At 72.2% G+C, this 57,671-nt stretch carries 48 protein-coding genes and 2 pseudogenes (1 of these 50 cut by a window edge); 30 read left to right on the forward strand and 20 right to left on the reverse strand.

Features of this window, described 5'->3' with window-relative positions:
• From ABZX30_RS12370 to ABZX30_RS12385, 4 genes are all read right to left on the reverse strand, one after another.
• Window positions 1–455, reverse strand: the 5' portion of a protein-coding gene (locus ABZX30_RS12370; protein ID WP_355932207.1) for an SDR family oxidoreductase. It extends 292 nt beyond the left edge of the window; the window shows 455 of its 747 coding nt (coding positions 1–455); it begins with the start codon at window positions 453–455; its stop codon lies beyond the left edge, outside the window.
• Between the two features lie 206 nt (window positions 456–661).
• The gene (locus ABZX30_RS12375) at window positions 662–1,090 is read right to left on the reverse strand and encodes a carboxypeptidase-like regulatory domain-containing protein (RefSeq protein WP_355932208.1); all 429 of its coding nucleotides are present in this window, start codon (window positions 1,088–1,090) and stop codon (window positions 662–664) included.
• Window positions 1,091–1,095: 5 nt separating this feature from the next.
• On the reverse strand, window positions 1,096–1,236 hold the full coding sequence (locus tag ABZX30_RS12380) for a hypothetical protein (protein WP_355932211.1): 141 nt from the start codon (window positions 1,234–1,236) through the stop codon (window positions 1,096–1,098).
• Between the two features lie 854 nt (window positions 1,237–2,090).
• Window positions 2,091–6,284, reverse strand: coding sequence for a beta-galactosidase (locus tag ABZX30_RS12385; protein WP_355932213.1), 4,194 nt, complete (start codon window positions 6,282–6,284; stop codon window positions 2,091–2,093).
• 174 nt (window positions 6,285–6,458) lie between these two features.
• Between ABZX30_RS12385 and ABZX30_RS12390 the strand changes: the two genes are divergently transcribed.
• Complete coding sequence (locus ABZX30_RS12390) at window positions 6,459–6,731, forward strand: hypothetical protein (protein WP_355932216.1); 273 nt, start codon at window positions 6,459–6,461, stop codon at window positions 6,729–6,731.
• A gap of 143 nt (window positions 6,732–6,874) precedes the next feature.
• Window positions 6,875–6,982 (forward strand): annotated as a pseudogene (locus tag ABZX30_RS12395) (hypothetical protein); the annotation flags it as partial.
• A gap of 186 nt (window positions 6,983–7,168) precedes the next feature.
• Here the strand turns inward: ABZX30_RS12395 and ABZX30_RS12400 are convergent.
• Window positions 7,169–7,816 carry an MAB_1171c family putative transporter gene (locus ABZX30_RS12400; RefSeq protein WP_355932217.1) on the reverse strand — a complete coding sequence of 216 codons (648 nt, stop codon included), beginning with the start codon at window positions 7,814–7,816 and terminating at the stop codon, window positions 7,169–7,171.
• A 32-nt stretch (window positions 7,817–7,848) separates the two neighbouring features.
• Between ABZX30_RS12400 and ABZX30_RS12405 the strand changes: the two genes are divergently transcribed.
• Both ABZX30_RS12405 and ABZX30_RS12410 read left to right on the forward strand, forming a co-directional pair.
• Window positions 7,849–7,971, forward strand: coding sequence for a hypothetical protein (locus tag ABZX30_RS12405; RefSeq protein ID WP_355932219.1), 123 nt, complete (start codon window positions 7,849–7,851; stop codon window positions 7,969–7,971).
• A 193-nt stretch (window positions 7,972–8,164) separates the two neighbouring features.
• Window positions 8,165–8,632 (forward strand): RpiB/LacA/LacB family sugar-phosphate isomerase, encoded by a 468-nt coding sequence (locus ABZX30_RS12410; RefSeq protein ID WP_355932222.1) that lies wholly within the window; start codon window positions 8,165–8,167, stop codon window positions 8,630–8,632.
• 105 nt (window positions 8,633–8,737) lie between these two features.
• Here the strand turns inward: ABZX30_RS12410 and ABZX30_RS12415 are convergent, their stop codons facing one another.
• Window positions 8,738–9,103 (reverse strand): DUF6479 family protein, encoded by a 366-nt coding sequence (locus ABZX30_RS12415; RefSeq protein WP_355932225.1) that lies wholly within the window; start codon window positions 9,101–9,103, stop codon window positions 8,738–8,740.
• 136 nt (window positions 9,104–9,239) lie between these two features.
• Between ABZX30_RS12415 and ABZX30_RS12420 the strand changes: the two genes are divergently transcribed.
• From ABZX30_RS12420 to ABZX30_RS12470, 11 genes are all read left to right on the forward strand, one after another.
• Window positions 9,240–9,617 carry a four-helix bundle copper-binding protein gene (locus ABZX30_RS12420; RefSeq protein ID WP_355932228.1) on the forward strand — a complete coding sequence of 126 codons (378 nt, stop codon included), beginning with the start codon at window positions 9,240–9,242 and terminating at the stop codon, window positions 9,615–9,617.
• Window positions 9,618–9,702: 85 nt separating this feature from the next.
• Window positions 9,703–10,881, forward strand: coding sequence for an acyl-CoA dehydrogenase family protein (locus ABZX30_RS12425; RefSeq protein ID WP_355932230.1), 1,179 nt, complete (start codon window positions 9,703–9,705; stop codon window positions 10,879–10,881).
• A gap of 152 nt (window positions 10,882–11,033) precedes the next feature.
• Complete coding sequence (locus tag ABZX30_RS12430; protein ID WP_355932339.1) at window positions 11,034–11,837, forward strand: oxygenase MpaB family protein; 804 nt, start codon at window positions 11,034–11,036, stop codon at window positions 11,835–11,837.
• A gap of 55 nt (window positions 11,838–11,892) precedes the next feature.
• Entirely contained in the window at window positions 11,893–13,458 is a 1,566-nt protein-coding gene (locus ABZX30_RS12435; RefSeq protein ID WP_355932233.1) for an NAD(P)/FAD-dependent oxidoreductase, read from the forward strand.
• 63 nt (window positions 13,459–13,521) lie between these two features.
• On the forward strand, window positions 13,522–14,634 hold the full coding sequence (locus tag ABZX30_RS12440) for a nitronate monooxygenase family protein (protein ID WP_355932236.1): 1,113 nt from the start codon (window positions 13,522–13,524) through the stop codon (window positions 14,632–14,634).
• Complete coding sequence (locus ABZX30_RS12445; RefSeq protein WP_355932239.1) at window positions 14,631–16,181, forward strand: acyl-CoA synthetase; 1,551 nt, start codon at window positions 14,631–14,633, stop codon at window positions 16,179–16,181. The genes ABZX30_RS12440 and ABZX30_RS12445 overlap by 4 nt, the downstream gene beginning before the upstream one ends.
• A gap of 45 nt (window positions 16,182–16,226) precedes the next feature.
• The gene (locus ABZX30_RS12450; RefSeq protein ID WP_355932241.1) at window positions 16,227–17,723 is read left to right on the forward strand and encodes an acyl-CoA synthetase; all 1,497 of its coding nucleotides are present in this window, start codon (window positions 16,227–16,229) and stop codon (window positions 17,721–17,723) included.
• Window positions 17,724–18,017: 294 nt separating this feature from the next.
• Window positions 18,018–18,356 (forward strand): antibiotic biosynthesis monooxygenase family protein, encoded by a 339-nt coding sequence (locus ABZX30_RS12455; RefSeq protein WP_355932243.1) that lies wholly within the window; start codon window positions 18,018–18,020, stop codon window positions 18,354–18,356.
• Window positions 18,353–19,240, forward strand: a complete 888-nt coding sequence (locus tag ABZX30_RS12460; RefSeq protein ID WP_355932246.1) for an NAD(P)-dependent oxidoreductase — start codon at window positions 18,353–18,355, stop codon at window positions 19,238–19,240. The genes ABZX30_RS12455 and ABZX30_RS12460 overlap by 4 nt, the downstream gene beginning before the upstream one ends.
• On the forward strand, window positions 19,237–20,220 hold the full coding sequence (locus ABZX30_RS12465; RefSeq protein WP_355932249.1) for an amidohydrolase family protein: 984 nt from the start codon (window positions 19,237–19,239) through the stop codon (window positions 20,218–20,220). The genes ABZX30_RS12460 and ABZX30_RS12465 overlap by 4 nt, the downstream gene beginning before the upstream one ends.
• Window positions 20,217–21,449 carry a cytochrome P450 gene (locus tag ABZX30_RS12470; protein WP_355932252.1) on the forward strand — a complete coding sequence of 411 codons (1,233 nt, stop codon included), beginning with the start codon at window positions 20,217–20,219 and terminating at the stop codon, window positions 21,447–21,449. The genes ABZX30_RS12465 and ABZX30_RS12470 overlap by 4 nt, the downstream gene beginning before the upstream one ends.
• A gap of 30 nt (window positions 21,450–21,479) precedes the next feature.
• Here the strand turns inward: ABZX30_RS12470 and paaK are convergent, their stop codons facing one another.
• The 3 genes from paaK to ABZX30_RS12485 form a co-directional block, all read right to left on the reverse strand.
• Window positions 21,480–22,778 carry a phenylacetate--CoA ligase PaaK gene (paaK, locus tag ABZX30_RS12475; protein ID WP_355932254.1) on the reverse strand — a complete coding sequence of 433 codons (1,299 nt, stop codon included), beginning with the start codon at window positions 22,776–22,778 and terminating at the stop codon, window positions 21,480–21,482.
• 195 nt (window positions 22,779–22,973) lie between these two features.
• Window positions 22,974–24,857 (reverse strand): sulfatase, encoded by a 1,884-nt coding sequence (locus tag ABZX30_RS12480; RefSeq protein WP_355932256.1) that lies wholly within the window; start codon window positions 24,855–24,857, stop codon window positions 22,974–22,976.
• Between the two features lie 151 nt (window positions 24,858–25,008).
• Window positions 25,009–26,619, reverse strand: coding sequence for an acyl-CoA synthetase (locus ABZX30_RS12485; protein WP_355932259.1), 1,611 nt, complete (start codon window positions 26,617–26,619; stop codon window positions 25,009–25,011).
• A 179-nt stretch (window positions 26,620–26,798) separates the two neighbouring features.
• On the opposite strand from ABZX30_RS12485, the gene ABZX30_RS12490 reads away from it, so the two are divergent.
• The 6 genes from ABZX30_RS12490 (at window position 26,799) to ABZX30_RS12515 (ending at window position 31,980) form a co-directional block, all read left to right on the forward strand.
• On the forward strand, window positions 26,799–27,599 hold the full coding sequence (locus ABZX30_RS12490) for a crotonase/enoyl-CoA hydratase family protein (RefSeq protein WP_355932261.1): 801 nt from the start codon (window positions 26,799–26,801) through the stop codon (window positions 27,597–27,599).
• A gap of 18 nt (window positions 27,600–27,617) precedes the next feature.
• Complete coding sequence (locus ABZX30_RS12495; RefSeq protein WP_355932264.1) at window positions 27,618–28,559, forward strand: OB-fold domain-containing protein; 942 nt, start codon at window positions 27,618–27,620, stop codon at window positions 28,557–28,559.
• The gene (locus tag ABZX30_RS12500) at window positions 28,556–29,605 is read left to right on the forward strand and encodes a thiolase domain-containing protein (RefSeq protein WP_355932265.1); all 1,050 of its coding nucleotides are present in this window, start codon (window positions 28,556–28,558) and stop codon (window positions 29,603–29,605) included. Before ABZX30_RS12495 ends, ABZX30_RS12500 begins: the two co-directional genes overlap by 4 nt.
• Window positions 29,602–30,768, forward strand: coding sequence for a thiolase domain-containing protein (locus tag ABZX30_RS12505; protein WP_355932268.1), 1,167 nt, complete (start codon window positions 29,602–29,604; stop codon window positions 30,766–30,768). The genes ABZX30_RS12500 and ABZX30_RS12505 overlap by 4 nt, the downstream gene beginning before the upstream one ends.
• An 81-nt stretch (window positions 30,769–30,849) precedes the next feature.
• A complete protein-coding gene (locus tag ABZX30_RS12510; protein WP_355932270.1) occupies window positions 30,850–31,092 on the forward strand; it encodes a DUF397 domain-containing protein in 243 nt (80 codons plus the stop codon).
• Window positions 31,093–31,482: 390 nt separating this feature from the next.
• Complete coding sequence (locus tag ABZX30_RS12515; protein WP_355932272.1) at window positions 31,483–31,980, forward strand: hypothetical protein; 498 nt, start codon at window positions 31,483–31,485, stop codon at window positions 31,978–31,980.
• A gap of 14 nt (window positions 31,981–31,994) precedes the next feature.
• Here the strand turns inward: ABZX30_RS12515 and ABZX30_RS12520 are convergent, their stop codons facing one another.
• Window positions 31,995–33,965 (reverse strand): peptidoglycan recognition family protein, encoded by a 1,971-nt coding sequence (locus tag ABZX30_RS12520; protein ID WP_355932275.1) that lies wholly within the window; start codon window positions 33,963–33,965, stop codon window positions 31,995–31,997.
• Window positions 33,966–34,179: 214 nt separating this feature from the next.
• Complete coding sequence (locus ABZX30_RS12525) at window positions 34,180–35,322, reverse strand: aminoglycoside phosphotransferase family protein (RefSeq protein WP_355932276.1); 1,143 nt, start codon at window positions 35,320–35,322, stop codon at window positions 34,180–34,182.
• Window positions 35,323–35,583: 261 nt separating this feature from the next.
• Between ABZX30_RS12525 and ABZX30_RS12530 the strand changes: the two genes are divergently transcribed.
• A complete protein-coding gene (locus ABZX30_RS12530) occupies window positions 35,584–37,086 on the forward strand; it encodes a hypothetical protein (RefSeq protein ID WP_355932277.1) in 1,503 nt (500 codons plus the stop codon).
• Window positions 37,087–37,097: 11 nt separating this feature from the next.
• Here ABZX30_RS12530 and ABZX30_RS12535 read toward each other — a convergent pair whose 3' ends face one another.
• Window positions 37,098–38,534: a SpoIIE family protein phosphatase gene (locus ABZX30_RS12535; protein ID WP_355932279.1), complete on the reverse strand. Its 1,437-nt coding sequence runs from the start codon at window positions 38,532–38,534 to the stop codon at window positions 37,098–37,100.
• 508 nt (window positions 38,535–39,042) lie between these two features.
• On the opposite strand from ABZX30_RS12535, the gene ABZX30_RS12540 reads away from it, so the two are divergent.
• Window positions 39,043–39,456 (forward strand): SsgA family sporulation/cell division regulator, encoded by a 414-nt coding sequence (locus tag ABZX30_RS12540; protein ID WP_355932282.1) that lies wholly within the window; start codon window positions 39,043–39,045, stop codon window positions 39,454–39,456.
• A gap of 161 nt (window positions 39,457–39,617) precedes the next feature.
• On the opposite strand, the gene ABZX30_RS12545 is transcribed toward ABZX30_RS12540, so the two are convergent.
• A complete protein-coding gene (locus ABZX30_RS12545) occupies window positions 39,618–40,715 on the reverse strand; it encodes a chemotaxis protein (RefSeq protein ID WP_355932285.1) in 1,098 nt (365 codons plus the stop codon).
• Window positions 40,716–40,943: 228 nt separating this feature from the next.
• On the opposite strand from ABZX30_RS12545, the gene ABZX30_RS12550 reads away from it, so the two are divergent.
• Together ABZX30_RS12550 and asnB are read left to right on the forward strand one after the other, a co-directional pair.
• Window positions 40,944–41,729, forward strand: coding sequence for an alpha/beta fold hydrolase (locus ABZX30_RS12550; protein WP_355932288.1), 786 nt, complete (start codon window positions 40,944–40,946; stop codon window positions 41,727–41,729).
• A gap of 247 nt (window positions 41,730–41,976) precedes the next feature.
• A complete protein-coding gene (gene asnB / locus ABZX30_RS12555; RefSeq protein ID WP_355932290.1) occupies window positions 41,977–43,818 on the forward strand; it encodes an asparagine synthase (glutamine-hydrolyzing) in 1,842 nt (613 codons plus the stop codon).
• On the opposite strand, the gene ABZX30_RS12560 is transcribed toward asnB, so the two are convergent.
• Window positions 43,811–45,397 (reverse strand): alpha/beta hydrolase, encoded by a 1,587-nt coding sequence (locus ABZX30_RS12560; protein ID WP_355932292.1) that lies wholly within the window; start codon window positions 45,395–45,397, stop codon window positions 43,811–43,813. The genes asnB and ABZX30_RS12560 overlap by 8 nt on opposite strands.
• Window positions 45,398–45,670: 273 nt before the next feature.
• Here ABZX30_RS12560 and ABZX30_RS12565 point away from each other — a divergent pair, with 273 nt between their 5' ends.
• The 3 genes from ABZX30_RS12565 (at window position 45,671) to ABZX30_RS12575 (ending at window position 48,508) form a co-directional block, all read left to right on the forward strand.
• Window positions 45,671–46,378: a chaplin gene (locus ABZX30_RS12565; protein ID WP_355932295.1), complete on the forward strand. Its 708-nt coding sequence runs from the start codon at window positions 45,671–45,673 to the stop codon at window positions 46,376–46,378.
• 273 nt (window positions 46,379–46,651) lie between these two features.
• Window positions 46,652–47,530, forward strand: coding sequence for a GNAT family N-acetyltransferase (locus ABZX30_RS12570; RefSeq protein WP_355932298.1), 879 nt, complete (start codon window positions 46,652–46,654; stop codon window positions 47,528–47,530).
• Window positions 47,531–47,731: 201 nt separating this feature from the next.
• Window positions 47,732–48,508, forward strand: coding sequence for a GNAT family N-acetyltransferase (locus tag ABZX30_RS12575; RefSeq protein ID WP_355932301.1), 777 nt, complete (start codon window positions 47,732–47,734; stop codon window positions 48,506–48,508).
• 25 nt (window positions 48,509–48,533) lie between these two features.
• Here ABZX30_RS12575 and ABZX30_RS12580 read toward each other — a convergent pair.
• Window positions 48,534–48,689, reverse strand: a pseudogene (locus tag ABZX30_RS12580) (GlsB/YeaQ/YmgE family stress response membrane protein); the annotation flags it as partial.
• 230 nt (window positions 48,690–48,919) lie between these two features.
• Here ABZX30_RS12580 and ABZX30_RS12585 point away from each other — a divergent pair.
• Window positions 48,920–50,374, forward strand: a complete 1,455-nt coding sequence (locus tag ABZX30_RS12585; RefSeq protein ID WP_355932303.1) for a hydrolase — start codon at window positions 48,920–48,922, stop codon at window positions 50,372–50,374.
• A gap of 39 nt (window positions 50,375–50,413) precedes the next feature.
• Here the strand turns inward: ABZX30_RS12585 and ABZX30_RS12590 are convergent, their stop codons facing one another.
• Window positions 50,414–53,137: a sugar-binding domain-containing protein gene (locus ABZX30_RS12590; protein WP_355932306.1), complete on the reverse strand. Its 2,724-nt coding sequence runs from the start codon at window positions 53,135–53,137 to the stop codon at window positions 50,414–50,416.
• A 148-nt stretch (window positions 53,138–53,285) separates the two neighbouring features.
• Entirely contained in the window at window positions 53,286–54,491 is a 1,206-nt protein-coding gene (locus ABZX30_RS12595) for an ROK family transcriptional regulator (protein WP_355932309.1), read from the reverse strand.
• Window positions 54,492–54,617: 126 nt separating this feature from the next.
• On the opposite strand from ABZX30_RS12595, the gene ABZX30_RS12600 reads away from it, so the two are divergent.
• Entirely contained in the window at window positions 54,618–56,072 is a 1,455-nt protein-coding gene (locus ABZX30_RS12600; RefSeq protein ID WP_355932312.1) for an APC family permease, read from the forward strand.
• A gap of 76 nt (window positions 56,073–56,148) precedes the next feature.
• On the opposite strand, the gene ABZX30_RS12605 is transcribed toward ABZX30_RS12600, so the two are convergent.
• The 3 genes from ABZX30_RS12605 to ABZX30_RS12615 form a co-directional block, all read right to left on the reverse strand.
• Complete coding sequence (locus ABZX30_RS12605) at window positions 56,149–56,586, reverse strand: SPW repeat protein (RefSeq protein ID WP_355932315.1); 438 nt, start codon at window positions 56,584–56,586, stop codon at window positions 56,149–56,151.
• Between the two features lie 82 nt (window positions 56,587–56,668).
• On the reverse strand, window positions 56,669–56,956 hold the full coding sequence (locus ABZX30_RS12610) for a hypothetical protein (RefSeq protein ID WP_355932318.1): 288 nt from the start codon (window positions 56,954–56,956) through the stop codon (window positions 56,669–56,671).
• An 81-nt stretch (window positions 56,957–57,037) separates the two neighbouring features.
• Window positions 57,038–57,664: a sigma-70 family RNA polymerase sigma factor gene (locus ABZX30_RS12615; protein ID WP_355932320.1), complete on the reverse strand. Its 627-nt coding sequence runs from the start codon at window positions 57,662–57,664 to the stop codon at window positions 57,038–57,040.
• Window positions 57,665–57,671: the final 7 nt, after the last annotated feature.

A 57,671-nucleotide genomic window follows, 5' to 3' on the forward strand; every position in this document is an offset into this window, starting at 1 on the left:
AGGCGCACGGTGCCGCCCTCGGTCATGCCGTCGGCGAGCCCCTTCGCGAACTCGAAGAACTGGGTGGCGTGGACGATGGAGTACGCGGCGCCGGACGCCTTGATCAGCTCCTCCTGCACCTGCTTGGCCCGGAAGTACCCGCTCTCCTGGAGACGCTCGGTGCCGACCACGGAGAGGGCCACGTGGTGCCCCACGCCGGCCTCGGCCTCCGCCTGGAGGAGGTTGGCCGTGGAGGTACGGAAGAAGTCCATGACGGCCTGGTCCTCGAACGACGGTGAGTTGGACACGTCGACCACGACCGACGCGCCCGGGAGGACCTCGGCCAGGCCCTTGCCGGTCAGGGTGTCGACACCGGTGCTGGGCGCGGCCGCGATCGCCTCGTGCCCGTGCTCGCCGAGGCGGGCGACCACCTTCGAGCCGATGAGCCCGGTTCCACCGATCACTACGACCTTCATCAGACATTCCTTTCGCGGTGTGGTTCTCCTTGGCCGACCCGCCCCAGCGGGGAGCTGCTCTCCGGCACTCGAGTGATCGGGCCTGCGTCAGAAGAGACCGGGCAGCGGTGCTACTTGTGACACCGTATTCTCGGGAAGCCGGGAAATCGTTCCGACGCGGCCTCGCGTCATGCGGCGAGTTTCCCGTCGGCCGGGGACCTCTTCGGTCACTGGGGAAAGCCCGTCGGGGCGGCCGGGACACTCTCCCGGGTGACGCCCGACGCCGGGCGGTGAGCGCCGTCGCCGGTCGACGTCCCGTGGCGCCGGTCGCGCAGGGTGAAGTCGGCCCGGACGGCCGCACCGGACTGCAGCAGCTTCCGGTGGACCAGGGGGTCCCGGCCCGGGTGCGAGACGACGACGCTGATGTATCCCTCGGGCAGACCGGTCACGGCGTACTCGCCCCGCGCGTTCGTCGTGGTGCGCACCAGCTGCCGGCCCCTGGTGTCCATGACCTCCCGCTCGTCCTGCGCTCCCCCTCGCACGGCCGTGCGGTGGTGGCGCCAGGCGTCGAGGCCCAGCAGCGCCGTACCCGCGGTGGTCCACGCGCAGAGCACGAGGACCGGCTTCAGGACCCCCGCACCGTCGAAGTACAGCACCCCTCTCAGGCGAAGCCTGCCACGGCGTCCCGGACCGCCCGGCGGGTCTCTCGCGCGTCCGCCACGGCGGCGACGTCGAAGCCGACGGGGTGCTGCCGCCGCAGCGCGGCGCCGACGTCGCGTTCCACCGCTGGATCGGCGATCACGAGCTTGACGTGGTGGGGCCGTGGCTGGTGAAAGGCCATCGGGAAGCAGAACAGCACGCCCGGCCTGCGCCACGACGCCACTCGATCAATGTACCGATCGGCACATCCATATCGGTGTGGGCCATACGTGTACCGGACGGTACGGTCAAAGGGTGCCCCGCCCCGTCAATGCCGAGAAGCGCGCCGAGCTGTTGAAGCAGGTGGTGCACCACCTTCAGCACCACGGTGTCGCGCAGATGTCGCTGAGTCCGCTCGCCGAGTCGATCGGCACCACCAAGCGCATGCTTCTGTACTACTTCGGCAGCCGTGAGAACCTGCTGGCCCAGGCACTGGCCGCCAGCCGTCCCGATGTGCACGCGATGTTCGACGACGTCCGTGACACCGCGGGACTGCGCGAGGCGGCTCATGCCCTGTGGGAAGCGATGACCGTCGGGGAGCAGTCCGGGCCGGTCCGCATGCTGCTGCAGCTGCTCAGCCTGGCCGCCACCGATCCCGACAGTTACGGCGACATCGCCGCCGACACCGTCGAGGTCATGACCGGCCCCATCGCCGCGGCTCACGTCCGGCTGGGTCACCCGCCGCAGGAGGCGCGGACAGGGGCCACGCTCCTCGCCTCCGGCCTGCGCGGTCTGTGCCAGGACCGCTGGGTGACCCATGACGTCGCCCGCACCGACGCGGCCGCTCACCGGCTCATCAGGAACGCGGTCGTGGCGCCTGACCGAGCGTGGCACCGCGGTGCTCGGCGGTGGTTCAGTGGTGTGAGCAGACTGCCGGTGGCCTGCCGACCGCCTGGCGGCCGTGCCTCGGGGCATTCCGAGGCACGGCCGCACGGCCGCAGCCCGGCAGCCGCGGGTCTAGCCGCACGTCAGCGTCGGCTTCCCCCAGTCCCCGTGGTCGTTGCCGTTGCCGTCGCCGGCGTCACCGACCTTGAGGTCGACCACCTGGGCGCCGCTGACGTCGACATCGATCGGCACCGCGGCCTGTTTGCCGTGGAGCGTCGGCGTGGTCACCAGGGTTTTTCCGTCGGCGATCACGGAGAACGTCACCGTTCCCGCACCACCCGACTCGTCGTCCACACCGACGTCCGCCGTCAGCCGCGAGCACTGTCCGGCGAGGTAGAGCTGGACGTCGCTGACCGAGTTGGTGCCCAGGCCCTTGGCGTAACCGACACCGGCGATGCTGATCGGACGGCCGTCCCCGGCCGCCTGTTCGCCGACGCTGCTGTCGCGCTCCACCGGACCCCACCCGTTGGTGGACGACAGGAACTCCAGGTCGCTCACCGCGCTCTTCCCGGCCGGCGGGGTGGGCGGGATCCCGCGGACGATGCGCTCGTCGCCGACGGCCGCCTGCCGTCCGTGCCGGCGGTAGTGCACCGTGGCGGTGAGTGCCGAGGCGGACGGCAGCTCCCCGGCCGGCGGCTTCACCTTCCAGGTGAAGGTGGCCGATCCGCCGGGTCGCAGGTGCCCGACGGACAGGGGGCTCGTGGGGCTCACGCTCCAGCCGTCGGGCGCGGAGAGCGAGGCCGTCAGCCCGGACGCGGACGGCCCGTCCTCGGGCAGCCGCACCGTCGCCTCGGCCGTGAAGTCCTCGGCCGACCGGGCGGTGTCCGGCACGTCCAGGGTGACGTCCGCTCCCGGACGCTTCGGCATCGCGTACTTCCGGTGGTCGTAGCGGGGACTGTCGTTCTGGGCCACGCGCAGGGACGAGGCGTAGCTGCCGTAGTCGGTGAGCGACACCTTGCCGAGTCCGCCGGTGCTGCCGTCCAGGTTCCACACGGCGATGGCGATGCTGTTCCGGCCGTTGGGGTGCAGGATCCCGCCCGGTACCGGGAAGGTGTGCTGGGGGCCGAGGTAGTTGACGTAGTTGCCGACCTGCCAGCCGTTGACGAAGACCGTGGCACGGTACTTGCGGGACGGGTCGTCGGTGAACGTCAGCCCGAGTGAGGTGTCCTGGCCGTGCGGCAGGTCCAGGTCGGCCTCGGTGCGGTACCAGGAGACCCCGGGGCGGGTGTCGGTCGCCGGCAGGGACACCCGGTCCCATGTGCCGTCCGGGTAGCCCGGCAGGGACCAGCCGGCCCGCTCGCCGTACAGACCGCCCGTCGAGAGCGGACCGCGCACCGTGTCCAGCGGGTCCTCGCCGCCCCGTACGCCCTGCAGCCGCCAGGTGACGGAGGTCAGCGGGGCCCCGACGAGGGAGGCGCTGGTCAGGCCGCGCGCGGTCTTGTTGCCGCCCGCCGAGTTGTAGTCCTCCTCGTGGCCCATGTTCACGGTGAGTACGGAGAGGACGTTGTCACCCTTGGACTTCACCGAACCGGCCGGGAAGGCGAAGTCGGCGCTGCCCGTGGTGGAGCTGCCCAGGAAGGTGCCGCCCAGCCAGGCGGAGAACGCCTGGGCGTTCCCGCCGGAGTCCGAGACGAGGTGGATGCCGGTCTCCTTGCCGGTGGCGCGGAAGCGGCCGCGGTACCACGTGTTGCCGGTGTGGAAGCCGTAGTCGTCCGCGTAGAGCACCGGCAGCGCGTTGGCGCCGGAGATGCTGTTGGTGGTCGTCCGGTCGGCCACCTGCCAGCTGGAGTCGTCGAACCCGGGGGCCGCTTCGGGGGACTCCTCGGCATGCTTCCAGTGCGTCAGCTCCGGCAGGTGGACCGGGGCGGCCACCGGGATCCTGCCGGTGCGGCTCCCGGTGCCGGTGGTCCGGGTGTCCACGGGCCTGCCGTTCCAGGTGACGCGGTCGGCGGAGGTGAACACCTCGATGTTCTCGTCGTCGGCGTTGTCGCCGGTGAGCGCCACGGTGCGGCCGCCGTCCGGGCTGGTCGCCGTCCGCAGCAGGTGGGTGCCGCGCACGAGCACCGGGCCGGTCGCCGTGTCCTGACGCCAGAAGGTCTTCGCCGTGTCCTTGTCGCCGACGAGCAGCAGCAGCGGGCGCTTGCCGCCACCGCTGACGGCGATGCGGATCAGGCCCTTGTGCGTGTAGTTCAGCCGCAGGTCACCGGTGGCCGCGTCCCAGGTGGTCGTGACCGGGCCGCCGCTGCTGGTCACGGTGGGCCTGGAGGAGTAGTCGAGGACGGTCTCGCCGTCGCTGTCCCGGTTGCCGTAGACCACGGCGACGTCGCGGTTCCCGATCGTCGCGCTGGTCATGATCTCCGAGGTGGAGTACCGCAACCGCGCGTCTCCCAGCCGGTAGTTCGCCACGATCACGTGCGAGTCGCGTCCGTCGAGTGTGATCGCGGTGTCCGGCTGCTGTGGCACGACCGGGTAGGTGGGGGTCGCGGTGTCGGCGGTCGGCACGTCGATGGCGTCGATGGCCACGAAGTCGTCCGTCGAACCCGGGCCGTGGTCTCCGCTGACGACGATCTTCAGGGTGTGCGCTCCGGGCGCCAGGCCGGTCTTCTGGAAGACGACCGCCTGGTTCTCGCTGCCGGAGTCGTCGACCGTCGCCACCTTGGTGTCGTCGAGGTAGACGTCGGCGTAGCCGTGGTTGCCGGTCTTCGAGCCGATCCAGCGGATCGCGGTGCCGTCGAAGGGGACGGTGACCGAGTCACCGGCCTGGTCGGAGAACGACTCGGTGTGCTTGTAGTCGCCGCCGGTGTAGCTCGTGTCGGCCACGTGCGACCAGGAACCGGTGTACCGCAGCGCGGAGTCGGGGTCGTCCCAGGTGTAGGTGGTGTCCGCTGACGGCTGGGCATTGAGGTCCAGCGAGATGTGGGTCCTGTCGACCGCCGTGGACGTGGAGTTCCCGTGCCGCAGGACGTGGAACTGCGTCTTGGTGTCGGGGTTCATCCGGGCGGTGTCGACGACCACGGAGTCGTCCGGCGGCGTGACCCTGATCGCCGCGGTCTTGGTCAGCGGGGCGACCGACTGCGTGAAGTACCCGATCAGTTTGTCCTCGTAGTACTTCGGATCGAGCCGGCGGTTCTCACGGATCGCGGCCCCGTAGTCGTACGACGTGTAGTTCTCCGGCATGCCCAGCCAGCCCCAGTTGGTGCCGCCGTAGGTCATGTAGAAGCTCTGCGCGGTCGCGCCGACGGCGATGTTCTGCTTGTAGAACACGTTGGCGAACTGGTCGTTGATCAGCTCGGCGCACTTGTCGTAGCCCGGTCCGCCCCAGGGGTCGAAGGCGCCGCCCTGGAACTCCGGCGAGTACAACGGCTTGCCGGCCGGGTGGTCGTAGCTGATGTCGGGTACGCCGTTCCACTTCGAGGGGTTGGAGCAGTCGAAGCCCTGCGGGTAGGAGTCCGGCCCGTCGACGTCCAGGGCGCCGGTACCGGAGTTGAAGGTGCCGTTGTTGTTGCCGGTCAGCGGTACGGTGATGCCGTCGGCGCGGGCCTTGTCCTCCAGGTGCTTCATGTAGGAGCGGCCGGCGTCCGAGCCGTTGTAGTACTCGTTCTCGACCTGGTAGGCGATGACCGACCCGGTGCCGTTGGTCAGCTGGTGGCGGGCGATGATCCGGTCGATCCTGGTCAGCCATTCGTCCGCGTACTTCAGGAACCGCGGGTCGTCACTGCGGTTGCGCCCGGCCTTGGTGGTCATCCAGCCGGGCAGGCCGCCGCTGTCGACCTCCGCGTTGATGTACGGCGCCGGGCGGGCGATCACGTACAGCCCGGCCTCCTGGGCCATGTCGAGCAGTCTGTCGACGTCGCGCACCCCGCTGAAGTCGTACACACCCGGCTTCGGCGAGTGGTATCCCCAGTCGAAGTACAGCGAGGTGGAGTTGAACCCGGCGGCCTTCATCTTCTGGAAGATGTCGCGCCACAGGTCCGGGCTCGGGAGCCGGAAGTAGTGGAACTCGCCGGACCACAGGTAGGTGCGCTCGCCGTCGACGAGGAACGAGTAGCCGTCGAGACTCACCGTGTGCGCCCGCGGACGTGCGGCCGGCGCGGCGGCGGGTGTCCGCCCGCCGCCGTCCTGTGCCGCGGCGGGCGCGGCCAGGCCCGCGGTCAGGGCCAGGGTCGCGGCGGTCGCGAGGACCGCCCTCCGCCACCGACGGCGACCGGGTCTCGCAGCCTGTGAACGGAACCGATTACTCCGATTACTCCGCACTGCGGCCTCCATACCGCCCGAGCAATCATCATCGAACAGACTCAGGCAAAGTCGAACAGTAGGGCGGTGCAAGGAACAGCACAATGGGGCGGGGGAGCACGGTCGGGGCGGCGCTGCACGCTCACGAACCGCGCGGCACGGCTGGAAACTGATGGCGCGTCAGCCTAGGACCGGCCGCCGGCCGCCGTGGCGGACACCCTCGCCCGCCGCGCCCCCCTCGCCGAACGCCTGGCGCTGGTGGCGGAGGACGCCGCGGAGGCCGCCGCCAAGCTGCGCGCCGCGTCGGAGGCCGTCGCGGCGGGCCGTACCGCGACGCCGCACGAGTTCGCGGAGCGCGCCGCCACGGGCCCGGGACCGAGTCCCGGGACGGAGCGGATACCGCCGTGCACCCTGCCACCCAGCCCGCTCGCCCCGCGCCGCCACTGGGTGGTGGACGGTGTCCTCCCCTGGCGGACCTGAACGAGCGGATGGTGCCGGCGGCCGATCTCGGCTTCGACTCGCTGACGCTCCAGGAACTGGAGGTCAACGTCGGCAAGCGGGTACCGGGATTCCGCACCGACGAGATGTTCCACCGCGACCTCACCGTCGAGCGGCATGTGTGGATGGGCACCCTGTCCAAGGCCTTCGCCAGCTGCGGCGGCTACCTCGGCGGCTCGGCCCGGCTGGTCCGGTGGCTGCGGCACACGCTGCCCGGCTTCGTGTACAGCGTCGGCCTGACCCCGGCCAACGCCGCCGCGGCGCTGGCCGCGACCGAGCTGACGGCGGCGGAACCGCACCGGCGAAGAGGTGGTGGGGGAGCACGGGCAACTGTGGGCAAGCGCCGACACGTACCGACACATGCGGGGAGACAAAGAAACCCGCCCGGTCCGACGGGGGAACGAACCGGGCGGGAGCTCTCAACCCGCGTTGCTGAGTCTACGGTAGGCGGACGCCACTTTGGTGAGCCAGGCGACCTCCGCGCTGAAGTTGTCCGTATCCCGGTCCTCGAAGTCGCCCGCGTCCCGGTTGTCCTCGGGGACGGTGCCGGCGTTCTTGGCGCGCAGCGCCTGTCTGATCCGTGCCGCTTCGGCGAACGCCTGCCGGGACTCCTCGCTCGCGCCCGGGTTCGCCGTGCCGAAACCGTTTTCGGTGCGCCCGATGCAGGGACGCAGATCCCGCCACCCGTCCCGTATCTCGACGACGCGCCGGTGCAGCCGGTAGTCGAGGTCGCAGACCGAAGCCCCCGGAGGCTCCAGGACGATGTCCGGTGAGGATTCGTACAGGTCCCGCCAGAGCGGGTACAGAGCCCGGTACGACCGGTAACCGTGGACCCAGTCCAGCAGTCCGGCGGCCCGCGCTCCCCAGGAGGGCATGGTCAGGCTGAGCGAGAGGGCGACGATGCCCAGCGCGCTGAAGACGGATGCGGCGACCTTCCAGCCGCCGATGTCGATCCCGCACGCGGCGGTGAGGACGTTGACCGTTCTGGCCAGGCGGTACAGGAAGAGGACCACCGCGGCGACGGAGAGCAGCTGCAGGGCCTGGCGCAGCGAGGTCTTGTCGGTCATCCGCGCGCGACACGACGAAGAGCAGCAGGTAGGTGAGCACCAGCGGCTGCCCGCTGCCGGTGTCGAAGTCCGAGGCCGGCCGGCCCGGGCCGTCGGCGACGAAGAACAGCGCGGTCGGCGGCATGTCCAGGGCGATGCCGGTGATCAGCCGGTAGCGGGTCCTGCGTACCGCCTCCTCCTCGGCGGTCGCCCAGCGCAGCAGGATGATCTGCGCGCTGACGCAGAAGGCGACCGCCGACAAACAGCGGCCCGAGGGGCGCGGCCATGCGCTGAGATCCGGCCATCGGCGCGTCGCGCCCGTCCGCCGGCCGGGATCCGCACCGCAATCGGCGCGTTACGCTGAGGAGCATGCGGATCTCCGTCTCCTCCGACATGGACGAACCCGTCGCCCGCCTCCTCGTCGAAGAGCTGCGCCGACGCGGTCACGAGGTGCGCGCGCACGGCGCCCTCGACACCGGCGCGGATCCGCGGTGGGCGCTCTGCTCGGAGGCCGCCGCACGCGAGGTCGCCGCCGGGACGGCGGACCAGGCGGTGGTGTGCTGCTGGACGGGGACGGGTGCCTCGATCGCCGCGAACAAGGTGCCCGGCGTACGGGCCGCCCTGTGCCATGACGCGTACACCGCGGACGGCGCCCGCCGCTGGAACGACGCCAACGTGCTGGCCCTCAGTCTGCGCCTGACCACCGGGGCGGTGCTGAAGGAGATCCTCGACGCCTGGTTCGCCGCCCGCCCCAGTGAGGACGCCGAGGACCGGGAGAACGTCGCCCATGTGACGCGGATGGACGGACGCGGCTCGGGGGACCGCGCCCTCCGCTGAGCGCGCGGGTGTGCGGGCCGCCCCCTCGGAGGGAGGGAGACGGTCGTCGAGCCGGTGCGAGTGCCCGCCGCCGCGCCCCGGAAAGCCGGTTCCGGTGGCGCGCGGTCAGTGGGCGCCCAGTCCGCCACCGCCGAACGAACCGCTCGACCCCCGGCTCCAGCGGGGCCGGTCCTTCGACTCGCTCGGCCTGGTGTCCTGGTTGCTCAGTTCGTACGGGGTGAGCGGGCGGCCGCCCTTCGGCGTGACCGGGACCTCCTCGGACTCTCGGTTCTCCCGGATCTCGCGCACGGCGCCGCCCGGGGGCAGGTGCGGCTGTTCCTCCGGGCGCGGGCGGGGCGACTCGGTGTACCTGACGCGTGAGGTCAGCCAGAACCCCCCGGCCAGGATCGCCAGCACGGCGACGGCCACCAGGAAGAGAACCAGACTCATCAGGCCGCTCGCGGCGGCCAGCTGCGCGGCTGCGGTACTCATAGAGCTCATACGAGGTACATACCCTGTCGGAACGGTGCGAACCGGACACCGTTCGTGAGGGATCGTCGACACCGCGCGACGCGGGTCCGTCCCGCCCGGCGGGTTTGGCCGGCCCGGCCACGGCTACCCGGGCGGTGTGACACCGACGACGACTTCCCAACAGGAGCTGTACCGGTTCCTGGAGGACCGCTTCGCGTGTGCGCAGGCGTGTACGGAGTGCGCCCGGGCGTGTGCGCTGCGCGCGAGCCTCCTGGATCCCGGAGGTACGCAGGAGCAGGAGCGGGCACGGCGGCGGGGCATCATGTGCGCCGAGGTGTGCGACGCGACCTGCCGGGTGCTCGCCGAGCACAACTGCCTGGACGAGAACGGCATCCGGGTCCAGTTGGAGCTGTGCCGGACGGTCTGCCTGGAGTGCGCGCACGCCTTCGACGCCCAGCCCGGCGCCGAGGAGAGCGCGACGGCATGCCGGGCGTGCGCACGGGCCTGCACGGAGTTCATCGCCACGCTGCGCTGACGCTTCCCGCCGCTTCCCAATTTCTGGAACACGTTCTACGGTGTGCGCCGACAGGACCGACCCGCCATGGGAGCCTGGAGGCGCCGTGCACCTCGACCACACGCCCGAGCAGCAGCGGCTGCGCACCGAACTGCGCGCCTACTTCGCCGAGCTGGTACCGGACAACGCCTACGCGCGGTACGCCGACCCGGCCGCCCGGAAGCGCTTCTACCGCGAGACCGTCCGCCGGCTCGGCACCGACGGCTGGCTCGGCGTGGGCTGGCCGAAGGAGTACGGCGGGCGCGGCATGACCGCCATGGAGCAGTTCATCTTCTTCGACGAGGCAGCGCAGGCCGGCGTCCCGCTGCCGTTGATGGCGCTCAACACGGTCGGTCCGACGATCATGCAGTTCGGCACGGAGGAGCAGAAGACGTACTTCCTGCCCCGCATCCTGTCCGGCGAGATCGACTTCGCCATCGGCTACAGCGAGCCCGACGCGGGCACGGATCTGGCCTCCCTGAAGACCCGCGCCGTGCGGGACGGTGACCAGTACGTCGTGAACGGCCAGAAGATCTGGACCACCAACGGCGACACCGCCGACTGGGTGTGGCTCGCCACCCGCACCGACCCCGGGGCCCCGCCGCACAAGGGCATCACCATGCTCCTGGTGCCGACCTCCGACCCCGGCTACTCGTGCACCCTCATCAACACCCTCGCCTCGCACGACACCACCGCCAGCTACTACCAGGACGTCCGGGTCCCGGTCTCCCGCCGCGTCGGCGCCGAGAACCAGGGCTGGCGGCTGATCACCAACCAGCTCAACCACGAACGCGTCACCCTCGCCGCCCACGGCACCATGGCGATCCGCGCCCTGCACGACGTCCAGCGCTGGGCGGCGCAGACCAAGCTCGCCGACGGCCGCCGTGTCGTCGACCTGCCCTGGGTGCGCCGCCTGCTCGCCCGCACGCACACCCGCCTGGACGCCATGAAGCTCCTCAACTGGCAGATGGTCACCGCCGTCCAGGAGGGCACGCTCACCCCGCAGCACGCCTCCGCGGTCAAGGTCTACGGCTCGGAGGCCCGCCGCGACGCCTACGCCTGGCTCATGGAGATCCTCGCCGCGGCCGGCCCGCTGAAGGAGGGCTCCGCGGGCGCGGTGCTGCACGGCGAGCTGGAACGCGGCTACCGCTCGGCGGTGATCTTCACCTTCGGCGGCGGCAACAACGAGATCCAGCGCGAGATCATCTCCTGGATCGGCCTGGGGATGCCGCGGGTGCGGCGCTGACCGCCCCGGCCGGCCGTCTCCGTGTCCCGGGGTGCCCTGACCGGGGACGGCCGGTCCGGTGTGTGCCATGGTGGTCTCACCGACGCCGCCGGAGGTGACCCGTGAGCACAGCCGACCCGGGGCTGTTCGGCCCCGCCTCCGTGACCTGGCAGATGCACGGCGACCCCATGATGTGGGTCGCCGGGATCCGGGCGCTCTACCTCCAGGCACTGCACCCGCGCGCGGTGCGCGGTGTCGTGCAGAACTCAGACTTCCGGCGGGACGCCTGGGGGCGGCTGATGCGTACCGCGGACTTCGTGGGGACGACGACGTACGGGACGACTCGGGCCGCCGAGCGGGCCGGTGCCCGGGTGCGGAAGATCCACGCGATGCTGAAGGCGACCGATCCGGAGACCGGCGAACGGTACGGGATCGACGAACCCGAGCTGCTGCTGTGGGTGCACTGCGCGGAGATCGACTCGTACCTGCACGTGCTGCGGCGTTCCGGCTTCCCCCTCACCGGCGCGCAGGCCGACCGTTACGTGGCCGAGCACCGGGTCAGCGCCCGCCTCGTCGGCCTCGACCCCGCGGCCGTCCCCGGCGACAGGGCCGGCTTGGCCGCCTACTTCGAGACGGTGCGGCCGAGGCTGGCCGCGGGAGCCGAGGCACGCGAGGTGGACGACTTCCTGCTCCGCCCGCCGGCGCACCCCCTGCTGGTCCCGGTGCGCGAGCTGCTGTGGCGGCGGGTGGCGCATCTGGCGTACGCCTCCCTGCCGCCGTTCGCCCACGAGCTCTACGGCAGACCGGTCCCCCCACCCGCCGCCGTCACCCGGCGACTGCGCGCCACCGGCACCGTGCTGCGCGGGATTCCCGCACATGTGCGCTGGCAGCTCCCGCCCAAACACATCCTGCGCGCCGTGGCGCGACTCGGACCCGGTACGCGTCCGGCGCGGCAGCGGGCGTCCGGCGGACGCTGAGCCGGCACCGGCACGCCCTCTGGCCGTCGTAGATCATCACGTGTTACGAAGAACCATGCCCCCACGCGAGCCCTCCCGGACCTACGACGCCGTCATCGTCGGCGGCGGCCACAACGGCCTCGTCGCCGCCGCCTACCTGGCCCGGGCCGGCCGGTCGGTGCTGGTGCTCGAACGGCTGGACCGCACCGGCGGCGCCGCCGTCTCCACCCGCCCGTTCGCCGGAGTCGACGCCCGGCTGTCGCGCTACTCGTACCTGGTCAGCCTGCTGCCCCGGAAGATCGTCCGCGACCTCGGGCTGAACTTCCGTGTCCGAGGGCGCACCATCTCCTCGTACACCCCCGTCGAACGGGCCGGGCGGCCCACGGGGCTGCTGGTCGGCGGCGGGGAGCGGCGCACCCGGGAGGCCTTCGCCCGGCTGACCGGCGGCACGCGGGAGTACGAGGCGTGGCGGCGCTTCTACGGCATGACCGGCCGGGTCGCCCAGCGGGTCTTCCCGACGCTCACCGAACCGCTGCCCACACGGGAGGAGCTGCGCCGGCGCGTCGACGACGAGGCCGCGTGGCGGGCCCTGTTCGAGGAGCCGATCGGCGTGGCGATCGAGGAGAACTTCGGCGACGACCTGGTACGGGGAGTGGTGCTCACCGACGCCCTCATCGGCACCTTCGCCGACGCCCACGACGCCTCCCTGGCGCAGAACCGCTGCTTCCTCTACCACGTCATCGGCGGCGGCACCGGCAGCTGGGACGTGCCCGTCGGCGGCATGGGCGCCCTCACCGACGCCCTGGCCGCCGCCGCGCGCGAGGCGGGCGCGGTGCTGGCGACGGGGCACGAGGCGGTACGGATCGACACCGACGGGCACGGTGCCGAGGTCACCTACCGCACCGCCGACGCCGAGGGCACCGCCGCCGCCCGGCACGTCCTCGTGGGCGCCTCCCCGCAGGAGCTGGCGGCCCTCACCGGCGATCCCTCACCGACGCCCGCCGAGGGTGCCCAGCTCAAGGTGAACATGCTGCTCAAGCGGTTGCCGAGGCTGCGGGACACCGACGTCGACCCCCGCGAGGCCTTCGCGGGCACCTTCCACATCGCCGAGGGCTACGAGCAACTGGCCACCGCCCACGCCCAGGCCGCCTCCGGTGACCTGCCCGCCGCGCCGCCCTCGGAGATCTACTGCCACTCCCTCACCGACCCCAGCATCCTCGGCCCCGAGGCGGCCGGCCGCGGCTACCAGACCCTCACCCTGTTCGGCCTGCACACCCCGGCCCGGCTCTTCACCCGGGACAACGACGCCGTCCGCGACGAGCTGCTGAAGTCGACCCTGGCCCAGCTCGACGCCCACCTCGCCGAGCCCCTCGCCGACTGCCTGGCCGTCGACGCGGACGGCCGGCCCTGCATCGAGGCGAAGACGCCGCTGGACCTGGAACGCGATCTGCGCCTGCCCGGCGGCAACATCTTCCACCGTGCCCTGGCCTGGCCCTACGCCCAGGAGGGCATCGGCCGCTGGGGCGCGCAGACGCGGCACGCCAACGTCTGGCTGTGCGGGGCCGGCGCGGTGCGCGGGGGAGGGGTGAGCGGGGTGCCCGGGCACAACGCGGCGATGGCGGTGCTGGAGCAGGACCGATAGAAATCTGACGGAGTATCAGAAAGAGCCTTCCGTCCTCCGGGGGACTGCGGCATCCTGCGCCCCATGCAGACGGAGCTGAGCAAGAAACTGGGAGTCGAGCACGCCGTCTTCGGCTTCACGCCGTTCCCCGCCGTCGCCGCGGCCATCAGCCGGGCCGGCGGCTTCGGAGTGCTCGGCGCGGTCCGCTACACGGCCCCCGACGACCTCAGACGCGACCTGGACTGGATCGAGGCGCACGTCGAGGGCAGGCCTTACGGGCTGGACGTCGTCATGCCCGCCAGGAAGGTCGAGGGGGTCACGGAGGCCGATGTCGAGGCGATGATCCCCGAGGGGCACCGGCAGTTCGTCAAGGACACCCTCGCCGCGTACGGCGTGCCCGAACTCGCCGAGGGCGAGGCGGCCGGCTGGCGGATCACCGGCTGGATGGAGCAGGTCGCCCGTACCCAGCTCGACGTCGCCTTCGACTACCCGATCAGGCTGCTCGCCAACGCCCTCGGCTCGCCACCCGCCGACGTCGTCGCCCGCGCCCACGAACGGGACGTACTGGTCGCCGCGCTCGCCGGCAGCGCGCGCCACGCCCGCAAGCACAAGGACGCGGGGATCGACATCGTCGTGGCGCAGGGCTACGAGGCGGGCGGCCACACCGGGGAGATCGCCTCGATGGTGCTGACCCCCGAGGTGGTCGAGGCCGTCGACCCGCTGCCCGTGCTGGCCGCGGGCGGCATCGGCAGCGGACAGCAGATCGCGGCCGCGCTGGCCCTCGGCGCCCAGGGCGTGTGGCTGGGCTCCATCTGGCTGACCACCACCGAGGCCGACCTGCACTCGCCCGCGCTGACCCGCAAGCTCCTCGCGGCGGGGTCCGGCGACACGGTCCGCTCCCGCGCGCTGACCGGGAAGCCCGCACGCCAGCTCCGTACCGAATGGACCGACGCCTGGGACGACCCGGCCGGGCCCGGCACGCTGCCCATGCCCTTGCAGGGCCTGCTGGTCGCCGAGGCGGTCTCGCGCATCCAGAAGTACGAGGTCGACCCGCTGCTCGGCACGCCCGTCGGCCAGATCGTCGGCCGGATGAACAGCGAACGCGATGTGCGGGCCGTCTTCGACGACCTCACCCGCGGCTTCGAACGGGCCGTCGACCGCCTGAACCGCATCGCCGGAAGGAGCGGCCAGTCGTGAGCACACCCCCCACGGGCTTCTGGGCCCAGGCCACCGCCGAACCGCACCGCACGGTCCTCGTCGCCCCCGACGGCGAGGAGTGGACCGCCGGACGGCTGCACGCCGCCGCCAACCGGCTCGTCCACGGCCTGCGCGCCGCCGGGCTGGAACGCGGCGACGCCTTCGCCGTCGTCCTGCCCAACGGCGTCGAGTTCCTCACCGCCTACCTGGCCGCCACCCAGGCCGGCCTCTACCTCGTCCCCGTCAACCACCACCTCGTCGGACCCGAGATCGCCTGGATCGTCTCCGACTCCGGCGCCAAGGTGCTCCTCGCCCACGAGAGGTTCGCGGCCGCCGCCCGCCACGCCGCGGCCGAGGCGGGCCTGCCCGCGACGCACCGGTACGCGGTGGGCGCGGTCGAGGGCTTCCGGCCCTACGCCGAACTCCTCGCCGGACAGCCCGGGTCGGCGCCCGCGGACCGCGAACTCGGCTGGGTCATGAACTACACCTCGGGCACGACCGGCCGCCCCCGCGGCATCCGCCGCCCGCTGTCCGGCAAGCTCCCCGAGGAGTCCTACCTCGGCGGATTCCTCGGCATCTTCGGCATCAAGCCGTTCGACGGCAACGTGCACCTCGTCTGCTCGCCGCTCTACCACACCGCCGTCCTGCAGTTCGCGGGCGCGTCCCTGCACATCGGCCACCGTCTGGTCCTCATGGACAAGTGGACACCCGAGGAGATGCTCCGGCTCATCGACGCACACCGGTGCACCCACACTCACATGGTCCCCACCCAGTTCCACCGCCTCCTCGCCCTCCCCGAGGACGTGCGCGCCCGGTACGACGTCTCCTCCATGCGCCACGCCATCCACGGCGCCGCCCCCTGCCCCGACCACGTCAAACGGGCCATGATCGACTGGTGGGGCCACAGCGTGGAGGAGTACTACGCGGCCAGCGAGGGCGGCGGCGCCTTCGCCACCGCCGAGGACTGGCTGAAGAAGCCCGGCACCGTCGGCAAGGCCTGGCCGATCAGCGAACTGGCCGTCTTCGACGACGACGGCAACCGGCTCCCGCCGGGCGAACTCGGCACGGTGTACATGAAGATGAGCACCGGCGGCTTCGCGTACCACAAGGACGAGGACAAGACCCGCAAGAACCGCATCGGCGACTTCTTCACCGTCGGCGACCTCGGCTGCCTCGACGAGGACGGCTATCTCTTCCTGCGGGACCGCAAGATCGACATGATCATCTCCGGTGGTGTGAACATCTACCCCGCCGAGATCGAGTCGGTGCTGCTCGCCCACCCCGCCGTCGCCGACGCCGCGGCCTTCGGCATCCCGCACGACGACTGGGGCGAGGAGGTCAAGGCGGTCGTCGAACCCGCCCCGGGCCACGAGCCCGGACCCGCCCTCGCCGCCGCCCTGCTCGACCACTGCGCCGGACGGCTCGCCGGGTACAAGCGCCCCAAGAGCGTCGACTTCATCACCGAGATGCCCCGCGACCCCAACGGCAAGCTGTACAAGCGACGACTGCGCGACCCGTACTGGGAGGGCCGGACGAGGCCCTTGTAGCCCAGTCCTTGACCTCTCCGCCGAGCGGGTCGAAGATCATGTGACATGACGCAGGGACATGGCAGCACGGTCGACGGAGTGCTGCGGCGCAGCGCGCGGCGCACCCCGGCACGGGTCGCGGTGGAGTACGGCGAACGGACGTGGACGTACGCGGAACTCGACGACGCCGTCTCCCGCGCGGCGGGTCTGCTCCTCGCCGAGGGCCTCACCCCGGGTGACCGGGTCGGCGCCTACGGCCACAACTCCGACGCGTACCTGATCGCCTTCCTCGCCTGCGCCCGCGCCGGCCTCGTCCACGTACCGGTCAACCACAACATGACCGGTGGCGACCTCGCGTACATCGTCGGCCAGTCGGGCAGCGGCCTGGTGCTCGCCGATCCGGACATCGCCGGGCGGCTCCCGGACGAGGTGAGGGTGTTGCCGCTGAGGGACGCCGAGGACTCGTTCCTCGCGCGGCTGGCGGAGACACCCCCGTACGACGGCCCCGGACCGCGCACCGAGGACCTGGCGCAGTTGCTGTACACCTCGGGCACCACCGCCCTGCCCAAGGGCGCGATGATGACCCACCGGGCGCTGGTGCACGAGTACCTGAGCGCGATCACGGCCCTGGACCTGAGCGCCGGCGACCGGCCGGCGCACGCCCTGCCGCTGTACCACTCGGCCCAGCTGCACGTCTTCCTGCTGCCCCATCTCGCGGTCGGCGCGACCAACATCATTCTCGACGCGCCGGACGGCGACCTTCTGTTCGACCTCATCGAAGCGGACCGCGTGGACAGCCTGTTCGCGCCGCCCACCGTGTGGATCGGCCTGGCGAACCGGCCCGACTTCGCCACCCGTGACCTCAGCGGCCTGCGCAAGGCGTACTACGGGGCGTCGGTCATGCCGGTGCCCGTGCTGGAACGGCTGCGCGAACGGCTGCCGAAGCTGGCCCTCTACAACTGCTTCGGCCAGAGCGAGATCGGCCCGCTGGCCACCGTCCTGGCACCCGACGAGCACAAGGGCAGGCTCGACTCCTGCGGCCGCACCGTGCTGTTCGTGGACGCCCGCGTGGTCGACGAGAACGGCGAGGACGTGCCCGACGGCACACCCGGTGAGATCGTCTACCGCTCACCGCAGTTGTGCGAGGGCTACTGGGACAAGCCCGAGGAGACGGCCGCGGCCTTCCGCGACGGCTGGTTCCACTCCGGCGACCTCGCGGTGCGGGACGCGCACGGCTACTTCACCGTCGTCGACCGGGTGAAGGACGTCATCAACTCCGGTGGCGTACTGGTCGCCTCCCGGCAGGTCGAGGACGCGCTGTACACGCACGAGGCCGTCGCCGAGGCGGCCGTCATCGGTCTGCCCGACGAGCGGTGGGTCGAGGCCGTCACGGCCGTCGTCGTCCCGCGCGGGGAGGTGACCGAGGAGGAACTCATCGCCCACGCGCGCGAGAAACTCTCCCCCTTCAAGGCGCCCAAGCGGGTGCTGTTCGTGACCGCACTCCCGCGCAACGCCAGCGGCAAGATCCTCAAGCGCGAGCTGCGGGACCGGTTCGGCGGCTGACCACGCGCCGGTCGCCGGCCTGGGACCCCGCCCGGTCGAGCGTCCCCCGCGGGCCGGTCCGCGAGGGGGCGGCGGTGCCCCCGTCCGGGTGAGACGGCCCGGGTCCGGCGGCCGGGCGGCGAACGGTGCCGCCCCCGCCTGTCGCCCCCTGCCTGTCACCCACCCGGACGGAGTAACCGCGGAGCGTGAACCCCTTGCGCCCGCTGGCCCTTCCCCCGTTCGGAGTTGCGTCCACACGGGCGTCGTGAGTCGGTGGGATGCGTGTCCTGCCGGATCTCACCACCAGGAGGAGACATGGACACCGAGCAGCAGGGCCGTCCGGCCGAGAAGCTGGCCGTCGTCTTCACGGTCCGCGTGATCGAGGGCGGCGAGCAGGGGTTCCTGGATCTCTACGACCGGATCCGGACGTCGGTGGCGCGCACCCCCGGCCACATCGTCGAGAGGCTGGGCGAACCCGTGGACGACTCCCGGCAGTGGGTGATCACCAGCGAGTGGGAGACGGCCGAGGCCTTCTTCGCCTGGCAGCGCAGCGAGGAACACCGCGCGCTGGTGGCCCCGCTGCGCGAATGGGTCGACTCGACGCAGTCGCTGCGGTTCCGGGTCGTCAAGGAGACCCGGGGGGTGACGTCATGACCCGGCGGGCCAACGACCCCGTGGCCGTGCTCGGGCTGGGCACGATGGGCGCCGGCCTCGCCGCCCGCCTCCTCGACCAGGGGGTACCGGTGCGGGTCTGGAACCGCACCGCGGACCGGGCCGGAGCGCTCGCCGAGGCGGGCGCCTTCGTGGCACTCCACCCCGCCGACGCCGTCGCGGGCACGAGGGCCGCCATCTGCGCCGTCACCGACGGCGAAGCCCTGAGCGCCGTGCTGCGCGGACCGGACGGGGCGCTTGCCCGGGGCACCTACCCCGGCGTCCTGATCTGCGCGAGCACCGTCGCGCCCGAAGAGGTCGTCCAGATCGCCGGGGACGTCCCGTCGGTCCTGGACGTGGGCATGCTCGGCAACCGCGACCACGCCCGTGACGGCGAGCTGCGGCTGTTCGTCGGCGGTGAGGAGCCGGTGTTCGAGGCCGGCCGGCCGCTGCTGCGGATGCTGAGCAAGGAGGTCGTCCATCTGGGCGCACTCGGTTCCGGCATGCGGATGAAACTGCTCCTCAACCTGCTGATGGGCATAGAGGTGCAGGCCCTGGCGGAGGCCGGTGAACTCGCCGCCGCCTCGGGACTCGACCGGCAGCTGGTCCTCAGGACGATCGCGGGCAGCGGATTCGCCTCGCCGGTCATGGCGTTCAAGTCGCGGCGCCTGGCCTCCGGCCGCTTCGAGGAGCCGGACTTCCGGCTGCGGCTGATGACCAAAGACCTCATGCTCGCTTCCAAGCAGGCAGCGGCGGCCGGCCTGAGCCTGCCGCTGGCGACCGCCGCGGCGGAGACCCACGTCCGCGCCACCGAGCAAGGGCTGGGCGACCAGGACTGCGCCGCGGTCGCCCGGGCACTCACACCGAGAACGGGAAGCGACACGTGATCATCGACATCCACGGGCACCTGTCCCCACCGGAGGCGGCCGAACGCTTCCCCATGCCTCCGAGCCTGACCGACGTCGACGGCATGCTCGCCGCTCGCGCCGAGGCCGGGATCGACCTCACCGTGATCGGCAGCCCCGTCGGGGCCGGCGCGATGGCGCGGGTCGCGGGCGTCGACAACTACGCGCAGCCACGGGACCGGCTGCGCGGCTTCCACGCCTGGATGTCGGGCCTCATCGGCAGGTTCCCGGACCAGTTGCGCGGATACGTGTACGCCAACCCGTTCGGCGACGACGACCACCTCGAAGGGGTGCGGGAGACCCTGGCCGACCCCGCCTTCGTCGGACTGATCACCACGTCCAGCGTGCACGGGGAGCTGCTCGGCTCGCCACGGGCCGACTCCTTCTTCGCGCTGGCCGCGGAGACGGGCGTGCCCGTCCTGGTGCACGCACCGGCCGAACCGGTCGGCACCGAACGGGTCGACGAGACCGGGTTCGTGGAGCAGATCGGCCGGTTCGGCGACATCACCGTGGGCATGGCCATGATCGCGTTCGCGGGATGGCTGGACAAGTACCCCGGTCTCCGCCTGATCGGCGCGACCGGCGGCGGCGCGATGGCGCTGCTGCCGGAGCGCCTGCGGACGGCGGCGCGCCCCCGGCACTGGGCCGGGAACGCGCCGCCCCCCGGCCGGCCCGGGGCGGCCCCGGCCCGGCGGGCGGCCGGGGCCCCGCCCGCCGACCCGGCCGCGGCGCTCCGGCGCATGTACGTCGACACGAGCCCGTTCAGCCCGGCGCACCTGAGCCTGAACGCGGAGGTGCTGGGGCCCGAGCGGATGCTGTTCGGCACCGACTCACCGCCGCTGGCGGCGCCGCTGGAGGAAGCCATCCGCATGATCGAGAAGCTGCCGCTCGACAAGGCGTCCCAGCGGCTCGTCCTCGGCGGCAACGCCGAGGCCCTCTTCGACCTGGGGAGGCGCCCGTGACCACCACGCAGGAGGCCGTCGCCGCGGCCGAGGGGTGCACCCCGCAGTTCCGGAGGGATCCTCATCCGGTCTACGCCCGTCTCCGCCAGGCCGCGCCGGTCTGCCCCCTGAGACCGCCGCACGGCAACGAGACGTACCTGATCACACGGTACGAGGACGCGCGGGCCGCCCTGTCGGACCCGCGGCTGAGCAAGGACATGTACGGGGCCATGGACGCCTACCGGAGGATCTTCGGTGACTCGTCCGTCGCGCTGGACGACAACATGCTCAACTCCGACGCGCCCAAGCACACCCGGCTGCGCAGGCTGGTGAGCTCCGCGTTCACCCCGCGCCGCGTGCATGCTCTGCGGCCGGGGATCCAAGCCGTCGTCGGCAGCCTGCTCGACGCGTGCCCGGTCCGGGAGCCCTTCGACCTGCTGCCCGCGTTCGCGTTCCCGCTGCCGGTCATCGTGCTCTGCGACCTGCTCGGCGTGCCGCCGGGGGAGCGGTCGCGGATGCAGCACCTGTCCACCACGGTGGCGCAGACCGGTTTCGGCGAGGAGGCCAAGCGGGCCCAGCAGAAGGCGGAGGAGGATCTGCACGCGTACTTCACGGACCTCATCGCGGCCAAGCGCCGCCGGCCGGGCGACGACCTGCTGAGCGCCCTCACCGCGGTCCGGGACAACGACGGCGGGCTCTCCGAGAACGAGCTGGTCTCCACCGCCTTCCTGCTGATGTTCGCGGGCCACAAGACGACCGCGTACCTCATCGGCAACGCCGTCCACCACTTCCTGTCCCGTCCCGCGCAGCTCCGTGCCGTGCGCGAGGACCCCGGGCTGATCCGGGCGGCGGTCGAGGAACTGGTGCGCTACGAGGGCTCCGTGGAGAGCGGGACGTTCCGCTACGCGACCGAGGACGTGGAGTACGCCGGGACGCGGATCCCCAAGGGCGCCCTGGTCCAGATCGCGCTCAGCTCAGCCAACCGCGACCCGCGGAAGTTCGACGCCCCGGACGAGTTCGACGTGCGGCGGCCGGGGAACGCGCAGGACGCCCATCTCGGCTTCGGGCACGGCAGCCACTACTGCCTGGGAGCCCCGCTGGCCCGGCTGGAGACACAGCTCGCCCTCACCGCTCTGTTCGACCGGTTCCCGGGGACGGCTCCGGCCGGCCGGGCACGATGGCTGGAGGTCCCCTTCCCGGCCTTCCGCGGTCTCGCCGAGCTGCCGGTCGTGCTCGATCCCGCCGGCTGACGACCGGCCCTGGGCGTACCGGTGTACCGGTCAGGAGCGGGGGCGGAGGTCCACGATGCGGCGGAGCTTGCCCAGCGAGCGCTCCAGCGACTCCGGTTCGACGATCTCGACGGTGACGGAGACGCCGATGCCGTCCTTCACGGCCGCCGTGATGTCCCGGGCCGCCGCCTCCCGGGCCTCCGGGCCGGCGCCGGGGCGGGCCTCGGCCCGCACGGTGAGGGCGTCCAGGCGGCCCTCGCGGGTGAGGCGCAGCTGGAAGTGCGGGGCGACGGCCGGGGTGCGCAGGACGATCTCCTCGATCTGCGTCGGGAAGAGGTTCACCCCGCGCAGGATCACCATGTCGTCGCTGCGGCCGGTGACCTTCCGCATCCGCCGGAACACCCGGGCCGTGCCCGGCAGCAGCCGGGTCAGGTCACGGGTGCGGTACCGGATCACCGGCATCGCCTCCTTGGTCAGCGAGGTGAGGACCAGCTCGCCCTCCTCGCCGTCCGGCAGCACCTCGCCGGTGACCGGGTCTACGACCTCGGGGAAGAAGTGGTCCTCCCAGATGTGCAGGCCGTCCTTGGTCTCCACGCACTCCTGGGCCACGCCGGGGCCGATCACCTCCGACAGCCCGTAGATGTCGACCGCGTCGATCGCGAACCGTTCCTCGATCTCCCGCCGCATCTCCTCGGTCCACGGCTCGGCGCCGAACACACCGGCCCGCAGGGAGGTGGAGCGCGGGTCGACGCCCTGCCGTTCGAACTCGTCGAGCAGGGTGAGCATGTACGAGGGCGTGACCATGATGATCCCGGGCCGCAGGTCCTGGATCAGCTGGACCTGCCGGGCCGTCATGCCACCGGAGGCCGGGACGACCGTGCAGCCCAGGCGCTCGGCGCCGTAGTGGGCGCCCAGACCGCCGGTGAACAGTCCATAGCCGTAGGCCACGTGAACCGTGTCGCCGGGCCGCGCGCCCGCCGCCCGGAGGGAACGGGCCACCATGTCGGCCCACAGGGACAGGTCGTCGTCCGTGTACCCGACCACCGTCGGGCGTCCCGTGGTGCCGCTGGAGGCGTGGATGCGGCGGATCCGCTCGCGGGGCACGGCGAACATCCCGTACGGGTAGTTCTCCCGCAGGTCGGCCTTGGTGGTGAAGGGGAAAAGGGCCAGGTCGGCGAGCGAGCGGCAGTCCTGAGGGCGGACCCCTGCCTTGTCGAAGGACTCCCGGTAGAAGGGCACGTGGTCATAGGCGTGCCGGAGGGAGGTCCCGAGCCGCTCCAGTTGCAGCGCCCGCAGCGCCTGGGCGTCGAGCCGTTCTCCCGCGTCGAGCAGGTCGCTCGTCTCCGCCATGGCACTTCTCCCTCGCCGGCCGCGCCCCGCCCCGTCGACCGATCGTTCGGTCGATCCACTCGGGATCAGTTAACGCAGCCCACCCCGCCCCGGGCAAGAGGTCCGGCCGCACTTTTCCGGGCACCAGGCGTCGGGCGCCCGCCCGGGCCGGAGCGCGGGGATCTGCCCGCGCACCCGGCGGCGGCGCGCCCCCGCTCAGCCGCCGTTCGGGCCGTACGCCGTCATGAAGCGGTCGCGGAAGGTGTTCATCGCCCATTCGGGCGCGTCGGCCGCGGGCTTGAGTCCCTCCGTCCAGCCCCAGCCGGAGATGCGGTCCAGCACCTTCGGGTCGCGGGCGACGATGGTGACGGGCACGTCCCTGCTGGTGCTGCCCCCCGTGACCGTCGGGACGGGCTGGTGGTCGCCGAGGAAGACGAGGACGGTCCTGTCGTCGCCGTAGCGCTGGACCCATTGCGTCAGGCTGTCCAGGGAGTACTGGATGGCCTTGCGGTACTCGGTCCGCACCCGCTTCGCGCTCTTCCAGACCTCGGTGGGGTCCGTGCCCTCTTTCTTGATCTTGTAGAAGACCGAGCCGTTCCCGAGGTCCTTCCAGTCGATCATGTGGGCGATGGGGGACCAGGGGTTGTGGCTGGAGGCGAGGATGATCTCCGCCATGATCGGGTCGCGGTTCCTCTTGCCGTGCTCCAGCTTCTGGAAGGCCTCCAGGCTGAACTGGTCCGGCACCGGCGTCCAGCTGAAGTACGGGCCCTGGTAGCCCAGGTGCGTCGAGTCGTAGATGTGGTCGAGTCCGAAGTAGGTGCCCTCCGGCCAGGCCTTGCGGACGCCCGGGACGATGCCGACGGTCCGCCAGGCGCCGGTTTTCCGGAAGTAGCTGGTGAGGGTCGCGCGGTCACTGCTGGTCAGGGTCCGGTACCGCTGCTGGTTCTTGACCCACAGGCCGGACAGGAACGTCGAGTGGGCGAGCCAGCTGCCGGCGCCCGTCACCGGCGACCGGAGCCAGCCGCTGCGCGCCGAGAAGCCCGCCGCCTCGAGCCTCGCGTCGCCCTCCTTGAGCGTCGCGTCGACCTCGGGTCCCATCGCCGGATCGTCGATGGCCACGCGGCCGTAGCTCTCGATGAAGGTGAACATGACGTCCTTGCCGCGCAGCCCGGTCAGCAGCTGGTCGGACGGGGTGTCGGCGAAGGCGTCCACGGGGAGCTGCTTCTTGAAGACCTCGGCGTCCCCGAGGCCGTCGCGGACGTAACGCACACGGTTGGCCAGGTACTGGGCGTAGCCCTTGGTGGCGAAGGTGACCCCGCCGGACTGCACGCCCAGGGTGAAGCAGATGATCCACACGACGCCCAGGACCAGCGTGGTGCGTACGGCCACGGGCCGGTGCCGGGCCAGCACGTTCGCCAGCCGCACCATCGCGAGCGCGCTCACCACGAGCACCGCGACGACCAGGACGATCACCCCGGCCACCGCGAGCACCTCACCCGGGCGGCCGAGCGAGTCCTTGAGGAAGTCCGCCGCGTCGTTCAGCAGCACCCAGTCGAAGACCAGGTCGAACGGCCGGGCCAGGGTCTGGCGGAAGCCCATGTCGAGGCACTTCAGGAGGGCGGACAGCCCGAGGAACACCCCCAGGACCCCGGCCGTGATCCGCCGCGCCCTCGACGGCAGCGCGAGGAGGACGGCCGCGAGGAAGACCGCCTCGACCGGCAGACGGAGGAACGACCGGACGGTGATCCAGTCGAGGCGGTTGGGCACGAGGAGCACGGTGAGCACCAGCGCACCGGCCAGGACGGTCGTGCCCCCCCGCACCGCACGCGCGGCCCGGGGGTGGCGACGGCGCCAGTCGAACCGGCCGGGGCGGGCGGGGGAGGCGGCGTCGGCGGCGGTCCCGCCGCGCTCCTCCTCGCCGGTATCCTCCGCCCGCTCGTCCGTCTCGGGGCTCGCGTCCGTCTCGGGGCTCGCGTCCGCCCCGGTCCGTCCGGCTGTCCCGGAGTCCCCCGGGGTCGCGTCCGTCGCCGTCGCGTCGGGATCCGGGCCCGCCCCGGCGTCCGCGTCCGGCAGTTGGCGAGGGGGCGTGAGGTGCGACACCCGAAGGTCCTTCCGTGCGTAACCCGGTGCTGGTGCGACGGAGTCTGTTCCGTCGCCTCCCGTACGACCGGCCGTCACCTTTCGTTCAAAGGCGGAGGCCGGCCGCGCACAGGGTACGCCGCCACGATCACCCGGTCGGAATCGCCGGCGGCTACCGGTCCGCCGCCACCGCCACCTCCCGCGCCCACCGGTAATCGGCCTTGCCGCTCGGCGACCGCTGGACGCGGTCCGTGATCACCAGCTGGCGCGGGACCTTGTATCCGGCGAGGTGGGTACGGCAGTGCGCCTGGATGTCGGCCAGGGACGGCCGGGCGGCGCCCTCGCGCAACTGCACCACCGCCGCGACGTGGTTGCCCCAGGTCGCGTCCGGCACCCCGGTCACCAGGGCGTCGTACACGTCCGGATGCGACTTGAGCGCCTGCTCGACCTCCTCCGGATAGACCTTCTCGCCGCCGGTGTTGATGCACTGGGAGCCGCGCCCGAGGACGGTGACGACGCCCTCCTCGTCGACGGTCGCCATGTCGCCGAGCAGCACCCAGCGCCGGCCGTCCTTCTCGAAGAAGGTCTCGTCGGTCTTCCCCGGGTCGTTGTAGTAGCCGAGCGGTACGTGGCCGCACTGCGCGACACGGCCGGTCTCGCCGGGGGCGACCGGCTCGTGGGTGGCCGGATCGACCACCCGCGTACGGGAGTTGACGCGGATGCGGAAACCGCGCTCGGGACCGGAGTCCTCTGTCGCCGTTCCGTTGAACCCGGATTCGGAGGAGCCGAAGTTGTTCAGCAGCATCGCGTTCGGGACCAGCTCCCGGAACTGCCGGCGCACCGTCTCCGACATGACCGCGCCCGAGGACGAGACGCTGAACACGGAGGAGCAGTCCGTGCCCTTCATGGGCCCGTTCAGCGCGTCGATCAGCGGGCGCAGCATCGCGTCGCCGACCAGGGACATACTGGTGACCCGCTCCCTTACGACCGTCCGCAGCACCTCCTCGGGGACGAACTTGCGGTGGATGACGACCCGTTGCCCGAAATTGAAGCCGATGAACGCGGTGAGGGTGGAGGTGCCGTGCATCAGCGGGGGAGTGGGGAAGAAGGTGATCCCCGAGCCGCCCGCGGCGACCCGCTCGGCCAGCTCCTGCGGTCTCTTCACCGGGTCACCGGTCGGCGCCCCGCCGCCCAGCCCGGCGAAGAACAGGTCCTCCTGACGCCACATCACGCCCTTGGGCATGCCGGTCGTCCCGCCGGTGTAGATGATGAACTGGTCGTCGCCGGAACGCGCCGGGAAGCCGCGCTCGGATGATCCGGCGGCCTCGGCCTCGGAAAACCGGACAGCGCCGGGCACCCGCGCCGGCCCGCCCACGCTCAGCAGGTGCCGCAGCTCCGGCGCGCGTGGCCGCGCCGCCGCCACCCGGTCGCCGAACTCCCCGTCGAAGACCAGCGCGACCAGGTCGGCGTCCCGGTAGAGGTAGACCAGCTCCTCCTCGACATAGCGGTAGTTGACGTTGACCGGCACGATCCTGGCCTTGAGGCAGCCCAGCACCGTCTGCAGGTACTCGACGCCGTTGTACAGGTGCAGACCCAGATGCTCACCGGGCCGGATCCCGCTGTCGATCAGATGGTGGGCGATGCGGTTGGCTGCGGCGTCCAGCTCCGCGTACGTCAGACGGCGCTCGGCACCGGTGCCGGGGTGGTCGAGGTACACGAGCGCCTCGCGGTCCGGTACCACGTCGACGACCGACTCGAACAGATCGGCAAGGTTGTACTCCACCGCTCCTCCTGACCCCGGGCAGTCGTACCTGGCATCTGTCGGTCCGCCGGTCATCAGAGCAAAGGGCACCGCAACTGTGAAGGCTTCCCGCAGAGAAATCTGACTGTCTGTCAGAAAACCCTTGAAGTGCCCCCTCCACTACTGCAACCTGTTCTCGTTCTGTCAGAGGGGAGAGGGGCATGGGTGGAACCGAACACCTCACCGTGCGGCGCGAGGGCGGCACGCTGGTGCTCACGCTCAACCGGCCCGAGGCCAAGAACGCGCTCTCGCTGCCGATGCTCGTCGGCCTGTACGACGGCTGGCTGGAGGCCGACGCGGACGACGCGGTGCGCTCCGTCGTGCTCACCGGAGCCGGCGGCGCCTTCTGCGCCGGGATGGACCTCAAGGCCCTGGCCGGCCAGGGCATGGCAGGGCAGCACCACCGGGACCGGCTCAAGGCCGACCCCGACCTGCACTGGAAGGCGATGCTGCGGCACCACCGCCCGCGCAAGCCGGTGATCGCCGCCGTCGAGGGCCACTGCGTCGCGGGCGGTACGGAGATCCTCCAGGGCACCGACATCAGGGTCGCGGGCGAGTCCGCGACCTTCGGCCTGTTCGAGGTCAGGCGCGGGCTGTTCCCGATCGGCGGCTCCACGGTCCGGCTGCAACGCCAGATCCCGCGCACCCACGCCCTGGAGATGCTGCTCACCGGACGGCCGTACACCGCCCGCGAGGCCGCCGGCATCGGACTCGTCGGCCATGTCGTCCCCGACGGCACCGCGCTCGCCAAGGCCCTGGAGATCGCCGAACAGATCAACGCCTGCGGCCCGCTCGCCGTCGAGGCCGTCAAGGCGTCGGTGTACGAGACCGCCGAGATGACCGAGACCGACGGTCTGGCCGCCGAACTCGAACGCGGCCGGCCCGTCTTCGACACCGCCGACGCCAAGGAGGGCGCCCGCGCCTTCGCGGAGAAACGGCCCCCCGTCTACAAGCGAGCCTGACCCCGAGGAGAGCCTTCGATGCCCGAAGTCCTCAAAGCGCCACTCGTCGTCGAGTTCCCCTTCACCCGCTCCCTCGGCCCGGTCCAGAGCGCCTTCCTCACCGGTCTGCGCGAACGGGTGGTCCTGGGGGTGCGCACCGGCGACGGACGCACGCTCGTCCCGCCCGTCGAGTACGACCCCGTGACCGCCGAGGAGATCCGCGAGCTCGTCCCCGTGGCCTCCACCGGCACGGTCACCACCTGGGCCTGGAACCCCGACCCCCGCCGCGGCCAGCCCCTCGCCACCCCCTTCGCCTGGGCCCTGGTCCGGCTCGACGGCGCCGACACCGCCCTGCTGCACGCCGTCGACGCACCCGGTCCCGACGCCGTGCGCACAGGTCTGCGGGTCCGGATCCGCTGGGCCGAGGAGCGCACCGGCGCCATCACCGACATCGCCTGCTTCGAGCCGTACGACGGTGACGACACCGTGGTCACCGCTGACGCGGGGGAGTCCGGGGAACCGGTCACCGGCATCGTCGCCCCCGCCCGCCTCGACTACACCTACTCGCCCGGCCGCGCCCAGACCGCCTACATCACCGCCCTCTCCGGCCGCCGCACGGTCGGGGAACGCTGCCCGAGCTGCCGCAAGGTGTACGTCCCGCCCAGGGGCGCCTGCCCCACCTGCGGGGTCGCCACCTGCGAACAGGTCGAGGTCGGCCCCCGCGGCACGGTGACCACCTTCTGCATCGTCAACATCAAGGCGAAGAACCTGGACATCGAAGTGCCGTACGTCTACGCGCACATCGCCCTCGACGGCGCCGACCTCGCCCTGCACGGCCGCATCGGCGGCATCCCCTACGACCAGGTGCGGATGGGCCTGCGCGTGGAGCCGGTGTGGACCGAGGGCGCCCGCTACCCCGACCACTACCGGCCCACCGGCGAACCCGACGCGGACTACGAGACGTACAAGGAGCTGTTGTGACGCGGGACATCGCGGTCGTCGCCTTCGCGCAGACCGACCACCGGCGCACCAGCGACGAGCTCTCCGAGGTGGAGATGCTCATGCCGGTGCTGCACGACGTGCTCGACCGGACCGGCCTGAAGACCGCCGACATCGGCTTCACCTGCTCCGGATCCAGTGACTACCTGGCCGGCCGCGCCTTCTCCTTCACCCTCGCCCTCGACGGAGTGGGCGCCTGGCCGCCGATCTCCGAGTCGCACGTGGAGATGGACGGCGCGTGGGCGCTGTACGAGGCGTGGACCAAACTGCTCACCGGGGACGCCGACACCGCGCTCGTCTACGCCTACGGCAAGTCCTCGCCCGGCCCGGTGCGCGACGTGCTCACCCGGCAGCTCGACCCGTACTACGTCGCCCCGCTGTGGCCCGACTCCGTCGCCCTGGCCGCGCTCCAGGCCCAGGCGCTCATCGACGCGGGGGAGACCGACGAGTCCGCGCTCGCCGCGATCGGGGCGCGCAGCCGGGCCGACGCCGCCGGCAACCCGCATGCCCAGCTGCGCGGCCCGGTACCGCAGGGCGAGTACCTCGTACGCCCCTTGCGCACCGGCGACTGCCCGCCCATCGGCGACGGCGCCGCCGCAGTGATCCTGGCGGCCGGGGAACGGGCCCGCGAGCTGTGCGCGCGCCCCGCCTGGATCCGGGGCATCGACCACCGCATCGAGGCCCACGGCCTCGGCGTGCGCGACCTGACCCGCTCGCCTTCCACGCGGCTGGCCGCCGAGAAGGCCGGCGCGTTCGAACGGCCGGTCGACACCGCGGAGCTGCACGCGCCGTTCAGCTCACAGGAGGTCGTGCTGCGCAAGGCACTGCGGCTGGACGACAGCGTGTGCGTCAACCCCTCCGGAGGAGCCCTCGCCGCCCACCCGGTCATGGCCGCCGGGCTCATCCGTATCGGCGAGGCCGCCGCCCGCATCCACCGCGGCGCCGGTGACCGCGTCCTGGCGCACGCCACGTCCGGCCCGTGCCTGCAGCAGAACCTGGTCGCCGTACTCGAGGGGGATCCCCGATGAGCAAGGAACCCGTGGCCGTCACAGGGATCGGCCAGACCAAGCACGTGGCGGCCCGCCGGGACGTGTCGATCGCCGGACTGGTCCGGGAGGCGGCCCGAAGGGCGCTGGACGACGCCGAGCTGACGTGGGCCGACATCGACGCCGTCGTCATCGGCAAGGCACCCGACTTCTTCGAGGGCGTCATGATGCCAGAGCTGTACCTCGCCGACGCGCTCGGCGCGGTCGGCAAGCCGATGCTGCGGGTGCACACGGCCGGCTCCGTGGGCGGGTCGACCGCCCTCGTCGCCGCGAACCTCGTCGCCGCCCGGGTCCACGGCACCGTGCTCACCGTGGCCTTCGAGAAGCAGTCCGAGTCGAACGCCATGTGGGGACTGTCCCTGCCCATCCCCTTCCAGCAGCCCCTGCTGGCCGGCGCGGGCGGCTTCTTCGCCCCGCACGTACGCGCCTACATGCGGCGCAGCGGGGCGCCCGACACGGTCGGCTCCCTGGTCGCCTACAAGGACCGGCGCAACGCGCTGAAGAACCCCTACGCCCACCTCCACGAGCACGACATCACGTTGGAGAAGGTCCAGGCCTCCCCGATGCTGTGGGACCCGATCCGCTACTCCGAGACCTGTCCGTCCTCCGACGGCGCCTGCGCGATGGTCCTCACCGACCGGGCCGGCGCGGCTCGTGCGCCCCGGCCCCCCGCCTGGATGCTCGGCGGTGCCATGCGCAGCGAGCCCACCCTGTTCGCGGGGAAGGACTTCGTCTCCCCGCAGGCCGGCAAGGACTGCGCCGCCGACGTCTACCGGCAGGCCGGCATCGCCGACCCGCGCCGGGACATCGACGCCGTCGAGATGTACGTGCCGTTCTCCTGGTACGAGCCGATGTGGCTGGAGAACCTGGGCTTCGCCGACGAGGGCGAGGGCTGGAAGCTGACCGAGTCCGGCGTGACCGGACTCGACGGGGACCTGCCGGTCAACATGTCGGGCGGTGTGCTGTCCACCAATCCCATCGGCGCCTCCGGCATGATCCGTTTCGCGGAGGCCGCCCTCCAGGTGCGCGGACAGGCCGGAGAACACCAGGTGGAGCGGGCCCGGAAGGTGCTCGGGCACGCCTACGGCGGGGGATCGCAGTTCTTCTCCATGTGGCTCGTGGGCGCCGAACCGCCCGACTCCTGAAAGTCCCGCTCACGTGCCCTGTCGGCGGTCCGGACCGATCGCTAGGCTGGCCGCGGACGACGAACCGGGAGGAGCACGGACGTGGCCGAGAGCACCATCCAGCAGAAGCCGCTCATGGGCTGGGACAAGCCGGAGCTGGACCTCAGCACCGCCGAGTGGCAGTCCAGCAGCCGAGGCCTGGGAGATGTCCAGATCGCCTTTGTCGAGGGATTCATCGCCATGCGCAACAGCGACCGCCCGGAGAGTCCTTCCCTGATTTTCACGCCCGCCGAATGGGGTGCCTTCGTGTCCGGGGCGAGGGAGGGCGAGTTCGACCTCACCTAGGGTCTGTCTGACCCTTCCCGTCGTCGCCCGGAGGGCGGCCGCGCGGCCTCAGGTGCGCGCTCCGGGGGTCCCCCCGGCCGAAGGCCGGTGGAGTGCCGGGCATGCACCCACGTACTGGATGTACCTGGTTGTGTGCCCGGTGCGGCGAGTGGGGGCACCCCCTCGGGGGGAGCGTGCATGGCGCCGCGTGGCAGACGGGAATGGTCAGACAGGCCCTAGGGTCACCGGCCCCCACCCGGCCCCCACCCGGCCCCCACCCGGCCCGCACCCGGGGCGCGACCGGCCGTCGGGGGCGGCTGGCTGGTTCCGCCGGGGGCACCGGTCTCCCGGGGGACGGAACAGGCGCCGCCCGGACGGCGCCGAACGCGTCCGGGCACGTACCATGGCCGCATGTCGTTCCTCCGCCGCCGCAGCGCCACTCCCGCCGGGCCCGAATTCGACGTACTGGCCATGGACCCGGGTGACTGGCCCGGCAATCTGGGCGCCGGACTGCTGCCCGCCCCCGACGGCACCTGCCAGGGCGTCTTCCTGCGCTACGACCTGTTCGGCGGCCGGGGCCCCGCCATGATCATCGGCAACCTGCCGGAGGGTTCCCCGGCCCGTGAGGTCGCCGAGGGTGAGATCCCCTTCGAGGTGGCCCAGCTGTTGCTGGCGCTGGAGAACGACGAGGAGGTCACGGTCACCGACACCGAGGACATGCCGGTGCTCCAGGGCGACAACCTCCTGATCGTGCGTCGGCTGAAGCTCTCCGAGAGCCGGATCTCCTGCGTGCAGTTCGACCGCAGCGACGGCGTCCTGGTCACCATCGCCGCCTGGGACCGCCCCATCACGGACGACCTGTACGCCCTGCTGAAGCCGCTCCCGGCGGAGCTTTTCCAGCAGGGCTGACATCCCGGCACGGGCTACCGGGCGGACGGCTCCACGTCGACGTCGGCGGCGCGCACGAACGCCACCCGGTGGCCGAACTGGATCTCGTAGTACAGGTCCTTGCCGGCCACGACCCGGTGCGAGTCGGTGGTGAAGGTGACCGAGTAGTAGTACTCGCCCGGCACCACGTCACCGACCGCGTACCGCTGGCCCGCCGGCAGGGTGTACGGCAGCGGCGACACCGACTGGACCGGCACCCCGGCCGGGTAGGCCTCCTTCTCCGGGTAGGCGCGGCCGTACACCGGCACCCCGGCCGCGCCGTCCTTCGGCGTGACGACCGGGCCGGAGGCGTCCACCGCCGTCGGCTCGTCCCCGGGGTCGTGGAACCAGGCCTTCTGCCCCAGGTACCAGATCGCCGTCCAGTCGCCCCAGCGGCCGGCGACCGCGAACTGCTGGCCGGTCGACACCCGTGAGGACAGGTCGTTCACCCCGGTGGTCGGGTCCGTGCCCAGACCGGCGTCCTTGATCAGGGCCGAGTTCTCGTCGTGGTCGGAGTACAGCCGGACCTCGCCGGAGCCGTGCGCCGCGCACGGCTCGCCCTTGGTCACGCAGCCCGTGTACACCGGCTGGTTCGCCGCGTAGTCCGGCCGGATCGTCACCAGCCCGCCCCGCTTGCCCGCGGTGCGGTGGAAGGGGCGGCCCAGCAGTTCGAAGTAGTGCCGCCAGTCCCAGAACGGACCCGGGTCGGTGTGCATGCCGGGGACGCCGGCCGTGGTCGGGGCCGGAACGTTGTCGTGGCCGAGGACGTGCTGCCGGTCCAGGGGGATGCCGTACCGTTTCGCCAGGTACGTCACCAGCCGGGCCGAGGACCGGTACATCGCCTCCGTGTACCAGGCGTCCGGAGCGGCGAGGAAGCCCTCGTGCTCGATGCCGACCGACTTGGCGTTGACGTACCAGTTGCCCGCGTGCCAGGCCACGTCCTTCACCTTCACATGCTGGGCGATCAGACCGTCGGTGGAGCGGATCGTGTAGTTCCAGGACACATAGGTGGGGTCCTGGACCAGGTTCAGGACCCCGTCCCAGGTGCCCTCGGTGTCATGGACGACGATGTACTTGATGCTCTGCGACACCGGACGGTCGCCCAGGTCGTGGTTGCCGTAGTCGTCGTCCCCGAACTCGGCGTACGGAGCGGGGATCCACTCGCAGGACACCTTCCTCGGGCACTCCGTCCCGTCGTCGGTGACCGTGCGCAGCCCGGTCCGGCGCAGTTGGCCGGTGTCCGGGGCGATCCGCGGCCGCGCGGCCAGGGCGACCCGCTGCCCGGCGTCCGTGGTGCGCTCTTCGCCGGTGCGCAGCACGTCGTACACGTCGTCCGCGTACGCCGCCGCCGTGGCCGTGTCGTCCGCGCCGGAGAAGCGGGCCACCGCGCCGTACCAGTCGGCCGGATCAGCGCTCAGCGGCTCGTCCAGGTCCTTCTGGGCGGCGGCCAGCAGGGCGGCTCCGCCGGCCACGTTGGCCGCCGGGTCGGTGCGCAGCCGCGCGGCGGGGATCCCGGTCAGGCGGGCCGCCTCGGGCAGCGTCCTGAGGCGGGCGGGCAGCGCGGAGCCGGCCGGGATCCGCGCGGCCGGGCGCAGGGCCGCGCGGGCGGCGTCGCCGCGGGCGTCCTCGGTGCCCTCGCTGTGGTGCGGCGACGTGGCGAGCGCGGTGCGCGCGTCGGTGAGGTGCATCGGGCCGTAGCCGCCGGTGACGCTCGGCGCTCCGGCGTGCGCGTCCCAGCGGGACTGCAGGTAGGAGACGGCCAGCAGGACGCTCTGCGGCACGTGGTACTCGTCGGCGGCCGAGGCGAAGGCATGTTGCAGCCGGCCGGTGGGCGACTCGGTGGCGCTCCGGGAAGGGGCCGCGCCCAGCAGCGGGAACAGGAGGGCGGCGGAGGCGACGGCGACCCCCGTCGCGCGCCTGCGTCTGCTCCCGGGCCCGGGCGTCGGTTCGGTGACGGATCCTCGCAAGGCGGCCTCCAGGGACATGGCGAGCGTGGCGGGGCGTGCGGGCCGAACGGTGGGTCAGTGGTACCCGCTGGCCGACGATCCGTCAATCATGCCTGGAGGAAGGGGATGTCCCATGTCACGCGGGGGATGCGGGAATTTCGCGGCGCGCGTGCACCGGCCTGCGGGGCGTCAGTGGAGTACACCACTGACGCCCCGCGGACCTTCGCTGTCCCCCTCAGCGGGTGCCGACCGCCGCGCGTACCGCCCTGCGGGCCAGTTGGCAGTCGTCGTGCAGTCGCCTGAGCAGCAGCCGCTGTTCCTCGCCGGACGGTGCGGCGCCCGGGTGGGCCATGCCCGGCGCCGCCGGGGCGGTGTCGTGCATCGAGCGCTGCACGGCCGTCTCGTACGTACGGATCTCACGGGTCAGCACGAGCATCAGGTTCACCAGGAAGGCGTCCCGCGAGGCGGGTCCGGCCGACTGGGCGATCTGGCTGATCTGCCGCCGGGCCGCCGGCGCGTCCCCGAGCACCGACCACAGCACCGCCAGGTCGTAGCCCGGCAGGTACCAGCCCGCGTGCTCCCAGTCCACCAATACAGGACCGGCCGGTGACAGGAGGATGTTCGACAGCAGCGCGTCGCCGTGGCAGAACTGCCACATGTCCTGGCGTCCCGCCGTGTGCGCGATGTCGTGCAGCAGCTTCTGCAGGTCGCCCAGGTCCCGGTCGGTGAGCAAACCCAGCTCGTGGTACCGGGAGATACGGGCCGCGTATTCCAGCGGCCTGTCGAACGTGTCCGCCGGGGGACGCCAGGCGTTCAGCCGGCAGATCGCGGCCAGGGCCGCCCGGACGTCCGACCGGGGCGGGGCTTCCGCGGGGTGCCGCTGGAGTGCCGCCACCCGGCCCGGCATCCGCTCGATGACCAGGGTGCCGTTGTCCGGATCCGCCGCGATCAGTCTGGGCACCCGGACCGGCGGCCGGTGCCGGACGAACGAGCGGTATGCGGCTATTTCGTGCCTGGTCCGCTCCGCCCAGGCGGGGGAGTGGTCCAGAAGACACTTGGCCACGGCCGTGCTGCGCCCCGTCGTCCCGACGAGGAGCACGGAGCGTCCGCTGCGCCGCAGCACCTGCACCGGGGCGAACTCCGGGCAGATCCGGTGCACCGAGGCGATCGCGGTGCGCAACTGCGCGCCCTGCGGGCCGGACAAGTCGATTCGTCCGCTGAGCGGTTGGCTGCCCGGGCCGACGACGCGCCGTGGCCGGCCGACGCCGGGCACGGGTGGCCCCGGGCGCGACCCGGGGTCCGGATAGGGGCCGCTGCCCGCCGGGCGGGGACGCAGCGGCCGGGGCGGGGCGGACACGGAGGACGATGCTGCGTACATGGGCGGAACAGATCCCTTCGTGTGCCTGCGGTGCCTGCCTTGGTGAGTCCGTGCGCGCATCCCGGCCCGGCCGCCCGGGTGCACCCTGGGGAATGCACCCGTCATATGAACCAGCGAGCCGGGTCGGGGTGGCGCGTTCCTACTCGACACCCGATGCCCAGTGGCACACCATCTGGCGCACCCTGGCGAACCCTGGCGAATAGTCGCCCGGCAACCTCCGCGGGGCTACTGTCAACTCAGCCGAGAACCTGGGGGCTTGACGTGAGCGGACGACCCAACACCCGGCTCGCGGACCTGTTCGGCCTGGCCGGCTGGTCCAAGGGCGAACTCGCGAGGCTGGTCAACAAGCAGGCGGCGGCCATGGGCCACCCCCAGCTGGCGACCGACACCTCCCGGGTGCGGCGGTGGATCGACACGGGAGAGATCCCGCGCGATCCCGTGCCGCGGGTGCTGGCGGCCCTGTTCACCGAGCGTCTCGGCCGTGTCGTGACCATAGAGGACCTCGGTCTGGTACGGCACGGGCGTACGGGGAAACGGCCGGGCGACGGGAACGCGGAACATCCCGAACATCCCGACGGAGTGCCGTGGGCGCCCGAACGGACCGCCGCGGTCCTCACCGAATTCACGGGAATGGACCTCATGCTCAACCGACGCGGCTTGGTGGGCGCGGGCGCCGCGCTCGCCGCGGGATCCGCACTCAGCGACGCCATGCACGACTGGCTGCAATCCGATCCGACCCTGAAGGCCGACGCCCCGGTCCTCGACGACCCCCTGCACGCCGACCCCGCCGGGTACGACCGCTACGAGGCCGCCCCCGTCGGGTCCCAGGAGATCGAGGAACTGGAGCGCTCGGTGGAGGTGTTCCGAGCCTGGGACGCGGCCCGCGGTGGCGGGCTGCAGCGCAAGGCGGTGGTCGGCCAGCTCAACGAGGTGGGCGGCATGCTCGCCTACCGCCACCCGGACCACCTCCAGCGGCGCCTGTGGGGCGTCGCCGCCAACCTCGCCGTCCTCGCCGGGTGGATGTCCCACGACGTCGGCCTGGAACCGACGGCCCAGAAGTACTTCGTCATCGCCGCCCACGCCGCACGGGAGGGCGGTGACCGGCCGCGTGCCGGCGAGGCGCTGTCCCGGGCGGCTCGCCAGATGGTGCACCTGGGCCGGCCCGACGATGCACTCGACCTGATGAAGCTCGCCCGGTCCGGCTCGGGCGACGAGGTGCTGCCCCGCACCAAGGCGATGCTCCACACCATCGAGGCCTGGGCACAGGCCTCGATGGGCAAGGGCCAGGCGATGCGCCGCACCCTCGGCCAGGCGGAGGACCTCTTCGTCTCCGACAAGGGCGACGTGCCGCCGCCGAGCTGGATGCAGATGTTCAAGGAGGAGGACCTTTACGGCATGCAGGCCCTCGCCTACCGCACCCTGGCGGAGCACGACCCGGGCGCGGCCGCGCACGCCCAGCACTTCGCGGAGAAGGCCCTGGCCCTCAGGGTCGACGGACGCCAGCGGTCGAAGATCTTCGACTTCCTGTCCATGGCCTCGGCGTGCTTCATCGCCGACGACCCCGAACAGGCGGACCGGTACGCGCGCCTGGCCCTGATGTCGATGGGCTCGAACTCCTCCCACCGCACCTGGGACCGGCTGCGTCAGATGTACCGGCTCACCGCCCAGTACGCGAGTTATCCGAAGATCCACGAACTGCGGGAGGAGATCAGGCTCGCCCTGCCCGCGACGAAGGGCGGCGGCATCGACAGCGCACAGGCCTAGCCTGGTTTTTCTCAGTTGCTCACCTTGGCGATGAGCACGCAGGCGTCGTCCTGCCGCTCGGTCTCGCCGCATTCCTCCACGACCACGCGCAGACAGTCCTGCGCGGTGCGCGCCGCGTCCAGGCGCGGAGCCAGGTCGAGGAGCCGGTCCACGGCTGCCGTTCCCTCGTGCCCCGGCACCAGTGCGTCGGTGCGCAGCAGGAGCAGGTCGCCGGGTTCTAGGGTCACTTCGGCCTGCCCGTAGGCGGCTCCGGTCGTGGCGCCGAGCAGGACGCCGTCGGGTGCGTGCAGTGCGCGCCCCGTCCCGTCGCGGTACAGCAGCGGGGCGGGGTGTCCTGCCTGCGCCCACACCAGGGTGCGGGTGGCGGGCCGGTAACGGCAGCAGACGGCGCTGCCGAGGGCGGGTTGCCCGGTGGCGTCCAGTAACTGGTTGAGGCATGCCATCAGCCGGCCGGGCTGGGTGCCCGCCATCGCCAGGCCGCGCACGGCGCCCAGCAGCATCGACATGCCCGAGGCGACGGTGACACCCTGCCCGGTGAGGTCGCCGACGCCGAGCAGGGTGTCGCCGTCCGGCAGTTCGAGCGCGTCGTACCAGTCGCCGCCGATCAGCGAGTTCGTGGCGGACGGCAGGCTGCGGGCCGCCAGGTCCAGTGTCCGCCGTCCCCGGCGCGGGAGCCGCAGGGAGCCGCGCCACGGCGGCAGCACGGCCTGCTGCCACTCGGCCGCGAGGCGCTGCTCGGTCCGGGCCTGCTGCTGGTGGCGGTGGAAGGAGTCACGGGTCTCGCGCACCGTCCGCCGGTGGCGGCGCAGTTCACTGACATCCCGCAGCACGGCCCACATGGAGGTGGTGCCGCCGTCGGGGCCGAGCACGGGCTCGCCCATCATGTGCACGGTCCGGACGGAGCCGTCCGGACGCACGACATGGAACTCCCCGTCGATCGGTTTGGCGTCGACGAGGCAGTCGGTCACCATCGCCGTCAGCTTCGGGCGGTCCTCGTCGAGGACCAGCGAGGGCAGTTCGTCCAGGGTGAGCGGGGACGCGGCCGGGTCCAGGCCGAGGATCCCGTAGAGCTCTCCGGACCAGTTCGCCTCGTCGGTCAGCAGGTTCCACTCCGCGCTGCCGACCCGGCTCAGCAGCGAGCCGCTCGGGGCGGCGCCGACGGTGTCCGGGTGCTCGGCGGCAGCGGCCTCGTGCGGGGCGGGGGGCGCGGGTGCCGGGCCGTCCCGCAGTTGCGCCAAGTGTTCGTCCAGGTCGCTCAGTTGGTGCAGGGCGAGATCGCAGAGGGCGCGCTGCCACCGCTCCTGCGGGTCGGCACCTTCCGCCCGGGTGTCCCGACGTACCGCCTTCACGTCGCCCTTGAGCCGCCGGGTCTGCGAGATCAACGCGTCGACCGGGCCCCGGCCGGGTGGCTGGGCGGCGGGACGGTCCGCGGAGAGGGGGGACGGCATGACGCACTCCGATGCGGGGACGGTACGGCCGGGGCCGGCGGAAGGACCGTTACGACTGTTGCACAGCGCGCGACTGTCTGTAAGAGATTCGGCGACACCCGATACGGTGGTGCTTCTGGCATATGCCGGAGTCCTCAACGCATGGTCGACCCGCCTTTGTGGCGTAGGCGACCGGCGAGGCGAGGCGTAGACCGGGTACGTGACTTGATCGACCGGGGAGACTCTCGATGTAGCGCCCGGGTAGGTGTTCGACGTGCTGGTGTTCCATGGGGGCGCGCCGATGTGGACCGGACCCGGCCAGGTGTGACGGACACCGGCGGGGCGTACGGGGGCGCGGGTGGCGCGGAAGGGCGGTGATGGGGGGACGGTCCACCGGTCACGGTGGCCCGTGGGTCCGCTCGACGGCGTGGCGGAAATCGTCCCGCCCTCCGTCGACAAGTGATGCAGGTCACACGAAATTGGTCGCTGTGCCGCGTAATGCGAGCGGCCCGAGGGAGGTCCTAAAGGCATGGACTTCTCCTTCACGCAGCCCGCCCACGCCCGTCTGATCACCGCCCGGGACGACGAGGTCCCCGTGACCGCCGCCCTCCGGTACACCACCGAGGACCCGCTCGCCGTGTTCATCGACTTCCCGCCCGAGGCGACGCTCGACGGGGAGGGCGCCACCTGGACCTTCGCCCGCTCCCTGCTGGAGGAGGGGCTGGGGGCGCCGGCCGGGTGCGGGGACGTACGGATATGGCCGTGCGGGCAGGGCGGGACGGTCCTGGAGTTCCACTCCCCCTACGGCGTCGCCCTGCTGCGCTTCCGCACCCCCGCGCTGCGCCGGTTCCTGCTGCGCAGCCATGCCGTGGTCGCACCCGGGCAGGAGGACGTCGAAGCGGTGGTCGAGCGCGGGCTCGGCGCCCTCTTCGGCGGTGTCTGACCGCCAGTGGGCCGCCTCCGGTCCGTTCCCGGCTTCCGCGTCAACGACTCTCCCCGGCGTACGGGGCCGGACGCGGGGCGAGGCCGACGGCCACCCTGCGCCCACTCTCTCGCCGTTCACAGGTCACGGCGTAGCGTAGGCGCACGGTGCGGCCGGCCGGGTCAGTAGCGCAGCACTCCCGCGATCCCGGCTTCGTCGCCGAGGGTGCCGTCCGGGACGAACCGGACGTCGGCGCCGGTCTCCAGGCACTGCTCGACGATCTCGTCCACGATGTCCTCGCGGGCGTCGAGTTCGCCGCCCGCGGCCGGTACCAGGTGGCCGCGGCCCTCGTCGCGGACCGTCACGCGGTAGTTCTCCTCCACCGCCAGCAGACGCACACGGCCCTCCCGGGCGTTCTGCCAGACCTCGTCGATGCCGGCCGCGAAGGTGCGGTGCCCCCGTGCCGAGTCCAGTTCCCGGGCCACGGCGGCGGTGTCCCTCCTGGCCTGCGCGTCGAGCACCGGCTTCACGGCCTGCCACACCGCTTCGCGCCCGGCGTGCGCGAGGCCGCCGTGCCGCACCTGCACGGCGTCCCCGGCCACGCCGCCTACCTCTTCCAGCAGGGACAGCGCCGCTTCCTCACCGGTGACGTACAACGGGCGGGGCTGCTCGCGCAGGACCTTGGTCATCGCGGTGTCCGCCTCGCGCAGGAAGTGGCGGGTGTCCTCGTCGCGGAAGGTGCTCGGCAGGTCGCCGATCCGTTCCTGCCGCTCGGCGTCGAAGTTCTCCCGGCCGCGGCTCAGCGGGAAGCCGCCGGAGCGGTCCTCCACGACGCGGTCGCCGGCACCGCTCCACAGCGTGACGCGGTCCGCGGAGACCGACAGCACCCAGAACGGCCGTTCCGCGGCGTGCGCGGAGACGAGGTTGCGGGTCAGGAAGGTGTCCGAGAGCACCACCCGCTCGGGCACCTCCCGGGCGAGCGACCACACCTGGTGCTCGTCCGGCGCGGCGAAGATGACCAGGCCGTCCTCGGCGTGCGTCAGGTCGACCTCGGCGAGTGCCCGGTCGAGCTGCTGCACGACGGCGGCCCGCCGCTCCCGGGTGACCGCCGGGTCGGCCTCCAGCTTCTTCTTGGCCTCGGCCACCACGTTGCGCAGCCGGACCGGATCCTGGGCGTTGTCGGGCTCGCGCCGGTGCGTCGGCGTCATGACGGAGACCGCCGGGTAGGGACGCGGACGGCGCAACTCGGCGAGGGTCGCGGGACTCAGTGCGTGCTCCATGACAACACCGTAGGACTGATTCGCCTGTCGGGCATTCGGGGTAATCCGGCCCTGAGGGGTGCGGCGCCGTGCGGCCCGGTCGTACTCGTCGGCCCCGGGCCGCCCGACCACGGCGCCGCCGCGCGCAGCCGGCACGTCCTCGAGCTCCTCGCCGGACGGCGGTGACGCGGGTCCGGCGGCCGGTTACGGTACTGGTCAGTAACCCGCGCGCACTCCAGGAGACGCCCCATGCCGCAGCTCGAGGTCGACGGCGCAACACTGACGTACGACGACGAAGGCCCCCGCGACGGCGGCGGCGCGCCCCTGGTGTTCGTCCACGGCTGGACGGCCGACCGGCACCGCTGGGACCACCAGACCGCCCACTTCGCCGGGAAGCGGCGGGTCGTCCGCCTCGACCTGCGCGGGCACGGGGAGAGCGGCGGGGCGGGGGTGTCCACGATCGAGGAACTGGCCGGGGACGTCCTCGCCCTCCTCGACCACCTCGGGGTCGGCCGGTGCGTACTGATCGGCCACTCCATGGGCGGGATGATCTCCCAGACCATCGCCCTCTCCCGTCCCGAGCGGGTGGAACGCCTGGTCCTGGTCGGCTCCATCAGCCGGATGGCCTTCAGCCGGGGCCGCGGCCTGCTCATGGCCGCCTCCACCCTCGTGCCCTTCAGGCTGTTCGTCGCCGCCAACATCCAGCGGGCCTTCGCCCCCGGCTACCCGCGCGAGCGGATCCGGGAGCACATCAGGGCCTCGGCGGCGACGCCGCGCGAGGTGGTCATGACCCTGTACGGAGCCATGCGGGCCTTCGACGTCCTCGACCGGGTCGGCGAGATCCGCACCCCGACCCTGCTGGTCCACGGCTACCACGACGTCCAGCTGCCGGTGAAGCAGATGCTGCGGATGGCGACGGCCTACCCGGACGCGGTGATCCGCATCATCGACGCGGGTCATGAACTGCCGCTGGAGAAGCCGGCCGAGCTGACCGCCGCGCTGGACCGGTTCCTGAGCCCGGCGCCGGTGGTCTGAGCCGCCCTCCGCCCTGCCGGTCCCCCCGGCCCCGGATGTTGGGGAAACCTTTGCCCGTGGCCGGTACCCGTCGGACGGACCCCGGACGCACACCGTTCCGCGGGTGTGGAGCGGGCAGGACCCGGCCGGAACCGTGCGGCGGTTTCGCCCGATCGGTCAAGGCCGCGTTGACCGGCCCCCGGTAACCGGCCCACGCTCATCATATAGGTGCTGGGTGCAACCGGTTCCGCGGACCTGGAGGACACGCATGTGCGGCATCACCGGATGGATCTCCTACGACCGCGACCTGCGCTCCGAGGCAGCGGCCCTGGACGCGATGACCGAGACCATGGCCTGCCGGGGCCCGGACGACAGCGGCACCTGGACGCAGGGCCCCGCCGCGCTCGGCCACCGCAGGCTCGCTGTCATCGACCTGCCCGGCGGACGCCAGCCCATGACCGCCGGCACACCGGACGGAACCGTCGCCCTCGTCTACTCCGGCGAGACCTACAACTTCACCGAACTCCGCGCCGAACTCACCGGCCGCGGCCACCGCTTCACCACCGACTCCGACACCGAGGTCGTGCTCCGCGGCTACCTGGAATGGGGCGACGCCGTCGCCGAGCGGCTGGGCGGCATGTACGCCTTCGCGGTCTGGGACGGCCGCCGCGACGCGCTCGTGATGATCCGCGACCGCATGGGCATCAAGCCGTTCTACTACCACCCCACCCCCGACGGCGTCCTGTTCGGTTCCGAACCCAAGGCGATCCTCGCCAACCCGCTGGTCCGAGCCCGGGTCGGCCTCGACGGCCTGCGCGAGCTGTTCACCATGATCAAGACGCCCGGCCACGCCGTGTGGGACGGCATGCGCGAGGTGGAACCGGGCACCGTCGTCACCGTGGACCGATCGGGCCTGACGACCCGTTCCTACTGGCGGCTCGAGACGCGTCCGCACCCCGACGACCGTGACACCACGGTGGCAGCCGTCCGCACCCTCCTGGAGGACATCGTGCGCCGCCAGCTGGTGGCCGACGTCCCGCGCTGCACCCTGCTCTCCGGCGGCCTCGACTCCTCGGTCATGACCGCGCTCGCCGCCCGTCAACTGGCCGAGCGGGGCGAGACGGTGCGCAGCTTCGCCGTCGACTTCGCCGGCCAGAGCGACCACTTCGTCGCCGACGAACTGCGCGCCACCCCGGACACGCCCTTCGTGCACGACATGGCCCGCCTCGCCCGCACCGACCACCAGGACATCGTCCTCGACGCGCGGACCCTCGCCGACCCCGCCGTACGCCGCGACGTGATCCGCGCCCGCGATCTGCCCATGGCTTTCGGCGACATGGACGCCTCGCTGCTTCTGCTGTTCCGGGCCGTCCGCGACCAGTCCACCGTCGCGCTCTCCGGAGAGTCCGCCGACGAGGTCTTCGGCGGCTACCGGCAGTTCTTCGACGAGGACGCCCGCCGCGCGGACACCTTCCCCTGGCTGCTGCTGGCCGGCCGGTCCTTCGGCGAGGACGGCGACATCGTGCGCCCCGACCTGGCCAAGGCGCTGGACGTGGGGCGGTACGTCTCCGACGGGTACCGCACCGCCGTCGCCGGGATCGACCGGCTCGACGGCGAGAGCGACTTCGAGTACCGGATGCGGCGGATCTGCCACCTCCACCTGACCCGCCTCGTGCGCGTCCTGCTCGACCGCAAGGACCGCATGAGCATGGCCGTCGGCCTGGAGGTCCGCGTGCCGTACTGCGACCACCGGCTCGTCGAGTACGTCTACAACACGCCCTGGTCCCTGAAGTCCTTCGACGGACGGGAGAAGAGCCTCCTGCGCGAGGCGGCGGCGGACGTCATCCCCCGGTCCGTGTACGACCGGGTCAAGAGCCCCTACCCCTCCACCCAGGACCCGCTGTACGCCCGCGCCCTCCAGGACCAGGCCAAGGAGCTCCTCGCCCGTCCCGCCCACCCCGTCTTCGACCTCGTCGACCGCGAGAAGGTCCGCCTCGCCGCCCACCGCGAGGCGGCCGTCAGCACCCAGGCCGCCCGCCACGGCCTGGAACGCACCCTCGACCTGGCCCTCTGGCTGGACCTGTACCGGCCGGAGCTGTCGCTCAGTTGACCTCCTCCGGCCTCCGGTCCGGCGCACACGAGCTGCCGTTGGCCGGCAGGGAGCCGTACAGGAGGAAGTCGTCGACCTTGCGGTGCACGCACGTGGAGGAGGAGTAGCCGGTGTGCCCCTCGCTCCTGTTGTCGAGCACCACGGCCGACGGGCCGAGCCGCGCGGCCGTCTCCACGGTCCAGCGGTACGGCGTCGCGGGGTCGCCCCTGGTCCCTATCAGGAGCAGTTTCGGCGTGTGCAGGTTCTTGACCCGGTCGCGGATGAAGTCGGTGCCCCGGGGGCGGCCGTAGCACATCAGCAGCTGGGTGAGCCGGTGCCGGCCGAAGACGGGCGACGCCTGTTCGTACAGCCCGCGCAGTCGCCCGAGGTCCTTGACGATCTGCCCGGCGCCGGGGCGGTCGGGGTCGTCGGCGCAGTTGACCGCCATCAGGGCGGCGGGGAGGTTGTCCGCAGGGATCTCGTCCGGGCCGACGAGCCCGCCGTCGCCGGACCGTCCGGCGGGCAGCGTCCGGCCGCCGGAGGCGAGGTTCTCGACCCCGCGCGTGTCCCCGTTCTCCACCAGCGAGGCCAGGGCCCGCTCCAGCAGGGGCCACAACTCCCTGCTGTACAGCCCCTGCCCGATCGCGCCCACCAGGTCCTGGCCCGAGTACCGGTCGCCAAAGGCCGTGAGCATCGGATCGGCGTCCAGCGAGCGCACCAGCCGGACGATCCGCTCGCCGGCCGCGCGCCGGTCCTGCCCGAAGGGGCAGGCGATGTCGGTCACGCACCAGTCCAGGAAGTCGTCCAGCGCCGTCTGCTGCCCCGCGGCGCCCGCGATGCCCTGCTCGGCCGGCGACTCGGTCAGCGTGTCCACACCGTCCAGCGCCAGCCGGCCCACCTTGTCGGGGAACTGGGCCGCGTACACGGCGCCCAGCCGGGTCCCGTAGGAGAAGCCCAGGTAGTTCAGCTTCCTGTCGCCCAGGGCCTGCCGTATGACGTCCAGGTCCCGGGAGACGTTCACGGTGCCGATGTACGGCAGGACCGGGCCGGAGTGCTCGGCGCACTCGGCCGCCGCCTGCCGCACCTTCTCCAGGACGGCCCGCGCATCGCCGGCGGCCGCGGCCTCCCGCGTGGCGGCGAAGGCCTGGTCGGCCCCCTCGCCGCAGCTGACGGGGGAGGACCGGCCGACGCCGCGCGGATCGAAGGTGACCACGTCATAGCCGTTGGTCAGATCCATGAAGTCCTTGCCGCCGGCGGCGAGTCCGTCGATGCCCGCGCCGCCCGGACCGCCGAAGTTGAGCAGCACCGAGCCCCGCGACCTGCCCGTGGCCCGGTAGCGGGCCAGCGCCACCTCCAGCGTTCCCGCGCCCGGCCGGGCGTAGTCGAGCGGCACGGTGACCTTGCCGCATTGCAGGTCCTCGGGCATGTCGGGACCCTCGCAGGCCGACCAGACGATCTTCTGCCGGTAGAACCGGGAAAGGTCGGGCCGGGGCGGCTCGGCCCCCGCGGCGGGCAGCCCCGCTCCCAGTAGGGTGAGCGCCACGGCGCCGACGCCCGTACAGCGCAGGGCGGCGGGCCGGGCGGACAGCTTCGCCAGCATGGATGCCTCCAGGGACCCCCACTGCGGACCGGGACGGCGTCTCCCGATCACCTTAAGCGGGGCCCGGAGGGCACGCCTCCGGGCGGGCGCCCCGGCCTGCGGCGTCGTATCATACGCACGATACGTGATCGTTCGATCACTTTGCGTGCGGTTCGATCATCGGGTCCACTCGATGGAGTGAAAGGCCGATAAGCCATAACTCGGACTGGTTCGCCTGCGTTGAGAGCGGTGCGGGTGAGTGCCCGTGAACCATCACTGGAAGGCAGGGAACCGATGAGACGGGTTACCCTCAACGGTGTGATCGGCGTCGTCGCCGCCTCCGGCGCGATGGCCGTGACCATGCCGGTGTGCGCCGCCATGGCGGCCGACGGCTCCTCCGCCGACGGATCGACGGCCGGCTCGGCCGGGCTGATCTCCGGCAACACCCTCCAACTGCCGCTGCACGTGCCGGTGAACGCGTGCGGGAACACCGCGAACGTGGTGGGACTGCTCAATTCCGCGGCCGGCAACGCCTGCGCCAATGACGTCGGCGGCGGGACCGGAAGCACGGCGACCGGCGGTGCGTCGGGGGACGGCGGTGCCCAGAGCAACGGCGGTGCCTCCGCGCACAGTGCCGCGCAGGATTCCCCGGGCGTGCTGTCCGGCAACGACGTCCAGCTCCCCGTGGATCTTCCGGTGAACGTCAGCGGGAACAGCGTGAACGTGGTCGGCGTCGGCAACCCGGCCCAGGACAACACCTCGGTGAACGGCCCCGGCCAGGACTCCCCGCCGCCGTCGACCCCCACGCCCGTGACGCCCCCGGCTCCCCGTACGACCCCTCCGGCCAAGGCCCACCCCGGTCCCGCGAGGGCTGTGCCGCAGACGCGCCCCGCCCTCGCCCACACGGGAGCGGACGAGATCGCGCCCGCCGCCGCGAGCGCCATGCTCCTGCTGGCCGGCACGGTCCTGTACCGCCGCTTCCGCCCCCGCCCGGAGCGCTGACACCGGTCACCTCCGGCCCCCTCCCGAGGCCCCACCGGACGCCCGGCCGGTGGGGCCCGGCCGTGTCCGGCGGTGGTTGGTCCCATGGCAACCTCCGTGCGGCACGCCGCGGTTGAGCCCGGTCAACGGCTCGATCCGGGCGTAGCGGATCCCCGGATGATCGGCAAGGATGCTGCGGGCGCGATCCACCAGCACACCCAGCACACCGCCCGGCACCACCCACGGACCCGGCCCGGCCGGCCCCTCCCGGCACCGACGGAATGGAGCGCACCGATGACCTCTCCGGTCCCCCAGAACCTCGTCATCACGCAGGCCGGCCTCGCGGACTGGCCGGTGATCAGCGGGTGGGCGGCGGACGAGGGCTGGAACCCCGGGTTGTCCGACGGGCCCGCCTTCTTCGCCCAGGACCCCGACGGCTTCTTCCTCGGCCGGATCGACGGCGAACCGGTGTCGGCCATCTCGGTCGTCAACCACGGTCCCGACTACGCCTTCCTGGGCTGCTACCTGGTCCGCCCGGACCTGCGCGGCCGCGGCCACGGCCTCACCACCTGGAAGACGGCCCTGGCGCACGCCGGGAACCGCACCGTCGGCCTGGACGGAGTCGTCGCCCAGCAGGGCAACTACCGCCAGTCAGGCTTCGAACTCGCGCACCGCACCATCAGGTTCACCGGCACCGGCACCGCCGCCGTCACCGGCACCGCCGCCGGGGCCGAAGCGCCCGCGGGCGTCCGCCCGGCCGGCCCCGCCGACCTGGCGGCCGTCACCGCCTACGACAGCGCCTGCCACCCGGCCGACCGCCCGCGCTTCCTGGCCGAGTGGCTGACCGCCCCGGGACACCGGACCGTCGTCCGCCACGACGGCGACCGCGTCACCGGCTACGGCGTGATCCGGCCCGCCCGCGACGGCCTGCGTATCGGCCCCCTCTTCGCGGACGGCGCGGACGACGCCCGCGCCCTGTTCACCGCCCTCACCGCGGGAACGGCCGGCACCGAGGTCTCCCTCGACGTGCCCGAGCCCAACACGGCGGCCGTCACCCTCGCCGAGGCGGCCGGCTTCACACCCTCCTTCGAGACGGCACGCATGTACACCGGCCCGGTGCGCCCGTACGCCACGGAACGGGTGTTCGGCGTCACGACGCTCGAACTGGGCTAGGCCCTGGCTGCGTCTGCCCGGCGGACCGGCCGCGGACCCGGAGCCGGGATGCCCGAGCGCTCGGACCGGCCCGCACGGGGGCCTCGTCGTACGCCCTGCTCACCGGCGCGCCGAAGCACCGTCCGACTGCTGCCGATCCGCCGAACAGGACCCGGGGTAAATCCCGTTGCCCGGTCCGGGCGTGGATGATGGGGTGGGCGCATGGATCACGCCGCCGTACTCGCCCTCTACGACCGGGACATGCGCGCGGGCGCACGGCCCGACGGCCCCGGCGCCCGGGTGGAGCGGGCCGGCGCCTGGGTGCGCCATGTCGCGGACGCCCGCAGCTGGAACGGCGTCCTGTGGTCCGCGCTGGACGACACGACCGCCGACGCGGTGATCGCCGAACAGATCGCGTACTTCACGGGCCTGGGCCGCGACTTCGAGTGGAAGCTGTACGGTCACGACCTCCCCGCGGACCTCGGCCCACGGCTCGCCACGGCCGGGTTCGCACGTGAACCGGAGGAGACGCTGATGGTCGCCGAGGCGGCGGACATGGCCGGCGGCGCGGAACCGCCCGAGGGCGTGCGCATCGTGCCCGCCGTCGACCGGGCGGGCGTCGACCTCGTGGTGGCCGTGCACGAGCGGGCTTTCGGCACCGACGGCACCCGGCTGCGCCACCGGCTGCTCGCCGGGCTGGCCGCCGCCCCGGACACCGTCGTGGCCGTCGTCGCGCTGGCCGGCGAGGAACCGGTCGGCGCGGCCCGCCTGGAGCTGGTTCCGGGTGCCCGGTTCGCCGGGCTGTGGGGCGGCGGCACGGTGGAGGCGTGGCGGGGCCGGGGCGTCTACCGCGCCCTGGTCGCCCACCGTGCCCGTGTCGCCGCGGCCCGCGGCTACCGCTATCTCCAGGTCGACGCCTCGGCCATGAGCCGGCCCGTCCTGGAGCGCCTGGGCTTCCATCCGCTCACCACGACGACGCCGTACGTGTACGGGACCTGAGGCGCGGCGGGCACCCCACGCCCCGTCAGCGGTGCGCCCCCGACCGGTCGAGGGCGGCGACGGCCAGTGCGGCCAGGCCGATCTGGACGAGCCACTCGATCCGGTCGGCGCCCTTGCTGCCGGCCACCCCGAACCCGGCGGCGATCGCCGAGCCCAGCAGGACGGCCACGGTGCCCGAGATCTCCATTCCGCCCCTCTTCCTGGGGATCCCGGCTGCGTCCGATCTGCCCGCTTACTGTGGAAACAGTCCGTTCCCCTTGTTCCCTGTGAATGCCGGGACCTTCTGTTCACCGGCCCGCCATGCCATGTACCTTTCAATAAGTCGACGCGTGTAGAACCCTCAACCCGGTTCTACGCGCGCAGATTTGGCGCCCGCACCGCCTCTACCCCACCCACACGGAGGTTCGCCGGATGCTTGGATCGAGGAGATCCCGCAGCAGAGTCACCACCGCCCTGGCCGGATTCGGGCTGCTCGTCACCGGAGCCGCCCTCCAGGTCACCACCAGCGCCACGCCCGCCCACGCGGCCACCACGCACCGCATCCTGTTCGACAACGCCCACGCCGAGACGGCCGGCAACGCCGACTGGATCATCTCCACCAGCCAGCCCGACCCGCTCGGCCAGGACTCCTCCCCGTCCGCCGAGACGGACTGGACCGGCGCCCTGTCCTCCTGGGGCGTCGCCCTGCAGAAGACCGGCGGCTACAGCCTGAAGACGCTGCCCTCGGGCTCCAGCCTCGGCTACGGCGGTTCGTCGGCCACCGACCTGTCGAACTTCGACACCCTGGTGCTGCCGGAGCCCAACACCCTCTTCACCACCGCCGAGAAGACGGCGATCATGAACTTCGTCAAGAACGGCGGCGGACTGTTCATGATCTCCGATCACACCGGCGCCGACCGCAACAACGACGGTGAGGACGCGGTCGAGATCCTCAACGACCTGATGACCAACAACAGCGTCGACTCCACCGACCCGTTCGGCTTCTCCATCGACTCGCTGAGCATCGGCTCCGACTACCCGTCGGCCATCAGCGACAGCAGCGACCCGGTGCTGCACGGCTCGTTCGGCACCGTCACCAAGAGCCTGATCGCCAGCGGCACCACCGCCACGCTCAAGCCGGCCGACAACTCCGCCGTCAAGGGCCTGCTCTACCGCACCGGATACTCCGGGAACACCGGTGCGTTCTTCCTCACCAGCACCTTCGGCAGCGGTCGCGTCGCTTTCTGGGGCGACAGCTCACCCATCGACGACGGCACCGGCCAGTCCGGCAACACCCTCTACGACGGCTGGAACGACTCCGGCGCCACCAACGCGGCCCTCGCCCTCAACGCCACGGCATGGCTCGCCGGCGCGGGGAGCGGCAGCGGAGGCGGCGGTGGCGGCTCCGGCTCCTGCACGGCCGCCCAGCTCCTCGGCAACAACGGCTTCGAGTCCGGCAACACCACCTGGAGCGGCAGCAGCGGTGTCATCACCAACTCCAGCGGCGAGTCGGCCCGTACGGGCTCGTACTACGCCTGGCTGGACGGCTACGGCTCCGCCACCACCGACACCCTCTCCCAGTCGGTGACCATCCCGTCCGCCTGCACCACCGCCGCCCTGAGCTTCTACCTGCACATCGACACGGCGGAGACGACCACCAGCACGGCCTACGACACCCTCAAGGTGCAGGTGCTGAACAGCTCCGGGACCGTCCTGAGCACCCTGGCGACCTATTCCAACCTCAATGCCGCCGGCGGCTACACCCAGCGCAGCTTCAGCCTGGCGGGCTACGCCGGCCAGACCGTCACCCTGAAGTTCACCGGCACCGAGGGCTCCACCCTGCAGACGTCGTTCGTCATTGACGACACGGCGCTCAACGTGAGCTGACGCCCCGGGGCCCGGCCGTCCCGGCCGGGCCCCACCGGGTCACCCGGCCGGAACCGTCTGCTCCGCCGTGTTCCAGCCGGAGACCCGCACCCGGGGGGCCGAGCCGTGCAGATCGGCCGTCCGGTAGGTGGCGGTCAGCGTCACCGACTCGCCGGGCCACAGACCGACCTCGTTGTCCGACCAGCGCACCGGCAGCACCGGCCTGCCCGCCGCGTCGACCAGGTGGACGTCCGTCAGCAGCGACGGGGTCTTCCCGCTCCCCGTGGCGCGCAGCGTCACCGTCGTGGTCGACGTGCCGCCCGACGACCGGGTGGACGCCGTCGCCGACACCGGCGCCCGCCCCATCGCGGCCAGCCCCTTCAGATCGGCGTAGTGCTCCGTGGGCGTGTGGTACCAGTCGGTCCGGTCCCAGTCGAGGGTGTCCGGTGCGGTGGAGAGCCAGTACACGTTCCGGCTCACCTCCTTGCCGGAGGAGTCGGTCAGGGTCAGCCGGGCCAGGTAGGTCTTCGGCAGTCCGCTCACCGTGGAGGGCAGGGTCACAGCGGTGGCGCGGGCGCCGTCCCCGTCGACCGCCACCCCGGTGACGGTCCTGTCGTACCTCTGCGTCCCGTCCGGGTCGAACAGCGTCGCCCGCACCGTGAGTCCCGAGGCGGCGGCATGCCGGTCGCCGACCACGACGACCGAGCGGTCGTCGTAGGAATACTGCACGTGCAGGGGCTCGTTCGCCTTCTTCGCGCCGAAGTAGGCCCCGCCCTGGTCGAGGTACCGGTCCATCAGCTGCCAGTGCAGGGACGTCCAGCCGCTGTTGAACATCCAGTGGATCACGCCGGTGGACGGCTTCGAGGAGTCGGTCGCGTTGCGCCGGTACGCCTCGAACTGGGCGCGTACGGCCTCGTACTGGGCGAGCTGGGCCTTGCGCACGTAGTCCGTGAGGCTCGTCGGGGCGCCGTAGCGGCCGGTGAGGGCGTCGTCGTAGATCTTGAGGGTGCCGAAGACCGGTGACGGGGAGCGGTGGTACTGCCTGGCGCCCGGATCCTTCCAGAGCGTGTCCAGTTCGGCCGGTGTCATCATCCGGCGCAGGGTGTCGAGGGTGGGGATGTCGGGGCCCGCGCTGGTCTCCGAGTTGAAGCCGGTGGCTCCGCCCTCGCGCTTGGCGTACCAGTAGCCGGGCGGGATCCAGTCGTACGGGCCGGTCATCTTCATGCCGGAACTGCCGAGCCGCGGCGAGGACTTGTCGGAGGCGGCGGCCACCACGGGGGTCGGCCAGTCGGCCGCCTTCAGCGCGTCCAGGTAGTTCTTCTCGATGGTGGCGTCGGGGGCGAAGTCGCTGCCGATCAGGAAGGAGACCACGCTCGGGTGGTCGCGCAGCCGGGCCGCCTCGGCGGCCATCGAGGCCTTGGCCACGGGATAGTCGGCGTCGGTCCACGGGTCTCCGGACTCGCCGCTCCCGTTGACCTGTCCCTCCCACTTGTCGCAGCACTCCCAGCCCGGCAGGGTGAGGATGCCGTACCGGTCGGCGAGGTCGAAGAACTCGTCCGGTTCGATGTGGCCTTCCAGACGGATGGTGTTGAGGCCGAGGTCGAGGGCGTACTTCAGCCGGTCCTCGGCATAGCGGGTGTCCCAGCGCAGGAACTCGTCCGGAGACCAGCCGCCGCCCTTGATCAGCAGCTTGCGGCCGTTGATCCCGTACTGGCGGGCGCCGTCGGAGTTCAGCGGCGCCCGCACGTCCCGGATGCCGAAGCTCTCGTGCACGGTGTCCGACACCGTGCCGGAGACCGACGTGGTGAGGTCCAGGCCGTACCGGGGCTGCCCGCCCATGCCCGCGGGCCACCACACCTTCGGGGATCCGAGGTGCAGGCCGGGGACGTCGGCGGGTGTGAAGGTCACGGTCTTCGTCTCGTGCGCCGCGAGCGGGACGGTCCGGGTGAAGGTGATCCCGCCGATGCTGCCGGTGACCTCGGCGGTGACGGGCGCGGCGGAGTCGTTGCGGGCCTGTGCCTTCACCGTCAGGTCCGCCGAGGCCAGCGACGGCACGTCCAGCTTCGTCACCACGTGCGCGTCGCGCAGCGCGACCGGGCCGCCGCGGCGGACGAGGACATCGCGGACGATGCCCATGTTCTGGTCCGGCGGCGGCTGGAGCCAGTCGATCCAGCCCATCGTCAGGTTCTTGTTCGGCTGGTTGGGCCGGACGCGGAAGGCGACCGTGTTCGTGCCCGCCCGCACGAGCGGGGTGACGTCCAGCTCGTGGTGCGTGTAGGCGCCCGTGACGTCCGCGGCCCGGGCCACCCGCGTGCCGTTGACGTACACGTCCGCCGCCGAGACGATCCCGCTGAAGTCCAGGTAGGTGCGCGGCCCGGTGTCGTCGACCGTGAAGTCGGAGCGGTACCACCACGGGACCTGGAAGTCGGCCTTCGGGATCTTCTGCTGGTTGGTGGACCGGAAGGGATCGGGGTACACCCCGTCGGCGAGCAGGGCCGCCAGGACGGTGGAGCGGGACCGCGCCGGATACCAGCCGGCCGCGGGATAGCCGGGGGAGGAGACGGCGGACGCGGAGTCGGTCACCTTCGCCGTGGACTGGATCGCGTAGCCGGTCAGCGCGGTGCCGGTGCCGGTGGCGGAGGGGACGTGCGTGGTACGGGGCCGGCCGTGCGACTCGGCGGGGGGCCGGGGTCCGGCCCAGGCGCCGCCGCCCAGCGAGCAGAGCAGGCCCAGGGTGACGGCGGCCGTGACGAGGCGGCGACGGTCGGCGGGGCGAGGGAACACAGGGGTCTCCAGCCTCGGTAAAGTTAGGAAACTTTACTAACCTGCCTCAAGCTAGGGTTCCGGACGGACCGTGTCAATCACCGCGGCGGGGCGTGATCGATCACCGCGACCAGAGCTCGGCCCGTCACCGCGGCCCGGCGTCCGCCGCTCACGCCCCGCCGGACCTGCGCTCGAACACCTTCTCCCGCGCCGTGCCCAGCGCCGTCGCCACCGCGCCGAGGAGCACCGCGTCCTCACCCAGCCGGCTCGGGGCGATCTTCGGCCGCAGCGGAGTGAGCGTGCGCAGCTGGTCCCGGACCGGCCCGAGCAGCAGGTCCACGCTGTGGCCGACGCCCCCGCCCAGCACCACCAGATCGGGGTCCAGTACCGCGGCGGCCGCCGCCACGGTGTGCGCTATCCGCTCGCCCTCCAGCCGCACCGCCTGCCGTGCCGCGGTGTCGCCCCGCCGGGCCGCGTCGAACACGGACTTCGCGGTGAGCTGCCCGCTCATCCCGAACCGGCGCGCCGCCTCCACCACGGCGACCCCCGACACCGCGTCCTCCAGCCGCTCCGGCTTCCGCTGCCCGGGCCACGGCAGGAAGCCGATCTCCCCGGCCAGCCCGTGCGCCCCCGTGAACAGCCGTCCTTCGCTGACGACGCCCATGCCGAGCCCGGTGCCGATCAGGATGTACGCGACCAGCCTGCTGCCCGCGCCGACCCCGTAGGTGTACTCGCCCAGCGCGGCCAGGTTGGCGTCGTTGTGCACCTCCAGCGGCACGCCCAGCTCCTCGCGCAGCCGGTCCAGCAGCCCGGCGCGGCCCCAGCTCGGCAGGTGCATGGCGTACCGCACCCGCCGCTGCCTCTCGTCGTACACGCCGGGCGTGCCCACCACCCCGTGCACCACCTCGGACGGGTCCACGCCCGAGTTCGCCACCACCTGCCGGGCATTCGCCACCACCTGCCGGGCAGAGGAGGCGACCAGGTCGGCAAGGGCGTCGGAGCCGCGGGCCCGGTTGCGCACGTCGGCGCGGGCGACCAGCGTGCCGGCCAGGTCGGCGACGGCCACCCGCAGCCAGCCGCGGCCCACGTCCACGCCGAGCACGTACCCGGCGGCCGGGTCGGGGGCGTACAGGACCGCCGTGCGGCCGCGCTCGGGGACGTGGGTGCCGACCTTGCGGACCAGCCCGGCGGCCTCCAGCGAGGCGAGCGCACTGGACACGGTCGGCTTGGACAGGCCCGTCTCGCGGGCCAGTTGGGCGCGCGAGGCCGTGCCGAGGATCCGCAGCCGGTCGAGCAGCAGCCGCTCGTTGGCGCTGCGCAGGCGCTGCCGGCTCCAGGGCTGATCCGGCGGGTCCATGGCGTCGCTGGCGGGCATCCGACTCTTCTCATGCCATCCCGGCGCCTGCTTGACGCCTCTGGTAAATCTCCTTAACTATATCGGCCACCCGGTCACTCGGCCCCGCCGGGCGAGCCCGCTGCCTGCCGCGCGTCAGGAGTCCCCATGTCCGGTAGTCCGCCACCCACGGGTGGCTTCGTCCGCCGCGTCGGCCTGTTCCAGGCCACCGCCATCAACATGAGCCAGATGTGCGGGATCGGTCCGTTCGTGACGATCCCGCTGATGGTCGCCGCGTTCGGTGGCCCCCAGGCCGTCATCGGCTTCGTCGCGGGCGCGGTGCTGGCCCTGTGCGACGGTCTCGTCTGGGCCGAGCTCGGGGCCTCGATGCCCGGCTCCGGCGGCAGTTACGTCTACCTCCGCCAGGCCTTCCAGTACCGTACGGGCCGGCTGATGCCGTTCCTGTTCGTCTGGACGGCGATGCTCTTCATCCCGCTGATCATGTCCACGGGTGTGGTCGGCTTCGTCCAGTACCTGGGCTATCTGGCCCCGGACCTGACCGGGACCCAGGGCGACCTGGTCGGGCTGGGTGTCATCACCCTCGTGGTGATCCTGCTGTGGCGCGGCATCGAGCACATCGCCCGCATCGCCGCCGTGATGTGGACCGTGATGATCGCCTCGGTGCTCCTGGTGATCGTCGCGGCGGCCACGGACTTCAGCCCGCACATGGCCTTCACCTACCCAGCCCACGTCTTCGACCTGACGAGCGACCGCTTCTGGCTCGGCTTCGCCGCCGGTCTGACCATCGGCATCTACGACTACCTCGGCTACAACACCACCGCCTACATGGGTGCCGAGATCAAGGACCCCGGCCGCACCCTGCCGCGCTCCATCCTCCTGTCCATCCTCGGCATCATGGCGATCTACCTGCTGCTCCAGATCGGCACGCTCGGGGTGATCGACTGGCACCGGATGACGGACCCGCGGGACATCGCCTCCACCTCGGTGGCATCGGCGGTGCTGGAGAAGACCTGGGGCAAGGGAGCCGCCGACACGGTGACCGTCCTGATTCTCGTCACGGCCTTCGCCTCGGTCTTCACCGGCCTGCTCGGCGGTTCGCGGGTGCCCTGTGATGCCGCCCGTGACCGGGTGTTCTTCCGTTCCTACGCGAAACTGCACCCCCGGCACCGCTTCCCGATGCTGGGTCTGGCCACCATGGGTGCGATCACGGCGATCGGCTTTCTGATCGGCCGCCACACCGACCTGGCGACCCTGATCCAGTTGCTCACCACGGTGATGGTGATCGTGCAGGCGCTGGCCCAGATCGTGGCGCTCAGCGTGCTGCGCGGGCGCCGGCCGGATCTGCGGCGCCCGTACCGGATGTGGCTCTACCCGCTGCCGAGCGTCGTGGCCTTTGCCGGCTGGTGCGTGATCTACGGCTACGCCGACGAGAACTCCCCGGGCCGCCATCCCATGGAGTGGTCCCTGGCCTGGCTCGCCCTGGGCTGCGCGGCCTACCTGGTCTGGGCCCGGCTGGAGCGGGTGTGGCCGTTCGGTCCGAAAGAGATCAGCGAGGAGTACGGCACCGCGCCGACGCCGCGGGCGGAGCGGGCCGGGACTTGAGCGCGCCGGCGTGCGGCGGGGCCGGTCCGCCGTCCACGGACCGGCCCCGCTTCCTCTCCTTCCAGGGGCTCTCGGGTCACGGCTTGGGAGCGCTCTTCGCCGCCGTACCTGCGCACATCAGCCCGAGGACCACGGCCAGTGCGCCGATGACGACGTTGTTGGCGATCACGCCGGCGTCCGGGCCGCTGCCCACGATCCAGGGTGCGATGATCATCCAGACACCCATGGCACACATGGCCCAGCTGAGGCCGTACATCCGTGCGGGGGCCGTGGTGAACCCCAGGGCCAGCAGGCCGATGGCGATGCCCATGATCAGGTTGTGGACCGCGAGCGCCGGCTGGCTCGTCGTGTAGTGGAGGATCCAGGGCGACGCAGCGCAGTACAGACCGAGCAGGAACACCGGTCCGTCCACGAGCGCCACATCACGACCGCCGAGCATGCGGGCGTAGCGTGCCCGCATTTCGGATACATCGGGGTGGCTCGTTATGTCACCTCTGTGCGAGACGTTGGCCATGACTCGTCTCCTTTGACTTACAGGCCTGACCGCGTCTGGTGCGGTATGCGGTAAGCGCCGCTACCCTCCATTCTGCTCTTATTCATTCTTTATGTGCAGAGGTGGGAGCAGAGGGACCCCGGTGATGCGCGAGGATGTCGCGCCACACCCGTGCCGGGGGCGCGACCAGGAGGTCTTCCCCGGACGGGGCGGCCCGGGCCGCGGCGACGACCAGCAGCAGCCCCGCCAGGACGTCCCGGCACCGGCGGCAGTCGGCGAGATGGGGCAGTGCCTCGGCGAGGAGCTCCGCCGGAGCCGCCTGCGCCCCGTCGAGGGCGATCGACGCCAGGTCGTCCGGCGGGACATGGCCCGGCCCGTACCCCTCGCCCATGGCTCCACCTCCAGATGTCCGCCCGCACATGGTCCCACCCCTCCGCATCGTTTCCGCATCGAAAACCGCTGCGGTCGGGGCTCAGGTGTTCCCGTCCCGGTCCTCCGTGTCGGACGACCGCTGCTCCAGGCCGTGCCGCAACCGGTGCAGCCCACGCCGCGCGTGGCTCTTGACCGTGCCGAGCGGCCAGCCCGTGCGCTCCGCGATCTGGGTCTGGGTCAGGTCGTCGTAGAAGGCCAGGTACAGCACCCGCCGCTGGGGCGCGGGGAGGCGGGCCAGTTCGTGGCGCACCAGTACGCGGTCGACGGCCGAGGTGGGCTCCTCGGGTGTGCCGGTCCCGGCCAGGGCCTCCGCGGCGGCGGTCACCACGTCGCCGCGCCGGGTCCGCGCGGACAGGGCGTCGGCGACCTTGCGGCGGGTGATGCCGACGATCCAGCCGCCCAGCGGGCCGCGCTCGGGCCGGTAGCCCCGCCGCCCGCGCCACACGCCGAGGAACACCTGCTGGGTGACGTCCTCCGCCTCCCCGGCGTCGCCCAGGGAGCGCAGGGCCAGCGTGTACACCAGCGCCGACCAGCGGCGGTAGGCCGCCGCGAGACAGGCTTCCTCGCCCGCGACCAGGCCGCGTGCGAGCTCCTCGTCGGCGAGGGACTCCTCGACCGGGGCCCACCGGGGCAGGTCGGTGACGGCGACGGCCGGATAGGAGGTCATGACCACG

Origin of the sequence: Streptomyces sp. NPDC004542, assembly GCF_040610035.1 — a bacterium.
GTDB lineage: Bacteria > Actinomycetota > Actinomycetes > Streptomycetales > Streptomycetaceae > Streptomyces.

Bases quoted from the DNA above. Each gene is read 5' to 3' on its own strand.
- ABZX30_RS12385 (WP_355932213.1), bottom strand. From the start codon at position 6,284: ATGGAGGCCGCAGTGCGGAGTAATCGGAGTAATCGGTTCCGTTCACAG.
- ABZX30_RS12400 (WP_355932217.1), bottom strand. From the start codon at position 7,816: ATGACCGACAAGACCTCGCTGCGCCAGGCCCTGCAGCTGCTCTCCGTC.
- ABZX30_RS12410 (WP_355932222.1), top strand. From the start codon at position 8,165: ATGCGGATCTCCGTCTCCTCCGACATGGACGAACCCGTCGCCCGCCTC.
- ABZX30_RS12415 (WP_355932225.1), bottom strand. From the start codon at position 9,103: ATGAGTACCGCAGCCGCGCAGCTGGCCGCCGCGAGCGGCCTGATGAGT.
- ABZX30_RS12430 (WP_355932339.1), top strand. From the start codon at position 11,034: ATGCACGGCGACCCCATGATGTGGGTCGCCGGGATCCGGGCGCTCTAC.
- ABZX30_RS12435 (WP_355932233.1), top strand. From the start codon at position 11,893: ATGCCCCCACGCGAGCCCTCCCGGACCTACGACGCCGTCATCGTCGGC.
- ABZX30_RS12440 (WP_355932236.1), top strand. From the start codon at position 13,522: ATGCAGACGGAGCTGAGCAAGAAACTGGGAGTCGAGCACGCCGTCTTC.
- ABZX30_RS12450 (WP_355932241.1), top strand. From the start codon at position 16,227: ATGACGCAGGGACATGGCAGCACGGTCGACGGAGTGCTGCGGCGCAGC.
- ABZX30_RS12455 (WP_355932243.1), top strand. From the start codon at position 18,018: ATGGACACCGAGCAGCAGGGCCGTCCGGCCGAGAAGCTGGCCGTCGTC.
- ABZX30_RS12460 (WP_355932246.1), top strand. From the start codon at position 18,353: ATGACCCGGCGGGCCAACGACCCCGTGGCCGTGCTCGGGCTGGGCACG.
- paaK (WP_355932254.1), bottom strand. From the start codon at position 22,778: ATGGCGGAGACGAGCGACCTGCTCGACGCGGGAGAACGGCTCGACGCC.
- ABZX30_RS12490 (WP_355932261.1), top strand. From the start codon at position 26,799: ATGGGTGGAACCGAACACCTCACCGTGCGGCGCGAGGGCGGCACGCTG.
- ABZX30_RS12495 (WP_355932264.1), top strand. From the start codon at position 27,618: ATGCCCGAAGTCCTCAAAGCGCCACTCGTCGTCGAGTTCCCCTTCACC.
- ABZX30_RS12505 (WP_355932268.1), top strand. From the start codon at position 29,602: ATGAGCAAGGAACCCGTGGCCGTCACAGGGATCGGCCAGACCAAGCAC.
- ABZX30_RS12515 (WP_355932272.1), top strand. From the start codon at position 31,483: ATGTCGTTCCTCCGCCGCCGCAGCGCCACTCCCGCCGGGCCCGAATTC.
- ABZX30_RS12525 (WP_355932276.1), bottom strand. From the start codon at position 35,322: ATGTACGCAGCATCGTCCTCCGTGTCCGCCCCGCCCCGGCCGCTGCGT.
- ABZX30_RS12535 (WP_355932279.1), bottom strand. From the start codon at position 38,534: ATGCCGTCCCCCCTCTCCGCGGACCGTCCCGCCGCCCAGCCACCCGGC.
- ABZX30_RS12540 (WP_355932282.1), top strand. From the start codon at position 39,043: ATGGACTTCTCCTTCACGCAGCCCGCCCACGCCCGTCTGATCACCGCC.
- ABZX30_RS12545 (WP_355932285.1), bottom strand. From the start codon at position 40,715: ATGGAGCACGCACTGAGTCCCGCGACCCTCGCCGAGTTGCGCCGTCCG.
- ABZX30_RS12550 (WP_355932288.1), top strand. From the start codon at position 40,944: ATGCCGCAGCTCGAGGTCGACGGCGCAACACTGACGTACGACGACGAA.
- asnB (WP_355932290.1), top strand. From the start codon at position 41,977: ATGTGCGGCATCACCGGATGGATCTCCTACGACCGCGACCTGCGCTCC.
- ABZX30_RS12560 (WP_355932292.1), bottom strand. From the start codon at position 45,397: ATGCTGGCGAAGCTGTCCGCCCGGCCCGCCGCCCTGCGCTGTACGGGC.
- ABZX30_RS12565 (WP_355932295.1), top strand. From the start codon at position 45,671: ATGAGACGGGTTACCCTCAACGGTGTGATCGGCGTCGTCGCCGCCTCC.
- ABZX30_RS12570 (WP_355932298.1), top strand. From the start codon at position 46,652: ATGACCTCTCCGGTCCCCCAGAACCTCGTCATCACGCAGGCCGGCCTC.
- ABZX30_RS12575 (WP_355932301.1), top strand. From the start codon at position 47,732: ATGGATCACGCCGCCGTACTCGCCCTCTACGACCGGGACATGCGCGCG.
- ABZX30_RS12585 (WP_355932303.1), top strand. From the start codon at position 48,920: ATGCTTGGATCGAGGAGATCCCGCAGCAGAGTCACCACCGCCCTGGCC.
- ABZX30_RS12595 (WP_355932309.1), bottom strand. From the start codon at position 54,491: ATGCCCGCCAGCGACGCCATGGACCCGCCGGATCAGCCCTGGAGCCGG.
- ABZX30_RS12600 (WP_355932312.1), top strand. From the start codon at position 54,618: ATGTCCGGTAGTCCGCCACCCACGGGTGGCTTCGTCCGCCGCGTCGGC.
- ABZX30_RS12605 (WP_355932315.1), bottom strand. From the start codon at position 56,586: ATGGCCAACGTCTCGCACAGAGGTGACATAACGAGCCACCCCGATGTA.
- ABZX30_RS12610 (WP_355932318.1), bottom strand. From the start codon at position 56,956: ATGGGCGAGGGGTACGGGCCGGGCCATGTCCCGCCGGACGACCTGGCG.
- ABZX30_RS12615 (WP_355932320.1), bottom strand. From the start codon at position 57,664: ATGACCTCCTATCCGGCCGTCGCCGTCACCGACCTGCCCCGGTGGGCC.